This is a genomic window from Alloalcanivorax sp. C16-2, assembly GCF_046507615.1.
GTDB classification, from domain to species: Bacteria; Pseudomonadota; Gammaproteobacteria; order Pseudomonadales; family Alcanivoracaceae; genus Alloalcanivorax; species Alloalcanivorax marinus_A.
In genome coordinates this window covers 229,838-286,713 of the sequence record NZ_JBKFTL010000003.1, presented here as the reverse complement: position 1 = coordinate 286,713, position 56,876 = coordinate 229,838, and the positions used below count along the sequence as shown (strand labels likewise).

Below are 56,876 nucleotides of genomic sequence, written 5' to 3'. Positions count from 1 at the left end.
TTCTCGCCACCATCCTGGTGGGCGCCGACCCGGCCTCCGCCACCTATGTAAGGATGAAGGGCAACGCCTGTCGCCGCGTGGGCATGGACTCCATGGCCGTGGAACTGCCGGAGGACACCACCACCGACCAGTTGCTGGCGCGCATCGACGAGCTCAACAACAACCCGGACGTGCACGGCATTCTGCTGCAGCACCCGGTGCCGGCTCAGATCGACGAGCGCCTGTGTTTCGACGCCATCAGCCTGGGCAAGGACGTGGACGGCGTCACCTGCCTGGGCTTTGGTCGCATGGCCATGGGCGAGGAGGCCTACGGCTGCGCCACACCCAAGGGCATCATGCGCCTGCTGGAGCACTATGAGGTGCCCCTGGAGGGCAAACACGCCGTGGTAGTGGGCCGCAGCGCGATTCTCGGCAAGCCCATGGCGATGATGCTGCTGGAGGCCAATGCCACGGTCACCATCTGCCACAGCCGCACCCGCGACCTGGCCGGCCTGGTGGCCCAGGCGGACATCGTGGTGGGCGCCGTGGGACGGCCGGAATTCATCAAGGCGGACTGGATCAAGGACGGCGCCGTGGTGGTGGACGCCGGTTTCCACCCCCGGAAATGCGGCGACATCGAGCTGGGTCCGCTGATCGACCGCGTGGCGGCCTACACGCCGGTACCCGGCGGTGTCGGTCCGATGACCATCAACACCCTGATCTTCCAGACCCTGGAGGCCGGCGAAAAAGCCTTCTCCTGAGCGTACGGCCAAAACGCCCGCGGAACACGGCAGGAGCGGCTGAAGCCGCTCCTACTTAACTATGGCAACGCTGGCGGTCATACCCGCCACCAGCGTCAGATCCGCCGGCACCTCGCCAAGCTCGATGCGCACCGGGATTCGCTGGGCCAGACGCACCCACTCAAAAGTGGGCGATACCGGCGGCAGGCCCTGATCGGCGCCGGCGGTGGCATTGGGGTTGGCGATGCCCCGGGCGATGCCGGCCACCCTGCCCTCCAGCACCCGGTCGGCGCCCAGCAGCCGTACTCTGGCCCGGTCCCCGGCTGCCAGCCGGTGCACCTGGGTCTCGCGAAAATAAGCCTCCACCCAGAACGAGTCCCCATCCACCAGGCTCAGCACCGGCTCCCCGGCGCGGGCGTAGTCGCCCTGATAGGCCAGCAAATGGGTGACGAACCCGCCCGCCGGCGCACTGACCCGGGCCCGCTCCAGATTCAGCCGTGCCTCCTTGAGCGCGGCCCTGGCGGCGTGCAGATCCGCCCGGGCCACCTCCGCCAGGCGGGTGGCGGACTCCCGTTCCTCCGACGACACCGCCCGGCCCAGCCGCTGACGACGGGCCGCCTCGTCATCGCGCAGGGTCAGTTCCTGGCGGCGGTGCTCCAGCTCCGCCTCCGCCCTTTCCACCGCCAGCCGGTAACGTTCCGGGTCCACCGAAAACAGCGCATCGCCGGGGGCCACCCGACCGTTGTCCGCCACCGCCATGGCGGTGATGCGCCCGGAGACGTCCGGCGCCACCTGGATCACCGCCGCGCGCACCCGGGCATCCCGGGTCCACAGCTGATGCACGTAGTGGAACCACATGAACCAGACGGCGATGGCGGCGACCAACACCAGCGCGCCGGTCATCAGCGGGGCGCGCCAGCGGCCCGGGCCATGTTCAGACATGCGCATGCCCCCTCATCAAGACCCTTCCCACAGTAAAGCACTCCCGAACATAAACAGCGCCAGCGCCACCGCGCACAGCACCAGGAACACACACAGGCCGGCCAGGGCCGGATGCCAGAACCAGCGATAGCCGTCGACCCTTCCGATCAGCCGGTTGACCGGCCAGAACAGCAGCAGCGCCAGCACCAGCACCGGCAACAGGGGCGGCAGCAGCACGCCGCCCAGATCGATTTCATACAACATCCTGGTTCCTCAGGCCCCGCCAGGGCCGATCCGCGGAGCCGGCCAGGAAAAAGCCGGCATAGCGACGGATAATACTGATCTGCAGGCGCAAGCGCACAACCGAGCGCACCAGCCGACGACGCTCACCGGGGTCCAGCTCCGGGCCGTAGGCGCGCTGGCAGCGGCGCAGCACCGTGTCCGCCTGGGCGGTAAGCGCCAGCCAGCGGTCCTCGTCGCCGTCGCGCAGCACCCTTTGGGTGTCGCGGATCAGGCGGGTGATGGCCAGCGTCTCATCACCGGGCAACCCGCGCCGGCAGAGCATGTTCAGATACAGCAGCCCGAGCCCGAGGGTGACCGCCGCCAGAGCCCCGCGCAGCAGGTCGCCGTCCTCCGGGTTGTCCGGATTCAGGTTTGGCAACAGCAGACCGATACGGTCATAGAGCTGGCGTTCCAGACGATGGCGCGGCCAGCGGCGACGGATCGGCCAGCGTCCCAGGGTACGGCAAAGATCCCGACACAGCCGTTGACGGGCCTCGGCGGGGGTGTCGCCGGGCCACACCAGCATGAATGCCAGCACCGCCAGGACCATGCCCATACCCAGAGAGAGGACGTTATTGAAAAGCGGCAGCGCGTCGAAATTCTGCAGCGGCGACAGGTCCAGCAACAGCGGGAAAAAGATCGTCACCGGAATACCGATGCCCGCCGTGGCCGGGCGCGCCATGGCCAGCCCGGCCAGCACATAGACCGGCGCCAGCCAAAGCACCAATTCCGCGAAGCCATCACTGCCAGGCAGCAGTACCAACCGGTACAGCGTGGCCAGCGCCGCCGCCAGGGCCGCCCCTTTGATAAAGCCGCGCACCGCCGCCAGTGGATTGTCGCGGGTGGCGAACAGCGCGCAGATCACCCCCACCTGGATCGCCACACCGGCGCCCTGGGGCGAGGCGCTCCAGTACCAGAACGCCAGGGCGCCACTCAACGCCAGGGCGGCGCGCACGCCGTTGCGCCAGGCCTGGGACGGGTCCAGATGGGGCCGCGAGGTGCCGCCGCGCCACTGCACCAGCGGCGCCCGGTCGGTGAGCATGGCGAACAGCGCCACGCTGGAGCGCAGCCGGTCGCACAGCTCGGCGCTGTGCTCCAACGCCAGTTGCAGGGAATAGAAGCGCTCGTCGTTGTTGTCACGCTGGCCGCCACGCAGTTCCCGCGCCAGGGTCCGGGCGCGCACGTACAGGCCATGCAGCGTGTCGCGCAGGGCCTCCGGCGGCGCCTCCGGATCAAGGGCGGCAATGTCCGCCAGCAGCGCGGTGACGAGGGGATGGTGGTGCCGTTGCGCGTAGCGGTTCACGTAGGCGTGCAGCGGCCCCACCGAGGAGATCATCGCCAGCATCTCATGGCCCAGGCGGCGGCACAGGCCGGCGCGGTTGCGCAGTCGCGGGGAATCGAACAGGGCGTGTTCGCGCAGGTTCTCCAGCGCCATGCCGTCGGCGATCAGGGCCTGCCGGCGGGCCCGCAATTGATCCCGGTCCAACTCACCGGCGGCGGTATCGGCCACCAGCCGGATCAGTGCGATCAACTGCGCGCGGCTGCTCTGCAGGTAAGCGCCTCCGGCGGAGCGCGGCCACACCAACACGCTGAGCAGGCTGACACAGACGATGCCCAGGCCGATCTCGGTAACCCGGGCCACCGCCAGGGAAAACGTCTGGTCCGGGGTCATTACCGCCGGCACACCGACGATCAGGGCGCTGTAACCGGCCAGCACGAAGGCGTAGGCGCGGAAATTACGCAGCAGGCTGGCGCAGAAGGTGCACACCCCGAGCCACAGCACCAGCGCCACGAAGAACAGCGTTGGCTGGGGATTGAGCCAGCCCACCAGGCCCACCGCCACCAGGGCCCCACCCAGAGTCCCCAGCAGGCGATAAAGCCCCTTGGCCACGGCCATGCCACCCAGGGGCTGGGCGACAATATAAACCGTCATCAGGGACCACTTGGGCTCATCCAGCCCCAGGGACAGGGCGATGTACAGCGCCGTCATGCCGGCGGCGAAGGTGCGCAGACTGAACCGCCACTCCCGCGCCCCGGCCTGACGGACGAAGGCGGGGATCAGGCTTCCCGGGGCCAAGATTCCCGCAAGCCCACGGTGCGGTTGAACACCAGGCCGTCCGCGTTGCTATCGCGATCCACGCAGAAATAACCTTCGCGCTCGAACTGGTAGCGGGTCTCCGCCGGCACGCCATCCAGGCGCGGCTCCACCACGCAACCTTCCAGCACCCGCAGGGACTCCGGGTTGAGGTGATCGAGGAAGGATTCACCCTCCGCCACCCGGGCCGGATTGGCCACCTGGAACAGGCGGTCGTACAGGCGCACCTTGCAGGGCAGGCCGTGGCGGGCGCTGACCCAGTGGATCACGCCGCGCATCTTGCCCTGCCCTTCGTCGTTCTCCGGATTCTTGCCGAGGGTGTCCGGATCATAGCTGCAGCGTACCTCGACGATCCCGCCGGCGTCGTCGCGCACCACCGATTCGGCGCGTACCACATAGCCATAGCGCAGCCGCACCCGGTCGCCAAGCACCAGCCGCTTGTATTTCTTGTTGGCCTCCTCGCGGAAGTCCTCGCGATCGATGTACACCTCCCGGGTCAGGGGCATCTCGCGATGTCCCATGGCCTCGTTCTGGGGATGCAGCGGCGCCTGCAGCCACTCCTCCTGGTCCTCCGGCCAGTTTTCGATCACCAGCTTGAGCGGGTTGAGCACGCAGAAGGCCCGCGGTGCGTGCTGGTTGAGATCGTCACGCACCGTCTCCTCCAGCACGCTCATGTCGATCACCGAATCGGCGCGGCTGACCCCCAGGTTCTCGCAGAAGTTGCGGATCGCCGCCGGTGTGTAGCCGCGCCGGCGCAGACCGCTGAGCGTGGGCATGCGCGGGTCGTCCCAGCCGTCCACGTGGCCTTCGTCCACCAGCAGCTTGAGGCGGCGCTTGCTGGTGACGGTGAAGTTCAGGTTGAGCCGGGCGAATTCGTACTGGCGCGGCCGCGCCGGCACATCCACGTTCTCGATCAGCCAGTCGTACAGCGGACGGTGGTCCTCGAACTCCAGGGTACAAAGACTGTGGGTAATGCCTTCTATGGCGTCCGACAGCGGATGGGTGAAGTCGTACATCGGGTAGATCACCCACTTGTCACCGGTCTGGTGGTGCGCCTTCTTGCGTATCCGGTAGAGAATCGGGTCGCGCAGATTCAGGTTCGGGCTGCCCATGTCGATGCGGGCCCGGAGCACCGCCTCGCCCTCGTCGAACTCGCCGGCGCGCATGCGCGCGAACAATGCCCGATTTTCTTCCACGGACCGGTCCCGGTAGGGGCTGTCCTGACCGGGGGTGGTGAAATTGCCGCGCATTTCGGCGATTTTCTCCGGCGATTGGGTGTCCACATAGGCCAGCCCCTTATCGATCAGTTGCAGGGCGTAATCGTGCAACTGGTCGAAATAGCCGCTGGCGAAGCGCACCGGCCCGGTCCACTCGAAACCCAGCCACTCCACGTCCCGCTGGATGGACTGGATGTACTCGTCCTCTTCCTTCTCCGGGTTGGTATCGTCGAAGCGCAGGTGGCAGGCACCGCCGTAGCTTTCGGCGATGCCGAAATTCAGGCAGATGGACTTGGCGTGACCGATATGCAAATAACCGTTGGGTTCCGGTGGGAACCGGGTCACTACACGGCCATCGTTTTTTCCTTCGGCCAGGTCACGATCGATGATCTGTCTGATAAAATTGCTGGGCGCTTTTGCTTCACTCATTGAGCCGCCTGCGGCTGAAATACGGGGTGCGCTAGTGTACAGTGCGCCCCCCTACAGTCAAAGACTCCCAGGACCCGGAGACCCCATGAAAGTGCTGTTGACCACCACCTACGGAAAGATCCTGCTGGAACTGGACGCCGAACGCGCCCCGGCCACCACCGAGAACTTCATTCAATACGTCAAGGACGGCCACTACGACGGCACCGTTTTCCACCGCGTGATCAGCAATTTCATGATCCAGGGGGGCGGCTTCACCCCGGACATGAGCCAGAAGCCGACCCGCGAACCGATCGAGAACGAAGCCGGCAACGGGCTCTCCAACGAGGCGGGCACCATCGCCATGGCGCGCACCAGCGACCCGCACTCCGCCACCGCCCAGTTCTTCATCAACGTCGCCGACAACCACTTCCTGGACCAGGCCCGCTCCCCGGACGGCTGGGGTTACGCCGTGTTCGGCCGGGTGGTGGAAGGCATGGAAACGGTCAACCGCATCAAGGCCGTGGACACCGGCAATAAAGGGTTCCACCAGGACGTGCCCCGGGAGGACGTGCTGATCGAATCCGCCGAGGTGCTGGAAGAATGAAGGCGCGCGCCCTGCTCGCCGCCCTGCTGCTGCTTCCGGGCCTGACCCTGGCCGCCAACCCGCGGGTGGAGCTGACCACCAGCCAGGGCGACATCGTGCTGGAACTGTACCCGAAGGCGGCGCCGGAGACGGTGGCCAACTTTCTGCGTTACGTGGACGACGGCTTCTATGAGGGCACCGTGTTCCACCGGGTGATCAACGGCTTCATGATCCAGGGCGGCGGCTTCGACGCCGACCTCAAGCAGAAGGACACCCGGGCACCGATCCACAATGAAGCGGACAGCGGCCTGCGTAACGAACGCGGCACCATCGCCATGGCACGCACCGGCGACCCGCATTCCGCCACCGCCCAGTTCTTCATCAACCTGGTCCGCAACCGCAGCCTGGACCACACCGGCAAAACACCCCGTGGCTGGGGCTACGCGGTGTTCGGCAAGGTAGTGGACGGCATGGACACGGTGGAACGCATCGCCACGGTAGCCACTGGCAGCGGCCAGATCGCCGGTGGCCCCCGGGTCCGGGACGTGCCGCGCACCCCGGTGGTGATCGAGAAGGCCCGCCGCCTGAACACCGACAATGACGACGCCAACCCCCAGCAAGACGACAACGCCGAGCAATGACTTACAGCCTGCTGATCTCCGACCTGCACCTGGACCCGGAACGCCCGGCCCACCTGGCGGAACTGGAGCGCCTGCTGGCCGGGCAGGCGGGCCATGCCGAGCGCCTCTATGTGCTCGGCGACCTGTTCGAGGCATGGATTGGCGACGATGACGACAGCGCCTTCAACCGCCAGGCCATCGCCGCCTTCCGCGCCTTCGCCGACGCCGGCTCCGAGCTGTTCTTCATGCATGGCAACCGGGACTTCCTGCTCGGCGAGCGCTTCGCCGCCGACTGTGGCGGCACCCTGCTCGACGAGGGCACGGTGGTGGACCTGCACGGCACCCGGGCGCTGCTGATGCACGGCGACAGCCTGTGCACCGAGGACCAGGCCTACCAGCAGTTCCGCGCCATGGCCCGCAACCCCCAGTGGCAGCAAATGATGCTCGCCAAGCCCCTGGAAGAACGCCGCGCCCTGGCCCAGGGCATGCGCATGCAGAGCAAGAGCAACAACGCCAACAAGGCCGAGAACATCATGGACGTGACACCCTCCGAGGTGGCGCGGGTGATGAACGAGGCCGGCGTCACCGAGCTGATCCACGGCCACACCCACCGCCCGGCGGTGCACGACGTGGACCTGGGCGACGGCGCCCGCGGTCGCCGCTGGGTGCTCGGCGACTGGGGCAGGCTGGCCTGGTGGATCGTCGCCGACGGCGACGGCCTCCGGCTGGAAAGCTGGGAGATCAGCGCCCCCACTGAGTGAGGGATCGCGGTCGGACGACCGCGACCCTGACTACGCCGGGACGCCGGAATGAAACCGGAACGCCTCGTCCGGTTCCTCGATCAGCGCTCTCTCCTTCTCCTTGAAGAACACCAGACGCTCATCAATGGGACCGTCCGCGTAGAGACGGGCCAGGCGCAGATAATCCTCGAAATGGCGGGATTCGCTTTTCAGCAGGTAACGGTAATAGCGACCCAGTTCCGCATCCACATGGGGCGCCAGGGCGGCGAACCGTTCGCAGGAGCGCGCCTCGATCAGCGCGCCGATGATCAGGGTATCCACCAGCCGGCCCGGTTCCGAGGTACGCGCATGGCGGCGCAGGCCCTGAGCGTAACGCGACGGTGACAGATGATCATAGGTGACACCGCGCTCGCGCATCATGCCCACCACCTGCTCGAAATGCAGCAGCTCCTCGCGGGCCAGTTGGCTCAGGTTGTCCAGCAATTCCGGACGGTCCACGTAGCGAAACATCAGGTTCAAAGCCGTGGACGCCGCCTTCTTCTCGCAGTGGGCATGGTCGATCAACAGGATATCCGGGTGCGCCAACGCCCAGCCAATCCAGGCGTCCGGCGTCGGGCACGGCAGGAAGTCGCGCAGCGGGGTTATGTCGGTCATGGCCACCTCGAGAAAGACGGCGCCATTCTACAAGCCCGCCGGCACAAAACCAGCCCGGGTCGGCGGGCCGCCGCGCCGGGGCACGGCGGCCATGGCGGTCAGGTCGGGGGGCAGCCACCGTCGTAGTCGGTGGGGAAGATCCGCGAAATCAGCGCGTACAGAGCCGGGTCATGGCTTTCCAGCTCGCCCCGGGTGTTGATGCTGTTGTGCAGCCCATTGGGCGGATCCGATTCCAGGTTGCTGTTGAACCAGCTTTGCACGCCCTCGGCCCAGTACTCCTCCACGTTCTCCGCCGCGTAGGTGTTCTCGAACAGGCCGTTGTCCAGGGCGTTCTGGTAGGCCGCCGCCAAGGCGGTGCCGAAGGCCGGATTCAGATCGCGCAGGGCCATCACGTCCACGGAATGGGCGAATTCATGGAGGAAAATGTCTTCGTGCGCGCCGTTGCCCTGGTAAGGGTCGCCGGCGTAGCAGAGCACGTTTTCCTCGGTGCCACTGGTCACCGGGCGTGCCTTGGTGGCGCCCAGGCCGCCCCGGGCGCGCTCGTCCCAGGTGCCGCCGTCAATGGGGAACACGGTGTCCAGGTCGGAGTAGGCGGGGATTTGCGTGATGCCCTCGCCGTCGGCGCTGACCGCCGCCAGGGTGCCGTTGTCGATCATTTGCGCGAGCAGATCCTGACGCAGGCTCATCATGCCCAGGATGGTCTCGCAGGCGTGCCACAGCGCCGCCGACGATACCTGATCGCCGCCCAGCACCGGCAGCCCGTTGGCGTCGGCGTACTTGGAATAATAAGCCTGCTCCTCACTGTTCAGATTGAGGCTGGCCGGGGGCGCGCCCACGGCGCAGTCGTAGTCCGCCACCGCCCGGGCGGTGAAGTCCCAGGAACGGGCGTCCGCCAGGGTCTCGCCGCCGCTGTCGGTGATGCCGTCCAGCCTCACGGTGTAGCTCTGCCCGTCCACCAGGTCGGCGTCCGGAATAAAGATGACCACCGAGCCGTCCTCACTGTAATGGAAGGAACCAGTCACTTCGTTGACGCCGGCGGTCACGGAAAAGCTTTGGGCGTCCACGCTGGCCGGGTCCACCGGGGCTGAGAACACCGCCACCACCGGGTAATCCGCCTTCTGCTCGGCGCCGTCCATCGGGCTGTTGGAGCTCAGAGTGAAGCCGTTGGGACCGGGACCGCCGCCTGGATCACCACCGCCGGTGCCAGGATCGGTGCCTCCTCCTCCGCTACCACCACCACCGCCGCAGCCGGCGATCACCAGGGCGCATAGCCCGATCAGTGCCGGCATACCGGCGCGCTGTTTGCTTCCAAGCCAATTCATAGTTGTTTCCCCTCTTCCATCGTTTCAGCGTGTTGTTCACGGTGCTCCGATGCTGACCGAGGCCCGTCGACGCGGATACTCCCTAATAAGGGGAGTCGCTCGGCGCCGGTTCACCATCCGGAAACCGGGTGATCACCGACGGATACGAAACAGCGCCGGGGGCGGCCCCCTGGCGTTCGGGGAGCGCGACGATATAATCGCGCCCCATGGGACGACGAACACACCCCGCCATCCAGACCCTCAAGGGCCGCTCCGCCGCCGGCGCGCTGCGCCTGCTGGGTCTGTTGCCTTTCGGCCTGAACCGGGCCCTGGCCACCGGCCTGGGCCGGCTGCTGGCCGTGCTGCCCACCGAGGCACGGCGCATCACGCGCATCAATCTGAAGCTGTGCCTGCCCGATCACCCGGACCACGAAGCGCTGGCCCGGGCGTCGCTGGCGGAAAGCATCAAGAACACCTTCGAGATCGCGCGTTTCTGGCACCGCCCGCAGGACGGCCTGGACCGGGTGGTGGCGGAGGACGGCGACGGCCCGCTGCGCCAGGCGGTGGCCAACGGCGAGCCGGTGCTGATTCTGGCGCCCCATCTGGGTTGCTGGGAGGTGCTGAATTTCTGGCTGGCCCGGGAGTTCGGCCTGCACGCCATGTTCGCGCCGTCCGGCCTGCCGGAGGTGGACGAACTGATCAAGGAAGGCCGTGAGCATTTCGGTACCACCATGTACCCGGCCACCGCCCGGGGCGTGGCGGGGCTGGTGCGCGCCATGCGCCAGGGCGCGCTCACCGCGATTCTGCCCGACCAGGTACCGGACCGGCGCAGCGGCCGCTTCGCGCCGTTCTTCGGCCAGCCGGCGCACACCGGCACCCTGAGTTGCAAGCTGATCAAGCAGACCGGCGCCCGGGTGTTCATGGCCTGGGCGCGGCGCCTGCCCGGCGACGGTGGCTTCGAAATCCGCGTACGCCCCGCCGACGAGGGCGTCCACGATGACGACCTGGATTACGCCCTGACCGCCATGAACCGGTCCATCGAGACGCTGATCAAGGAAGAGCCCGCCCAGTACTTGTGGAGCTACAAACGCTTCCGCCGGCAGCCCCCCGGCGGCACCCTGCCCTATTGATCACGGCACCAACAGAACCGGTGATTGCGAGTATTCACGCCATGAATGGCCACAGGGCCGGTTCTATTTAACAGTTGATGGCGTTTCCGCTATACTCCGCGCGCAATTCCAACCCCCAGACATACCCCAACCAACTGATTTCCAAAAGAAATCAGTCAGACGAAACGAGGGATTCGCTGTGCTAGAAGCCTATCGCAAACATGTCGAGGAACGCGCCGCCGAGGGCGTCCCCCCGAAACCGCTGGACGAACAGCAAACCGCCGAACTGGTGGAGCTGCTGAAGAATCCGCCCGCCGGTGAAGAGGAGTTCATCCAGGACTTGTTCGTCAATCGCGTTCCGCCGGGTGTTGACCAGGCCGCCTACGTCAAGGCCGCCTTCCTGTCCGCCATCGTCAAAGGCGAAGCCAGCTCCCCTCTGATCGACCGCAAGCGCGCCACCGAACTGCTGGGCACCATGCAGGGTGGCTACAACGTGGCACCGCTGATCGAGCTGCTCGACGACGAGGAACTGGCCGAAGTGGCCGCCAAGGAACTCAAGCACACCCTGCTGGTGTTCGATGCCTTCCACGACGTGGAAGACAAAATGAAAGCCGGCAACGCCAAGGCCAAGGAAGTGATCGAGTCCTGGGCCGAGGGTGAATGGTTCACCCAGCGCAAGGACCTGTCCGAGAAATTCACCGTCACCGTGTTCAAGGTCTCCGGCGAAACCAACACCGACGACCTGTCCCCGGCCCAGGACGCCTGGAGCCGCCCGGACATCCCGCTGCACGCCAACGCCATGCTGAAGAACGCTCGCGAAGGCATCTTCCCCGAGAAGGACGGCGAGATCGGTCCGCTCAAGCAGATGGACGAGCTCAAGAAGAAAGGCCATCCGGTGGCCTACGTGGGCGACGTGGTGGGCACCGGCTCCAGCCGTAAATCCGCCACCAACTCCGTGCTCTGGCACTTTGGCGACGACATCCCCTACGTGCCCAACAAGCGCGCCGGCGGCGTCTGCATCGGCGGCAAGATCGCGCCCATCTTCTTCAACACCATGGAAGACTCCGGCGCGCTGCCGTTCGAGTGTGACGTGGAAAAAATGGAAACCGGCGATGTCATCGACATCTACCCGTTCGAAGGCCGGGTGGAGAAAGACGGTGAAGTGATCGCCGAGTTCGAGCTGCGTTCCCAGGTACTGCTGGACGAAGTACGCGCCGGCGGCCGTATCAACCTGATCATCGGTCGCGGCCTGACCACCAAGGCCCGCTCCGCCCTGGGTCTGGGCGAGTCCGAGCTGTTCCGCAAACCCGAGCAGCCCGGCGACTCCAATGCCGGCTTTACCCTGGCCCAGAAGATGGTCGGCAAGGCCTGCGGCATGGAGGGCGTGCGCCCGGGCATGTACTGCGAGCCGAAGATGACCACCGTGGGTTCCCAGGACACCACCGGCCCGATGACCCGCGACGAACTGAAGGATCTGGCGTGCCTGGGCTTCCAGGCCGACCTGGTGATGCAGTCGTTCTGCCACACCGCCGCCTATCCGAAACCGGTGGACGTGGAAACCCAGCACACCCTGCCCGACTTCATCATGAATCGGGGCGGCGTTTCCCTGCGCCCGGGTGACGGCATCATCCACTCCTGGCTGAACCGCATGCTGCTGCCCGACACCGTCGGCACCGGCGGCGACTCCCACACCCGTTTCCCGATGGGCATTTCCTTCCCGGCGGGCTCCGGCCTGGTGGCCTTCGCCGCCGCCACCGGCGTGATGCCGCTGGACATGCCGGAATCCGTGCTGGTGCGCTTCAAAGGCAAGCGCCAGCCCGGCATCACCCTGCGGGATCTGGTGCACGCGATTCCGCTGCAGGCGATCAAGGAAGGTCATCTGACCGTCGAGAAAGCCGGCAAGAAAAACGTGTTCTCCGGCCGGGTGCTGGAAATCGAGGGTCTGGAAGACCTCACCGTGGAGCAAGCCTTCGAGCTGTCCGACGCCTCCGCCGAGCGTTCCGCCGCCGGCTGCACCATCACCCTGTCCGAGGACAGCGTGGCGGAATACCTGAAGTCCAACATCACCCTGCTCAAGTGGATGATCGCCAACGGCTACGGTGATGCCCGTACCCTGGAGCGCCGTATCCAGGGCATGGAAGAGTGGCTGAAGAATCCGAGCCTGATGCGTGCCGACGCCGACGCGGAGTACCACACCGTGATCGAGATCGACATGGATCAGATCAAGGAGCCGGTACTGTGCTGCCCGAACGACCCGGACGACGCCAAGACCCTGTCCGACGTGGCTGGCGCCAAGATCGACGAAGTGTTCATCGGCTCCTGCATGACCAACATCGGTCACTTCCGCGCCGCCGGCAAACTGCTGGAAAAAGTAGACGGTTTGACCACCCGCCTGTGGGTGGCGCCGCCGACCAAGATGGACCAGCACCAGCTCACCGAAGAGGGCTACTACAACATCTACGGCCGCGCCGGCGCGCGCACCGAGATGCCGGGCTGCTCCCTGTGCATGGGTAACCAGGCACGGATCGCGCCCAAGTCCACCGCGGTGTCCACCTCGACCCGGAACTTCCCCAACCGTCTGGGCCAGGGCGCCTTCGTTTATCTGGCGTCCGCGGAGCTGGCGGCGATCGCCGCGGTGCTCGGCAAGCTGCCCACCGCCGAGGAGTACATGGAGTACGCCAACACCATCGACTCCATGGCCGGTGAGATCTACCGCTACATGAACTTCGACCGCATGGAGGAGTATCAGCAGGTAGCGGACACGGTGAAGATCCCGGTGGCGCAAGCCAGTTAAGGGACCCTCCCACCGACCTCGAAAAAGCCCGGCCTCGCGCCGGGCTTTTTTTTGTTTCCGCCGTATGCCTGATATTGATGTAGGAGCGACTGGGCGGCATTCCGCCACCTTTTACATCAGCGCTGTAAAGAACTATTGAAGAGGGCTGAAGCCCCCCGTCCTGGTATGCACAATCGCCCCTGATGCCCGCCGCGATCCGGTTTCCGCGCCGGTCACGCCGTGGCAGTCCCTCAAGTCGAAAATGGATTCTCGCGAGGAGGAGCACAGCATGACCAGCGAAGACCTTTTCCCCACACGAATGGAACAGGACCAGAAACGGTTCACCCGGCTGGACCCGGTGATTCACGCCCGCAACCAGGACCGCTGGAACGGCCCCCTGGGCGAGGAAGCCCTGTCCCGCTACGAGCGCGACGGCTTTCTGTGGTTCGAAGGCTTTTTCTCCCAGGAGCGGGTGCGCCCGTTCTTCGATGAACTCAAGGAGATCGCCAAGGACACGGATCTGGTGAAGTCCGACCAGGTGATCACCGACCCGGAATCCGGCGATATCCGCTCGGTATTCGCCATGCACGAGCTGTCCCGGCATTTCGATGAACTGACACGGGACCCACGCATCCTGGGCATGGTGCGTCAGCTACTGGGCGGCGACGTCTACATTCATCAGTCGCGCATCAACGACAAGTTCGGTTTCCAGGGCAGCGGCTTCAACTGGCATTCCGATTTCGAAACCTGGCACTCCGAGGACGGCATGCCACGCATGCGCGCGGTAAGCGCTTCGATCATGCTCACCGACAACAACGAGTTCAACGGGCCGCTGATGCTGATCCCCGGTTCGCACCATTACTTCGTACCTTGCCACGGTGCCACGCCGGAGGATAACTGGAAGGACTCGTTGAAGAGCCAGCGAGTGGGCGTGCCCAGCCAGCAGAACCTGCGCGACCTGGTCAATCAGGGCGGTATTCAGGCGCCCAAGGGCCCGCCGGGTTCACTGCTGCTGTTCGAATGCAACACCCTGCACGCGTCCAACAAGAACCTCTCACCATGGCCCCGCTCGAACCTGTTCTTTGTCTACAACAGCGTGGACAACACGCTGGAAAAGCCGTTCTGCGGGCACGACGCACGGCCGCACTTCCTGGCCAACCGGGATAACCACGAACCCTTGTCCATGCACGACAACATCGAGCCCTTGTAAGCCAGGCAGAGGTACGAAAAACCGGCGCCACATCGTCTTTTCGGTGCGGCGCCGTTCACAAAACGCCCTCCGCTTTCCACCTTTTACAAAGGAACACAAACCATTCCCCGATGCTGGGTCCTAACGTCCTGAACCCGCCCTGAACGGCGGCCGGGATGGCTGACAGGATGACGGCATGAAAAATTCGGATCGAATCGGTTTCGGGCTTTTTTTCCTGGCGATCGTATTCATCGCGTTCGTCGGCGGCGCCTTCGTGGTGCTCACCAAGACCTACCCCTACCCCCTGTTCAACGATGCGCACAAGGCCGCCCAGGCGGTGCTCAAGCAGAATACCCTGATCGATTTGTACACCCAGTCCGACCTGTGGCGTGAAGCGCGCCGCGATGAACGCGGCGTTACCATCCACGACCCGGAACGGGCCTACCAGGGTCTGACCCTGTACACCTCCGGCGACGGCAGCCATGCGGATCTGGTCGACATGGAGGGCAAGGTGCTGCACCGCTGGGCACTGCCCTACAGCAAGGTGTGGGAACAAAGCCCCCCGGGCCGGGCAGCGCGCCCCGACGACCACATCTACTGGCGCAAGGCGCGTGTGCTGCCCAACGGCGACCTGCTGGCGATCTACATCGCCAATAACGACACTCCCTGGGGCTACGGGCTGGTACGCCTTAACGCGGATTCGGAAGTGATCTGGGGCTACCACGCCAGCACCCACCATGACCTGGACATCACCCCGGACGGCGACGTGGTCGTCCTCACCCATGAGTTCACCGATCGGAAGGTGCCCGCCTTCGCCAAACTGGAATACCCCTGGCTGGACGACTATCTGGTGGTGCTCGACGGTGACACCGGCGAGGAGCGCAGCAAGGTCTCCTTGTCCAAGGCGTTTATGGAATCCCGCTACGCGGACCTGTTCTACGCGGTACCCAGTTTCGCCACCGCCGACCCCCTGCACACCAACAGCGTGCAATTCCTTAACCAGGATCTGGCGGATCGCTTCGCCCCGGCCGATGGCCGCGCCGGACAGGTGCTGTTGTCGTTCCGGCATCCCGGCGCCGTGGCTCTGGTGGACGCCGACAGCGGCGAAATGACCTGGGCCCTCAAGGGCCCCTGGCTGGGCCAGCACTATCCGCGCATAAACGATGCCGGACATTTCACCCTGTTCGACAACCTGGGCCATTTCGAGAAAGACAACCGCACCCGCGTTCTGGAAGTGGACCCGGAGAACGACCGCATCGTGGCCAGCTATACCGGTGACGCGGAACACCCCTTTGACAGTGGTCTGCGCGGCGCCGTGGAAGAGCTTCCCAACGGCGACTGGCTGATCACTGAATCCGATGGCGGCCGCCTGTTCGAGGTGGCGCCCGACGGCGACATCGTCTGGGAATTCGTCAATCCGGTGCGCGCCGGTGACCAGGATCAGTACATCCCGGTGGTGTCCGCCGCGCAACGCCTCACTCTCGACGACCTGGACGCGGATTTCCGCGCCCGGCTCGTCCCCCGCTCCGACCCGTAACCGAGGAGATTCGTCATGAACTTCCCGTTCCCCCACCGTTACCGCGTCGCCGCCCTGGCACTGGCGGCGCTGACCCTGCCCGGCCTGGCTTCCGCCTATGTGGGCCCCGGCGCCGGCCTGAGCCTGCTTACCGCCCTGTGGGGCATCATCGCCGCCATCGGCGTGGCGGTTCTGTTCGTGATTCTGTGGCCGATACGCCGGCTGCGCCGACGCAAGGCCCAGGCCGCCGATGAAAGCGCCCGCCGCGAGGCCGACGCGCCCGCCGACGAGACGCCGGCCAATGACGACCAGCCCAACGCCCCCTCCACCCGCGACGATCATCACGCCTAGGAGTAACCATGGCCTTGTTCGATCTGCCGGCGCCCCTGTTCGCCGCCATCGACGCCGGGATGGCCACGGTGCTGCCCGGCGCCGCCCGCCTCGCGGTCTGGGCCTTGCTGGCCGGGGTCGGCACCTTGCTGCTCTACCGGCTGCTCTCGCCACAGCAACGCATCGGCGAGGCCAAGCGCGAGGCCCGCGAGGCGCGCCGCGCCCTGAACGGCTTCGACGGCGAATTCAGTGACGCCGGTCCGCTGATCAAGGCACAGTTCGGCACCGCGTTCCGGCATTTGGGGCTGGTGCTGATTCCCACCCTGATCTCGATCCTGCCGCTGCTGGCGTTGCTCACCTGGCTGGAGGGGCACTACGCCCACCGGCTGCCCGCCGCCGGGGAAACCCCGGCGGTGCAAGCCGTGCCGGCCACCTACCAGGCGCAATGGATCGAGGGCGGCGACGTCCCTCGGGTGATCGTGCGCGACGGCGACGGCGGCGGCGCCGTGGCGGAAGTGGCCATGACCGCGCCGATCCCGGTGGTGGAGCAACGTCACTGGTGGAACACCCTGATCGGCAATCCCCTCGGCTACCTGCCCGAAGAGAGCGGCGCGCGGCGCGTCACCATCGAGCTGCCGCAGCCACGCTACCTGCCGTTCGGACCGGACTGGATGCGCCACTGGCTGATGGTGTTCTTCCCGATCATGTTGATCGTCTCCCTGCTGACCTACCGATGGGCGAAAATCGAATGAACGCACGGCAATCCGAACCCGATATCGACCCGGGCTTCCAGGTCACGCCCTGGATGCACCACGCCGGCGGCTGGGTGCATCGCCACCCGCGCGCCTGGATCAAGCTCGGCAACCTGGAAACCCGCATTGTCGGCGACGCCATCGCCGACCTGAGCGTGGACCGGCCAATCTACGTGACCGGCCTGGCCCGCTCCGGCACCACCATCGTGCTGGAACACCTGGCCGCCCACCCGGAGGTGGCCACCCACCGCTATGCGGATTTTCCGTTTCTGCCGGTGCCCTACTGGTGGAACCGCTGGCTTTCGCTGGTGCCCGGGGCCACCGAGCAGGCCCGGGAACGGGCCCACCAGGACGGCATCAAGGTGACCTCGAAAAGTCCGGAGGCGTTCGAGGAAATGCTGTGGATGGCGTTCTTCCCGGACATCCATGATCCGGCGCGCAGTTCCGTGTTGGGCCGCGATGCCTCGCACCCGGAGTTCGAGGCTTTCTACGACCAGCACATCCGCAAGCTGCTGGCGGTACGCCGACGCCGCCGCTACCTGGCCAAGGGCAACTACAACCTGGCGCGGCTCGGCTACCTTCACCGCCTGTACCCGGACGCCCGCTTCCTGCTGATGATCCGCGATCCGGTGTGGCATATCGCGTCGCTGATGAAGCAGCAGGATCTGTTCGTGGCCGGGGAAAGCAAGGAGCCCCGTGCCCTGGATCACATGCGCCGGGTCGGCCACTACGAGTTCGGGCTTGACCGGCGCGCCATCAACACCGGCGATGACCGGCTCACCGCCTACATCGGCGAGCTCTGGGACGGCGGCAATGAAGTGGAAGGCTGGGCCCGCTATTGGGCGGCCATCTACGACCACGTGGCCGACGTATTGGAACGGGACCCGGCGCTGCGCGAAGCGGCCCTGGTAGTGCGCTACGAGGATCTGTGTGGCACGCCCCGGGACACGCTGGAGAAACTGTTCGCCCATGCCGGGCTGGAGGTATCGGCGAGCACCCTGGAAGACGCCGCCGGCGGGTTGCACGCTCCCACCTACTACCAGCCCCGCTTCAGCGACCATGAACGGCGCCTGATCGAGGCGATCACCGCGCCGGTGGCGCGGCGCTTTGGTTACCCCTCGGAGGAACCCGGGAACGGCGGGTAGGTCCGTTCCCCGGCCGGCGGCGGGAAGTACTGGAACAACCAGGTCTCACTCACCACCCGCCGTTCGGCGCTCAGCGTCAGACGCATGTTCACCGGCTCCGTGGCGTCGCTGTCCGGATACCAGTCAAACAGAATCCGAAAGCCGTCCAGGTCCTTGACCCAGAGTACATGCAGATCCTTGATCCGCCCGGCGGACACGTCCAGCTGGGTATCGATATCGATGTCCTGGTCATAGAATTCCTTGAGCCGGCCACCCACGAAATCCACGGCGATACGTTCCGCCCAGACCTCCGGGTAATGTTCCCCCGGCGCCCAGCCTTCCGGAAAGCCCCCCATGCCGCTCAGGGTGGCGCGCACCCGCGCCAGGTCGGTGTGCACCGGCGCCCGCGCGGCCCAGTGCAGGCGGTAACCAAAGGCCAGCGCTTCGCCGCCCTTCAAGGGCCGCGCCGGCTTCCAGAACGCCACCACGTTGTCCATGGTTTCGCCGGTGGTGGGCAGCTCCAACAGTTGGACCTCCCCCGCGCCCCACTCGCCCTTGGGCTCCACCCACAGGCTGGGGCGGTCGTGATAACGGCCGATTACGTCCTCGTAATCGTCAAAGTCCCGATGCGTCTGCAGCAGGCCAAAGCCCTTCGGGTTGTCGTCATCGAAGGTGTTGAACTGAATGCGCGGCGGGTTGTTCAGCGGGCGGCACACCCATTCACCATTGCCGCGCCACATGGCCAGGCGGTCGGAATCATGGATGCGTGGATGCAGCGTACGGCATTGCCGGCGCTGGTGGCCGCCGCAGCTGAACATGCTGGTCATGGGCGCCACGCCCAGCTGCGTGATCGCCTCGCGGGGGAACAGATGGCTGTCGATGTCCATCACCACGCCGTCCTCGCCGCAGTCGATCACGAAGCGGTAGGCACCGGCCAGCTTGGGGGAATCGAGCAACGCATAGGCGGTGAAGCGGGTGGCGCCGGGGGCCGGCGTCTCGAACCAGAAATCGGTGAAATCCGGAAACTCCTCGCGCTCACCATCGGCGTAGGTATTCACCGCCGCGCCGCGCGCCGACAAGCCGTACTGGTAACTACCGTCCACGGCACGGAAATAACTGGCGCCCAGGAAGGAGACGATATCCTTCTCGGCCAGCGACGGCGCCTTGAACACCCGGAAGCCGGCGAAGCCGAGATCCTCGCCGAGCTGTGAAAGGTCCACCTCGACGCGCGAGTAATCGAACAGTTCGGGACGAAAATGAATACGCCGTGCCTGGCCGCTGTCCGGGTCCAGGGAGTGCATTCGCACCGGTTGGTCGAAACCCATGCCGGCATGAATGAACTGAATGTTGAGGCGCTCGCTGTGACCATGCCACAGAGCATGATCCGGATCGTAACCGATCTCGTTGTACTGATGCGGCGTCAGGCCGGCCAGGGTCGGCGGCAAGGCACGGGCGCCATCGCGATAGGGGCGCGCGGCCCGCTCCCGGGCCCGTTGCCGCAATTGCTTGAAACTGAACGGCTCGGCTTCACCGTCGGCGATGCGTTGGTTGGCGCGCGCGGCGGCGAACAGCGGCGCCGAGGGCAGGCCGGACCAGGCGGCCAGCGCCACGGCGCTTTTCAACAGGGTTCTACGCTTCATCGGGTTGGTCCTTACCTCTTCCTTGGCCCACCGGCAACCTTACCCAAAGGCGGGATGCCAATGCGTAAAAGCTTGAATAATCGGACTGCGCGGGGCGTCCTCGGTTCCAACCGCCGACCCCGCCGTCGACCCCGGCCAAACCCCTATTAATTGTCCGGAAATATTGGCGGCGCCATCGGCGGGGTGTATCTTGGTTCGCGGATCGAACAGGAAGGGACGCAGCCATGTTGAAACGTATCCTGGCCACTGTGCTGGTGCTGGCGGTGGTGGTGATCGGCGGGTTCGCCGTGTACGCCTGGCATGGCGAGCTGGCCCCCATGAACGCCTCGGAACGCCCCGACTTCGACGCCGCCACCATCGAGAAAGGCCGGGTGCTGGCCGCCGCCGGCTACTGCGCCACCTGCCACACCGCCGAGGGCGGCGAGCCCTACGCGGGCAACTATCCGGTGGTCAGTGATTTCGGCACCATCTATGCCTCCAACATCACCCCGGACCCGGACACCGGCATCGGCGCCTGGTCGCCACAAGCCTTCCGCCGCGCTCTGCACGAAGGCGTGGACCGTGAAGGCCGGCACCTTTTCCCCGCCCTGCCCTACGATCACTTCACCAAACTCTCCGACCAGGACGTGGACGCGCTCTACGCTTACCTGATGAGCGAAGTGAAGCCGGTGAAACAAAAAACCCGCGACAATACGCTGCCGTTCCCACTGAACCTGCGCTTCCTGCAGGCCGGCTGGAAACTGCTGTTCGTGGATTTCGGCCGCTACCAGCCGGACCCGGACAAGAGCGACGCCTGGAACCGGGGCGCTTATCTGGCCGAGGGCATCAGCCATTGCGGCGCCTGCCATACGCCCCGCAATGCGCTGGGCGCCGAGAAAGGCGGGCAACGCTACCAGGGCGCCGTGATCGATACCTGGACGGCACCGGCGCTGACCAGCCGTAATCCGTCGGCGATGCGCTGGACCGCCGCCGATCTCACCCAGTACCTGAAAGACGGTGCCGACGCCTATCACGGTGTCGCCGCCGGCCCCATGGGGCCGGTGGTGCACGCCGGCATCGCCGAGTTGCCGGACCAGGATCTGCACGCCCTGGGCGTCTATTTCGCCGATATCACCCGTGACGGCGACAGTGCCCCCCTGCCCGACCCGGATTACTCCTCGGTGCAGGCCAGCATCGAGGCCGGCAAGCCGGACCCGGCCTGGCGGCTGGACAACGGCGAGCGGCTGTACACCAGCGCCTGCGCCGCCTGCCACTACAACGACCGGGCCGACAACCTGCAGCCGACGCGCCCGGACCTGGGCATCAACTCCGCCACCCGACTGGACGACCCGGCCAACCTGATTCACGTGATCCTGGACGGGATACCCGCGCAGGCCGGCAACCAGGGCGTGGTCATGCCGGCGTTCCGCTCCGCGCTCAGCGACCAGCAGATCGCCGCTATCGCCGCCTACCTGAGAGCGACCCGCACCGACCTGCCGGCCTGGCCGGATCTGCCCGCCCGGGTGGGCGAACTGCGCGCCCACGTTGGAACGCATTGACGAGGACTCCACCATGATCGAGTGCACCATCAATGGAGAGACGGTTCGCCTGGACGCGGACCCGGACATGCCGCTGCTGTGGGCATTGCGCGACCTGGCCGGCCTCAGCGGTACCAAATTCGGCTGCGGCATCGGCCTGTGCGGCGCCTGCACCGTTCACGTGGGCGGCCGCGCCACGCGCAGCTGCATCACCCCGCTCAAGGACGTGGCCGGCGCCGACATCACCACCATCGAGGGGCTGGACGCCGACGGCGCGCACCCGTTGCAACAGGCCTGGCGGGAACTTCAGGTGCCACAGTGCGGCTATTGCCAGTCCGGCCAGATCATGCAGGCGGCGGCCCTGCTCAAGGACATTCCGGCGCCCACCGACGAGGACATCGACGCGGTGATGACCGGCAATCTGTGCCGCTGCATGACCTACCCGCGTATCCGCGGCGCCATCCGCGACGCCGCCGCCGCCATCAAGGAGGCCAGCGCCAATGGATGAGCAGCGCCTTCCATCCGATGACCGACTGGACGCGCCACGCCTGAGCCGGCGCGCCTTTCTGGTATCCATGTGCGCCGCCGGCGCGGTGTTCGGTTTCCCGCGCTCCGGCCTGGCGGCGATGAACCCGGGCACCACCGATGGTCAGCCCCTGGAGGCGGCCGGGCGTCGCTACGAACCTACCCTTTGGTACTGGATCGACACCGAGGGCCGGGTCAACGTGAACGTGATCCGCGCCGAGATGGGTCAGCATGTGGGCACCGCCATCGCCCGTATCCTGGCCGATGAACTGGGCGCCCGCTGGCAGGACGTGCACATCGACCACGTCGACAGCGATCCCAAGTGGGGCACCATGGTCACCGGCGGCAGCTGGTCGGTGTGGCAAAGCTGGCCTGTTTACCGACGCGCCGGCGCCGCCGGGCGCGTGGCCCTGGCGGAGAAAGCCGCCGCCCTGTGGGGCGTCAACGTCGACTCGGTCACCGTGGCCGACGGTCGGGTCAGCGCCGGCTCTCGCAGCATCGGTTTCGGCGAGCTGGTGCGTCAAGGTCTCGACCGCCCGTTCAGCGAGGATGAACTCAAGGCCCTGCCGCTCAAGCCCCACGATCAACTGACCCTGCTGGGCCAGGATCTGAAGGCCCTGGACATCGACACCAAGACCAACGGTCAGGCGATCTACGGCATCGACGCCAAGGTCGAGGGCATGGTGCACGCCGCGCCGATCCTGCCGCCGACCCGCTACGACTGTGTCATCACCGCCATCGACGACAGCGCCGCCAAGGGCATCAAGGGCTACCGGCAAACCCTGAAACTGGACGACCCCTCCGGCACCGCGCCGGGCTGGGCGATGGTCATCGCCGACAGCCATTGGGCGGCACGGCAGGCCGCCGACCGCGTCAAGGTATCCTACCGCACCGGCGACGCCACCGACGTGGGCGAGGCGGAGATCCAGGCCGAGAACCGGCGCCTGATCGACGACAGCGGAGCCGGCGCCATCATGGACACCGGCGACACCGGCGACGTGGACGCCGCGTTCGCGGACGCCGCCGACACCTTCCAGGCGGATTACAGCACCCAGACCGTGCTGCACTTCCAGCTCGAACCGGTCAATGCCCTGGTGTTCCGCAACGACGACGGTGTCTGGGAAGTGCACACCGGCAACCAGTGGCAGTCCCTGTGCCTGCCCTGGCTGCAAAAAGCCCTGGGCGTGGACGAGGACCAGGTGGTGATGCGCACCTATATGCTGGGTGGCGGCTTCGGCCGGCGCCTCAACGGTGACTACGCGATCCCCGCCGCGCTTGCCTCCAAGGCCCTGGACGGCAAGCCGGTGAAGATGATCCTGACCCGGGCCGATGACAGCCACTTCGACAGCGTGCGCCCGCCCACCCTGTCGCGCCTGCGCATGGCTTTCGACGCCGACAAGAAGGTGGTGGCGATGGACAGCGCCGTGGCCTCCGGCTGGCCCACCAAGGTGATGATTCCCGGCTTCATGCCCAAGGGCACCAATGGCGAACCCTACGACCCTTTCTCCTCGGACGGCATCGACCACTGGTACGGCGTCGGCGCGCAACGGGCCCGGGCGATCTCCAATGAGCTGGCCGAACACACCTTCCGGCCCGGCTGGCTGCGTTCAGTATCGCCGGGCTGGATCAACTTCGCGGTGGAAAGTTTCATGGACGAGGCGGCCCGTCATATCGGCGCGGACCCGCTCCGGTTTCGTCTTGACCACTTCAAGGCCGAGGGCCGCAACGCCGGCCTGGCGCCCAATTCCGTGGGCGGCGCCCGCCGCCAGGCGGCGGTGCTGGAAAGGGTGGCGGAGCTGTCCGGCTACGGCCGTGACGACCTGCCCGCCGACAGCGCCATCGGCATCGCCACCACCTATGGCCAGTCTCGCGACATGCCCACCTGGGTGGGCGGCGCCGTGCACCTGAGCGTGGACCGGGAAAGCGGTCGCGTGCACGTGCACAAGATCTGGCTGGTGGTCGACTGTGGCACCGTGGTGGACCCGAACGGTGCCCGCGCCCAGGTGGAAGGCAGTGCCCTTTGGGGTTTGTCCATGGCGCTCTATGAGGGCACCGAGTTCAAGAACGGGCGGGTGGTGGACACCAACCTGGACAGCTACCAGCCACTGCGCATGATCGACGCCCCGGAAATCGAAATCGAGCTGGTGGAAAGCACCGAAGTGCCGGTGGGCCTGGGCGAGCCGGGCACCACGGTGGTGGCGCCGGCCATCGCCAACGGCATCCAGGCGGCGGTGGGCGCGCGCCTGCGGCATCTCCCGATCACGCCGGCGGCGGTGCTCGAAGCCCTGAAAGAAGGGTCCGCGTAGCGGACCTTATAAATAGAATCAATAGGCGCATTATCGCGTAAGGGCGTATCATCACCGGTCACCCAGTGAGCCCGACCGGGAGCCTTTTCTTGCCAGAAAGCAGTACCCCCGCGGACCCTCGTGCCGAGCACGATGGTCTGCCGGCCCGGCAACGCCGCCTGGCCATGCTCGCCATCGCCACCAGCATCGGCATGTCGGTGATGGACAGCAACATCGTCAACGTCGCCCTGCCCACCATCGCCAACAGTCTGGATGTAAGTCGTTCCGACGCGGTCTGGGTGGTCAACGCCTACCTGCTGGCGGTGGCCCTGACGCTGCTGCCGCTGTCCTCGCTGGGCGACATCGTCGGCTACCGGCGCATCTACCGCCTCGGCCTGGGGCTGTTCATCGTCGCTTCCCTGGTCTGCACCCTGGCGGATTCCCTGGTCACCCTGGCGGTGGCGCGTTTCTTCCAGGGGCTCGGCGCCGCCGGCGTGATGAGTGTCAACGCCGCCCTGGTGCGTTTTATCTACCCGGCCCGCTTCCTGGGCCGGGGCATCGGCCTGAGCGCCATGGTGGTGGCGCTGTCCTCGGCCCTGGGGCCCACCGTGGCCGCCGGCATTCTGTCGGTGGCGGACTGGTCCTGGCTGTTCGCCGTCAACGTGCCTCTGGGTGGTCTGGCCCTGTACCTGGCGTCGCGCAACCTGCCGCGCACGCCCACCGATCCGCGCCCCTTCGACTGGGTCAGCGCCCTGCTCAACGCCCTGGCCATCGGCCTGCTGGTCAGCGCCGTGGATGGCCTCGCCCACGGCATGGCGGTTACCCCGGCGCTGGTGGCGCTGGCCGCCGCCGGCCTGGTGGGCACGGTTCTGGTGCGTCGCCAGCTGAGCCAGTCGTCACCGCTGCTGCCGGTGGATCTGCTGCGTATCCGCCCGTTTGCCCTGGCCATCGGCACCTCGTTCTGTTCCTTCACCAGCCAGATGGCGGCCTTCATCGCCCTGCCCTTCTATCTGCACGACGTGCTTGGCTACAGCGCCGTGCAAACCGGCTTGCTGATGACCCCCTGGCCGGCGGCGGTGATGATCACCGCGCCCCTGGCCGGACGACTCGCCGACCGCTATCCGATCGGCGTGCTGTGCTCGCTGGGCCTGCTCGCCAAGGTGGTCGGGCTGGTATTGCTGGCGTTGCTGTCCAAGCAGGCGCCGCTGCCGGTGATTCTCGCCTGCATGGCGTTATGCGGCCTCGGCTTCGGGTTCTTCCAGGCGCCCAACAACCGGGCCATCATCGGCTCCGCGCCGCGCCATCGCAGTGGTGGCGCCGGTGGCATGCAGGGCACCACCCGGCTGCTCGGTCAGACCCTGGGCGCCGCCCTCACCGCGTTGGTATTCAGCTTGATGGAAGACGCCATCGCCCCTGCCCTGCTGATGGCCGCCGGCTTCTCCCTGTGCGCCGCGCTGGTCAGTCTGTTCCGGATTCGGAACGGGACGCCGGCCTGATGAGGTCATCCTCGCCGCTGCGCAAACCACCATCGGCGAGCAGCCGCCATAGCCGCCCGGCGGCCTGGGACAGGGGCCGCGAACGCAGTCGGTAAGCGCAGGTCTCGGTGGCGGCGCCCACGTCCAGAGGCAGCGGCACCAACCAGCCGGCGGCCAGTTCCTCCTCGATCAGAATGTCCGGCGCCAGGGTCAGGGCGTGGCCGGCCCGGCACAGTCCCACGCAGGCGCTCAGGGTCGGCATCAGGAATTCCGCGCCGTGGCGCGCCTGCAACATACGGTGGAACCAGGGCGCCGCGCGCCGGCCGTAGTCCGGCGATACTCTGGGCATGGCCCAGGGCCGGGAGGCGGCGAAGGCCCGCGCCGCCGGTTCCGATTCCAGCGCCGCCCGGTCCTTGCCACGCACCCAGGCGGCTGGCGCCACCATGCGCAACGGCAGGGTCAGCAGCGGCACCACCACCACATCGTCGTGGTCCGGCACGTCCCGTTGCCGGCGACCATCGTAAAGCAGGAAATCGTAGCGGTAGCCGTACAGTCCCTCGCGCAGGGTCTCGAAGTGATCGGTGTGCACGTCCAGGTGCAGGCTCAGGCCGCTCTCCGCCATCGCCCGCGCCAGCTTGCGCGACAGCAGATCCGGCACGAACGGCCCGCAGCCGAGCCGGACCCGCCCTTCCCGGCCTTCCTGAAAACGCTCCACCAGACGGTCCAGTCCGGCGCTTTCCTGCAATACCCGGCTGGCCTGGCGATACAGCCCGGTGGCGAACTCGGTGGGTCGCAGGGAGCGGGTATGGCGCTGGAACAGCGGCGCTCCCAGTTCCTCCTCCAGCTTGCCCAGGGCCCGGCTCAACGCCGGCTGGGTGAGCCCCAGGGCGCGCGCCGCCGCGGACAGGCTGCCGTGCTCATAGACGGCGCGAAACTGAATCAGTTGTTGCAACTGCCACCCGGGCATCGTCTCCCTCCCGCTCCCTGACCGGCCTCCACTTTAGCAGCCCGGGACCGGGCCTGAAGGGCATGGATTTATAACCCCTGTTTATGGGCTAACTGCGCATACTCCCCCCAGCCGTTCAAAAAAACAACAAGGGGGTGGTCCGATGACCGACCGACGCACCGTTCTCAAACAACTGGCCCTGGGCGCCGCCGCACTGGGCACCGCCCCGGCCCTGCGCGCCGCCGCCAGCGCCGGAAAACGGCGGCCCAACGTCCTGCTGCTGGTCTCCGACCAGGAACGGAGCTGGGGCGATCTGCCAGGCACGCTGGATCTGCCGGCCCACGACCGGCTGCTCAACCACGGAGTCGGCTTCAATCAGTACTACGCCAATACCTCGCCCTGCTCGCCGTCCCGCTCGGTGATGTACACCGGACAGCACACCATGCGCACCGGCATGACCGCCAACCTGCACGCGCCGCCGTTCCCCAGCCTTAACGAGGACCTGCCCACCCTGGGCCAGGTGTTCCAGCGCCTGGGTTACTACACCGCCTACAAGGGCAAGTGGCACCTGTCCGACATCGACGACGGCCCGGGCCTTATGTACGGCAGCTACCCGAGCCGGCGCCGGGCTCTGGAGAAGCACGGCTTTCACGACTACAACCTGACCGGTGACGTGCACGGCTCCGTCTGGCAGGGCTATCTGGCGGATCGCATGGTGTCCGCCGAGGCCGGCCAGTGGTTAATGCGCGACAGCACCGGGCTGGACCAGCCCTGGCTACTGGCGGTGAACTTCGTCAATCCCCACGACATCATGTTCTTCGCCACCAGCGACCGGCAGTCCCGGTCCCGCGCCAATCCGGACTTCATGGCGCCGTTGCGACCGGCTCCCAACGATCCGCTTTACGAAAAAGACTGGAGCGACGTGCCCCTGCCGGCCTCCTTTCACCAAGGCGGCCTGGCTGGCAAACCCTGGTGCCATCACTCCTACGCGGAAGTCATCGACGCCGTTTACGGCCACATCGACAAGGATGACGAAGCCGCCTGGCGGGCCAATCAGAGCTATTACTTCAACTGCCTGCGCGACGTATCGCGGCAGGTGGACCGGGTGCTTCAGGCCCTGGAAAAAAGTGGCCAGCTCGACAACACCATCATTGTCTACACCGCCGACCACGGCGAGATGGCCGGCGCCCAGGGACTGCGCCAGAAGGGCCCGATGATCTACAAGGAAAACAGCCGCGTCCCACTGATCGTGCGCCACCCGGACGTGCGCGGCGGGCGTACCGTGAACCATCTTGGCTCCACCCTCGACCTGCTTCCCACGCTGGTGGGCCTGGCCACCGAGGGGCAGCAAACCACCGGGACACCGGGCGTGGACCTGAGCCCGGCGGTCAACGGCCAGCCCACGCAACGGGACAAGCGCGGCGTGCTGTTCGCCTACGGGGTGCTGCTCTACACCGACCCGGAGGCGACTCGCCGACTGGTCACCGAGGGCGATGAGATCACCCCGGTGAAGGTGATGGGCGATTTTCTCAAGCGGCTGCGGCTGGGGCCGGAGTTGGGCAATCGCGGCTTGCACCGGGGGGTCTTCGATGGCCGCTACAAGTTCGCCCGCTACTTCAGCCCGGACAGCCACCATGTGCCCGAGGACTGGGGCACCCTGCTGGCCCACAACGATCTGGAGCTGTACGACACCTGGCAGGACCCCCACGAGATCGACAACCTCGCGGCCCGCCCGGAGGACGCCCGTTCCCTGCTGATGGCCATGAACGCCAAGACCAACCAACTGGTGGCCGAGGAGATCGGCGAGGACAACGGTTCCGAATTCCCCGGCCCCAGCTTCCTCTACACGCTTTAGGCCCTACACGCTTCAGGCCCTACCGGCCCCGTACCGTTTTTCTGCCCTTGGGGGGCAGCCCGCCCCGACCGGTCCGCCGGTCGGGGCTTTTTATTGGTTCCCTAGAGGCTGTCCTTGAGGTCGTGGGCGCGCTTGATCACGTACTGGTGGATCGCCTCGATCTGCGCCGGCGTCAGGCGGCCGGCGAACGACGGCATGCCCTTGTCCTGGTAGAGACCGGCGACGATGCCCGGGAACGCCTTGTGGGTGTCGCCGTCCATGTAGCGCAGGTCCGGCACCACGCCACCCCCCATGGCGCTGAAGCCGTGGCACAGGCCGCAGTTGTCGTTGTACAGATCACGGCCCTGATCCACGGTGGCGGCATCGGCGGTGAGCGGCGGCAGCGCCTCCGGCACGGCCACCGCGCGGCGTTGCGGCTCAGGCAAGGTGGCGTCGCCGTCCAGCTTGTAGGTGAGGATGCGCGCTTCCGGCTGTACCTTGGCGTTGGCCGCCAGGCCGCCGAACGCCAGCGGGAACACCCCGCCCCAGCCGGCCATGAAGGTGACGTACTGCTCGCCGTCCACCTCATAGGTCACCGGGCCGGCCACCACGCCGGTGTTGGCCGGCGCTTCCCAGAGCTTGTCGCCGTCGGCGGCGTCGTAGGCGGCCACGGTGCCGGTGACGTTGCCCTGGAACACCAGGCCGCCAGCGGTGGACAGCACGCCGCCGTTCCAGATGCTGGGGAACGGCTGGCGCCACACCTCCTTCCGCGCCACCGGGTCCCAGGCCACCAGCCGGCCCTTGTAGGCGGCCACGGTCTTGGCCAGGGTTTCCGCATCCTCGGGCAGTGCCACCGGCTCGCTGCCCACCTGGAAGCGGCTCTTGCCCCGGAAGGTGGCATCGTTGTCCGGCACCATCATGGCCGGCGCTTCCTGCACCGGAATGTAGGCCAGGCCGGTGTCCGGGCTGAACGACATGGGCTGCCAGTTGTGCGCGCCCAGCGGGCCCGGCACCAGCAGGCGCGGGCCCTTGGTCCAGTCCGCCACGTCCTGGTTGACCACCGGTCGGCCGGTAGCCGGGTCGACCCGCTCGGCCCAGTTCACCGGCGCGTACTTCTCGGCGGAGAGCAGCTCGCCGCTGCGCCGGTCGATCACATAGTAAAAACCGTTCTTGGGCGCCTGCATCAACACCTGGCGCATCTCGCCGTCGATTTCCAGATCCGCCAGGGTGATGGTCTGGGTAGCGGTGAAATCCCACTGGTCGCCGGGGGTGGTCTGGTAGTGCCAGACGTACTCACCGGTATCCGGGCGCAGCGCCACGATGGAGCTCAGGTAGAGGTTGTCGCCTTTGCCTTCGGAGCGCGCCTGGCGGTTCCACAGGCTGCCGTTGCCGGTGCCGATGTAGAGCAGGTCCAGCCTCGGGTCATAGGCCATGGAATCCCACACCGTGCCGCCGCCGCCCTGCTTCCAGTACTGGTCGCCGAACCAGGTTTCCCGGGCCCGGGCCATGGCCTCGTTTTCCGGCGGCTGGGACGGATCGCCGGGTACCGTGAAGAAACGCCAGGCCTGCTTGCCGGTGTCGGCGTCGTAGGCGGTGATGTAGCCGCGCACGCCGAACTCGGCGCCGCCGTTGCCGATGATTACCTTGCCCTTCACCACCCGGGGGGCGCCGGTGACGGTGTAGCTGCGGTTTTTGTCGATCAGGGTGTCCACGCTCCACACCGGCTCGCCGGTGGCGGCGTCCAGAGCAATCAGGCGGCCATCATAGGCACCCACGTAGACCTTGCCCTTCCACACCGCCACGCCCCGGTTCACCGGGCCGCAGCAGCCATCCCGGGCACGTGTTCTGGTGACGCCGGGGTCGTATTTCCACAGCAGCTCGCCGCTGCGGGCGTCCAGAGCGTAAACCATGCTGAACGGCCCGGTGGTGTACATGACGCCGTCCACCACGATGGGCGTGGCTTCCACGCCCCGGTCCAGGTCCAGCTTGTAGGTCCAGGCCAGCCCCAGGCGGCCCACGTTGTCCTGGTTGATGCGGTCCAGGCGGCTGAAACGCTGCTCCTGATAGGTGCCGCCGTGGGTCATCCAGTTGCCGGGTTCGGCGGCGGCGGCGGTCAGCCGGGCGGCATCCACGTCAGCCGCCGGGCGGGAGGAAACGGAGGGATCGGCAGGCGCACGCTCGAAATAGGTGCACGCGGAAACCAGGCAGGCGGCGGCCAGGGCCGCCGCACCGCCCATGCGGGTCGAAGTGTTCATTGTTGTCCTCGCTATTCTTGTTATACGTGCCGGACCGGTTTTACTGGGTCACGACGGTGATCACTTTTTCTTCGGTGTAGGCGAGCACGCCGCTCAAACCACCCTCGCGACCCAGGCCGCTGGCCTTCATGCCGCCCCAGGGCAGGCGCGCGTCGATCGGCGCCCAGCAGTTGACGCCCACGGCGCCGGCACGCACGGCACGGGCCACGCGATGGGCGCGGGCGACATCGGCGGTCCATACCGTGGCCGCCAGGCCGTAGCGGGTGTCGTTGGCCAGGCGCACCGCGTCCGCTTCGTCCTCGAAGCCGATCACCGTGGCCACCGGGCCGAAGATTTCGTCCCGGGCGATGCTCAGGTCGTTATCGCCGAGGAACACCGTGGGGCGCACGAAGCAGCCCTTTTCCGTGTCCATGGCGCCGCCGCTGAGCAATTTGGCGCCTTCCTGCACGCCCCGTTGAATGTAGTCGGTGACCTTGTCGCGCTGGGCGGCGCTGGCCAGCGCGCCCATTTGCACCTCGCCGGCGGACGGGTCGCCCACCTGGATGCCCTCGGCCACCGCCGCCAGGTTATCGGCGAATTCCCGCAGGCGGCTGTTGTGCACCAGAATGCGACTGCCGGCGGCGCATACCTGGCCGCTGTTGAAGAAGATGCCCATGGCGCAGCCTTGCACGGCGGCGTCCAGGTCGGCGTCGTCGAATACGATCTGCGGGCTTTTGCCGCCCAGTTCCAGGGATATCCGCTTGAAGCGGCTGCCGGCGGTTTCCTGGATGCGCGCGCCCACTTCCGGGCTGCCGGTGAAGGAAATCTTGTCCACCCCCGGGTGGGTGCACAACGCCTCGCCCACCACGCTGCCCACGCCGGTGACCACGTTCACCACGCCATCGGGAATGCCCGCTTCCTGGCACAGCTTCACCAGATGCAGGGCGGACAGCGGAGTTTCCTCGGATGGCTTGAGCACCACGGTGCAGCCGGCGGCCAGCAACGGACCGAGTTTCCAACTGGTGATCATCAGGGGCGTGTTCCAGGGGATGATCGCGCCCACCACGCCCACCGGCTCACGCACCGTGTAGGACAGGGTCGGCGTGCCCATGTAGCCGGGGGTGGGAATGGTGCGCCCTTCGATCTTGTCGGCCCAGCCCGCGCAGGTGCGCAGGGTGGATATGGCGTTGGGCAGGTCCAGCAGGCGTGGTTCCATGCCGGGGCGGCCAATGCAGGCGGCGTCCAGATCCGCCAGGGTGTCGGCGTCCCGTTCCACCAGGTCCGCCAGCCGATTGATCAGGCGGCCTCGATCCTCGCCGGACAGAGCGCTCCAGGCACCGCCGTCCAGTTGCGCGCGGGCGGCGGAAACCGCCGCTTCCACGTCATCGGAGGTGCCCTGCGCCACCTCCGCCAGCAGCGAATCGTTGGCGGGGCTCACCACTTTCATGGTGCGACCATCGGAGGCCGGCACGTCGCGGCCGGCAATGAAGTGTCCTCGCTTCTCAGTCACGGAAATGCCTCCATCGGAATCGTTTTTATGATGGCGACATTGTCGGCCCGCCGCCGCGGAGCGGCATGGCACTGGGTGCAAAGTTGTTGACGCTGCGTGCCGGGCCCACCGGCGGCTTTGTTGTCCGGCGCCTTCAATCTGTTATATTCGTTCATAGGTTAATAACAACAACCCGGTTGAACCGGCCCATCCAGGGCGCGGAACACCGGTGAGCCGCGCTTCGCACCGGACCAGGACCCGGCCTTCACGTGCATGCTTTTTGCATGAGCTTTTTTGAATGAAGGCGTTACCCGACCGTCCTGAACCGGGGCCGAAAGCCCGGTCACCGTTTTCCGAGTACCGCCATGGAGAATGCCGTGGAGAGCGCCGTGCAAGCATTACGCAGTCACACCCATCCCGCGCCGGGCAATCACCAGGTGATTGAAGGCTTCCGCCCCTGGCAGAATTTCGTCAACTGCAATTTCCCATGGCTGGAGATGAGCGCAAGCAAGAAGCAGGATTTCCGCGCCGACGTGCAGCTGTGCAACTTCGATCACCGTGCCGTGGCCGTGATCCGCTCCGATTCCTGCCAGGTGCGACGCACCGGTTTCGGCGCCCGCCGCGCCGAGGAAGGCCTGCTCAAGGTGATGTGGCAACAGAACGGACGCACCGCCGTGGAGCAGGATGGCCGGGAAACCCTGCTGCACACCGGCGACGTCACCATCTGCGATACCGCCCGTCCCTATCAACTGGCCATGGAAGACCATGCCCAACTGGCCATTCTGATGCTGCCCTACGAGGCGATTCCCGGCTGGGAACGGCTCAGCCAGCGAGTCTGCGCCCACACCCTCAATGATCGCACCACCGCCCGCGCCGCCCTGGCCGCGGTGATGGCGCTGCTCGACCAGAATGGCGACGGCGGCGGCAACGCCAGCCCGGTGTTCCAGGCGGTGCAAATGATGCTCTCCGCCCTGCTCCACTGCGCCACCGCGCCGGACAAGCTCTCCGCCGCCACCACCCTGGACGTGGCCCACCAGCACGTGCTCGCGCACATCGATGATCCGGAGCTGAGCCCGGACGAGCTGGCCGGCGCCCTGCACGTGTCACGGCGGGCCCTGTACCGGCTGTTCGAGGAGCATCAGCTGACGCCGGGGCGTTTTATCCGCCGGGTGCGCCTGGACGCGGTGCGCGAGGCCCTGGCGGCGCCGGACAACGAGCACCGCAGCATCCTGGAAATTGCCCTGGATTACGGCTTCACCGACAGTGCCTCCTTCAGCCGTGCCTTCAAGGCGGCGTTCGGCGTCAGCCCCAGCGAGTGGCGCCTGGCCTAGGGCCTGTTCACACTACACTTGCATCCTGACTGGAGGACCAAAATGACACCTAGCAGGCGCGATGCAAGTAGTGTGAACAGGCCCTAGGCCAGAGCCGCCAGCGCCGCGCGCAGCGGTTCCGGGATCGGCACCGGCCGGCCGCTGACGCGATCCACGAACACATGCACCACGAAACCCAGCGCCTTGGCGTCGCCCTGTTCGCCGAACAGGGCCAGGCCGTAGCGCACCGAACTGTTGCCCAGCTTGTCCACCCGCATGCCCACCGTCAGCGCCTCCGGATAGGCGGCCGCCTCGAAATAATCGCAGCCGGAGCTGACCACGTAGGCGATCACCTCGCCGTCATGGATGTCCAGGCCACCCCGCTCGATCAGGTAGCGGTTGATGGTGGAGTCAAAATAGCTGTAATAGACGACGTTGTTGATGTGGCCGTAAACGTCATTGTCCGCCCAGCGGCTGTCCACCGGGCACAGATAGCCGAATTCATCGCGCGACGGGCGCGCTCGGTGCTCACTCATGCAGGGTCCTCGCGAAAATCGTGCCGGTGCGCGATGATAACCCGGGATCGCGGCTGAAGCCGCCCCCCGTTTACGCAAGGACAGGGATTGCCAATGACACGACGTCGCCGTATCGCCCTCACCATTCTGCTCACTCTGGTCGCCCTGCTGCTGGTGCTGCACCTGGCCCTGCCCTGGCTGGTGCGCGATTACCTCAACAAGCAAATGGCCGGGATGGGCGATTACCGGGGCCATATCGAAGACGTGGACCTGGCCTGGTGGCGCGGCGCCTACCGGCTGGAGGGTTTCACCATCGTGCGTCTGGACGGCACCGTGCCGGAGCCGCTGCTGGACGCACCGGCCGTCGATCTGGCGGTGAGCTGGCGGGCATTGTGGGAAGACCATGCCCTGGTGGCACGCATCCTGTTCGAGGAACCCATGGTCACCTTCGTGGACGGCGGCGACAAGGTCTCCGACCAGACCGGCGCCGGCACCGACTGGCGCGCGCGCCTGCAACAACTGGTGCCGATCACCCTCAACGAAGTGCGGGTGGAGGACGGTCGCCTGGTGTTCCGCAATGACCATTCCAACCCCTCGGTGAACATCGAGGCCAGCCAAGTCGATCTCCGGATCACCAATCTGACCAACAGCCGCGGCGCGGGAGGCAGCCGGGTGGCCACGCTGAAAGGACGGGCCCAGGTACTCGGTGAGGCGCCCCTGGAGACCTCCGCCACCTTCGACCCGTTCAGTGATCTGCGCGACTTCGACTTTCAGTTGCGGATCACCGGCGTGAACCTGGTCACCCTGAACGACTTCACCCGCGCCTACGCCAATCTGGATGTACGGTCCGGCCATGGCGACCTGGTGATGGAACTGAGCGCCCGGAACGGCCAATTGGACGGCTATGTGAAACCGCTGCTCAAGGACCTGGATGTGTTCGACTGGCAACAGGACGTGGCCGGCCCGGACGGCTCGGTACTGGGCGGCCTGTGGGAAGCCCTGGCCGGCGCCGTGCAGACCCTGCTCAAGAATCAGCGTGAGGACCAGTTCGCCACCCGCATACCGATCAGCGGCCAGGTGGAGCAAAGCGAAACCGGTACCTGGGCGGCGCTTTTCGGTATCCTGCGCAATGCGTTCGTGGAAGCTTTCTCGACGCGCTTCGAGGGGAACGCACCGCGACAATGACATCCCGCCCCGCACAGGAGATCCCCATGGGCATGCGCCTTCCGACGGTCCTGACCGCCCTGCTCGCCCTTGGCGGCTGCGTCAGCCCCGCCGGCCCGGAATATCGCCCCGAACCCAACCCGGCGCCCCGGGATCTGCGCACTTATCAACTGCGCCTGGACCCGCCACTGCCGGCGGAACAGGTGCGCGTGGAAGTGGTGTACCGCGCCACCAGGGTGGAATGCCCGGTGAGCCAGGCCGGCGTGCGCCTCACCCCGGAGCAACGCGGGCAGGGCCTCATCTTCCAGGTTGCCCTGGACCAGTTCACCGACCCGCGCTGCGGCTGGCAGGCGAACCAGCTGTGGGTCGCCCTGCGCGCCGGCGACAACTACCGCACCCGCTTCAGCGTGCCGCCGGCCCTGGACCAGCAGGTGCGCTGGTGCCGGCTCAACCCGGAGCACGGCACCTGCCTGGCACGGCAACGGGACATTCTCGACTACAAGGTGCCCGGTGACGTGCACCGGGTGGTGATTACGCGGGGGCAATGAAACCAGCGGCACTGATCCGCTTCAGTCGCGATCAACCGTTACGGGCCATGCGTTCGGCAATGCGGGTGGCCAGGGCGTACACCGTGACCTGGGGATTAACGATGATCGAGGTGGGCAACAGCCCGGCGTCGGCGATATAGAGCCCCTTCACGTCGTGGCACTCACCGTCGCCATTGACCACGCTGGTGGCCGGGTCGGCGCCCATGCGGGTACTGCCCTGGGGGTGGTAGCTGACCATGCGCAGGTGCTGGGGTGCGTTTTCCAGGCCGTCCACGGCGGCCTCGATGTCCGCCTCCGAGCGAATCACGCGGCGGTCGCTGGAGGGCACATGGACCTCCTCGGCGCCGGAGGCCAGATGCAGCCGGGCGGCGGCCTTGAGGGCCCGCTTCATGGACGGGAAGTCCGCGTTGTCGAGCTGGTAGTCGATCACCTTTTGGCCGTCTTCCCAGCGAATGGTGCCCACGTTGTGGTCGTGGATCAGGGTCACCAGCCCGGCCAGGTACTTGCTGTCGCGCATGAAGTCCATGAACGGTTCGCCGCTGCCGGGTTCAGCGGTCATGCTCAACTCCATCGGCCCGGCACCACCGTCCTCCAGCACGAAGCCACCCTTGTCCGGGTGCAGGAATTCATCCACGTACACGCCCAGCATGGCGCCCCGCCAGGGGTGCACCGGTTCCGGGTAGCGGGCGGATACGTACAGCGACGGGTGGCAGGCGAAGTTGCGCCCCACCTGCCCGGAGCTATTGGCCAGGCCGCTTTTCAGCAGCAGCAGCGGCGTCTGCACCGCGCCGGCGGCCAGGATCACCCGTTCCGCGTTGACCGTCAGATCCGCCACCTTGACGCCGTCATGGCCGGTGACCTGGGCGCGCACCCCCCGGGCGCGGCCATTTTCCGCCAGCACTTCGGTGACCCGGGTGTCGGCGAAGATGCGCGCCCCGTGGGCGCTGGCCCAGGGCAGATAGCTGACCAGCATGGACTGCTTGCGCTCGGTCTTGCAGCCGGACAGGCAGTGGCCGGTGAGCGCGCAGTCGCGGATGTTGCGTTTGAACGGCTTCACCGACCAGCCCAGCTTGTGGGCCCCGGCGCGAATCAGCCGGCCATGGCGGGCGATCTCGTGTTCGCCGTTTTCGTGGATCGCCAGGTTACGTTCCACCCGCTCGAAGTACGGCGCCATTTCCTCGGCGGTCAACTCGGAAAGCCCGAAATCCCGCCGCCAGTCCTCCAGGATGAAATCCGGCGTGCGGAAACACACACAGCCGTTGACCACCGTGGAGCCCCCCACGCAGGCACCCTGCAGCACCAGCAAGTCGCCGCTCTTGTTGGTCTGGCCACCGTGATCCTGATAAAGGGTTTCCAGGCTGTGGGAGAAGCGTTCGGTGAACTCCCTGGAAGGCACATAGGGGCCCGCCTCCAGGATCAGCACCTTCTTGCCGCGCCGGGCCAGCTCATAGCCGGTCACCGCACCGCCGGCGCCGGAACCGACGATCACCACATCCGCGTCCAGGGTCAGCCGGGATTCGCGGATATCCTGGGCCTGGGTCACCGCCAGGCCAGATTCAGCGGTCATGCTCGTTCCTCCGCGCGCGCTTCATCCGGCGCCTCATCGGGAAGGGGCGCGTTGCCCAGATAGGCCAGCCCCCACGACTCCGAGACCGGGCCGTCGAACTCGATGGCCGGCCAGGTCGCCGGCTCGCTCCAGTAGGCGCTGTAGGTAAGTTGCTTGATCACCGTGGCCAGGGTGCGCTGAACCGCATTGCCCCGGCTCCAGGCATCGAAATAATCCCGACCGGTGGCCGCATCCAGATCCACGAAGCGGCGCCCGTGGAACACCACCGCGGCGTTATCGAACAACGTCAAACCAGTGGCCAGTTGCGCGCGCAGGGACGGCGCCATGAAACCCAGGGTCCTTTGCACATTGGCCACCACCGGAACCTCCCCGGTGGCGGGCAGATCGGTGCCATCCGTGGGCAGCAGCACCACCCGGGCGCGATCGAACAGATGGTATTCCTGGCGGCTCAGGCCCTCGGCCCAGGCCGGCTTGGGTTGCTGGTCCAAAGGCGAACGGCGCAGCAGGGCGAAGCCGCCGGCGGCCACCGCCGCCACCCCGGCAGTGCCGGCCAGGGTCCACTTGAGAAAACGCCGCCGGCTCAGCCCGCGCTGCCAGGTGGCGGCGATCCGGTGGGCACTTTGTTGTTGTGTCATCGTGATCTCGGGGCTCGGGAACAGGCTTTCGAAGCTACTCAACCCGCCCGGGGAATACAATATGTTTACCCGCACAGGGGCCGTTGACCGCACGGGACAAACAGCAGGCGTCAAACCGGTCCCCCGTGGCACGACCCGCTTGCAGCCCGCGCCCATCTCGGATACTGTCCTTTTGTACAGTGTCCGAGTGCTTTCCCATGTCCTCCGCGTTTCTGCAACAGCTCCTCTCCCGCCGGGACACCTGGCGGGGGCGCGACCTTGACGGCGCCACCCGGGGCGGCCGGCCCACCGGCTTCACCGCCCTGGACCGGCTGCTCAGTCAGGGTGGCTGGCCGACTCACGGGTTGGTGGAGTTGCTCTGCCCGCTGCCCTGCCCGCCGCTGCTGCATCTGCTGCTGCCGACACTGGCTGGCGACCAGCCCGGCGCCCGGTTGATCGCCAACCCACCGGAACGGCCCTCGGCGCTGGCGCTGGCCCGCGCCGGCGTGCCCCTGGAACGGCTGCTGGTGCTGCACGGTGAGCGCGACGGCCTGCTGCGCGCCTGCTACGAAGCGGCCGCCAGCGACACCGTCAGCACCCTGCTTCTGTGGGCACCGGGCGGCGCCCTGCCGGCGGGCACCCTGCGACGGCTGCATCTGGGCGCCCAGCAGGGGCGCTGCCTGCTGGTGCTGGCGCGCCCCCGGCGGGCGGCGCGCCAGCCCAGCCCGGCGCCCCTGCGGCTGGAACTGGAGTGCCCCGCCCCCGGCGAACTGAGCGTGACCGTGCACAAGCAACCCGGCGGTCGCCCCGGAGAACACTGCCGCCTGACCCTGCTGCCCGAGCACCTGCGCAGGGCGCCGCCGGCCACCGCCACCCTGCCGGCGCTCACCCGCCGCCCCCGGCCGGCCAGCGAGCCGCCGGGGCGGGTACCGCCCAGGCCATCATTGGATGCACCGGGCCCGGAGGCCCCGCGACCATGAGCGCCCTGTGGCTGGCATTGCATTACCCGCTGCTGGACCTGGAGGCCGGCGACGGCCCGGTGGATCGGCCCCGGGTGCTGGTGCAGCGGCATCGGGTATCCCAGGCCAACCCGGCGGCCCGCGCCGCTGGCGTGGAAACCGGCCTGCGGCTGGCCACCGCCCGGGCCCTGTGCGAGGCCCTGGAAGTGCGCGAGGCGGACGACGACGTCCGGGACCAGGCCCTGCGCCACCAGGGCCGTCAGTTGCTGGCGCTGACCCCGCGGGTATGCCTGGCGCCGCCGGCCAGTCTGCTGCTGGAGGTGGGCGGCTGCCTGAAGTTGTTCGGCGGTTTCCAGGGTCTGCTGGCTCGGGTCGACCGCTACCGCCTGCACTGTCCCTTCACCACCCGGCTGGGCCTGGGGCCCACGCCCCTGTCCGCCTGGCACCTGACCGATCCGCCGCCCCTGGAGCAGGTACCGGAAGCGGCGCGCTTCCAGGCCTGGCTGGCGGCGCTGCCGCTTGATGAACTGGACCTGGACGCGCGCCTGCGCGAGCGCCTCCAGGCCCCTGGCCTGCGCACCTTGGGCGATCTCTACCCACTGCCCCGCCCGGCCCTGGGCAAACGATTCGGCGCTTCCTTTCTGGACTGGCTGCAGCGACTGCTGGGCGAGAAACCGGACCCGCGCTCCCCCCTGGCGCCGCCGCGTCCGTTTCGCCGGCGCCGGGACTTCGACGATCCGTTGGACAACCTGGACCATTTGCACCGGCCCATGGAGAGCCTGCTCGCTGAACTGGCCACGGAACTGGACCGCCACCAGGAAAGCGTGGCGGCGATCCGCTGGCATCTGTACCTGAACAACGGCCATCGGGACACGCTGGTGGTGCGCCGGGCCCATCCGGGCCACGACGTGGCCACCTGGCTGGATCTGACCCGGCGGCGCCTGGAGCATCAGATGCTGGAGGCGCCGGTGCTGGGCCTGGGGCTGGATGGCGGGCGGCCCCGGTCGCGCAATCCGGCCCTGGCCGATCTGTTCCCGGACCCCGGTGCCCGGGCGCCGCTGTCCGGTCTGCTGGAGAAACTGGCCGCGGAGCCGGCGCTGCGCCTGTACCGGCCGGACCGGGAGCCGGGGCACCTGCCCGAGGAGACCGAGCGCGGGCGCGCCCCCCTGGAGCGTCCGGCCCGCCCGGCGGCACCGGACACGGCGGCCTCGCCGGAGGACCGGCCGCTGTGGCTGCTGGACCCGCCGCGCCCGCTGGGCGTGCGCGACAGCCTGCCGCACTGGCGGGACCGGCCTCTGACGCTGTTTCCCCAGGAGGAGTGTTTCAGCCAGCCCTGGCACGACCAGGCCGCCCGCAGATACCACGTGGCCCACCATCCGGACGGGCTTTGCTGCTGGGTGTTTCAGGATGATCGGGATGGTTGGTGGCTACAGGGTTTTTTCTAGGTCCGCCTCTCGACTTGGGTGTGAACTTTCCATCCGGGCCGCGTCACGCGCGGCTCCGTAGTGTTGAACAGGGAGTCTTGATGGCCTTCGCGGAACTGCATTGCACCTCCGCCTTCACCTTCCTGGCCGGAGCCAGCCACCCGGAAGAACTGGTGCGGCAAGCCCATGATCTGGGCTACCGGGCTCTGGCGATCACCGACGACGGCTCCCTGGCCGGGGTGGCGCGCGCCTGGCAGGCCTGGAAAAACCTCGAAAGCACTTACAAAGATAGCGGTAAGCCACTGAAATTTAAGCTTATCATCGGCAGTCATTTTCGTCTCAATGAAGATCGGGGAGCACTACGGCTGGTGCTGCTGGCCCCGGACCGGCGCGCCTACGGGGAGATCGCCACCCTGATCACCCAGGGCCGCCGGCGCGCGGAAAAGGGCCACTACGACCTGCACTGGCGGGACCTGGCGCGCATTGAGCGCCACGCTCTGTGCCTGTGGCTGCCCGCCGGCGATGACCGCGACGAAGGCCATGCCGCCCTGCTCCAGGCACACTTCGGCGAGCGCCTGTGGCTGGCCTGCGAACTGCTCCAGGACGGCAACGACGCCCTGCGCTACCGCTACCTGCATGGTCTGGCACGGCGCCATGGGCTGGCCATGACCGCCACCAACGACGTGCATTACCACGTCCCGGAACGTCAGCGTCTGCAGGAAGTGTTCACCGCCCTGCGCCTGAACACCACGGTGCGGCGGCTTGGCGACCGGCGCTTTCGTAACGATCAGCGCCATCTGCGCCCACTGGAACGGCTGGCCTCGATCTATCCGCCGGCCCTGTTGGAAGAAGCCGTCTGGATCGCCGATCAGTGCGAATTCCGCCTGGACGAGATCCGCTACCAGTACCCGGAGGAGGTGGTACCACCGGGCCAGGACGCGGACCAGTACCTGGCCGGCCTGGCCCGTCAGGGCGCCGGGGCCCGCTATCCGGACGGCGTGCCGGAGCGGGTGAGCGCCCTGGTGGAGCGAGAGCTGGCGCTGATCCGCCAGCTCGGTTATGCCCATTACTTTCTCACCGTCCACGACATCGTCGCCTTCGCCCGTGGCCAGGGGATTCTCTGCCAGGGGCGCGGCTCCGCCGCCAACTCGGCGGTGTGCTACTGCCTCGGGGTCACCGAGGTGGACCCGGATCGCAGCCAGTTGCTGTTCGAACGTTTTATCTCCCAGGAACGGGATGAACCGCCGGATATCGACGTGGATTTCGAGCACGAGCGCCGCGAGGAGGTCATACAGTACCTGTACCGCAAGTACGGCCGCGACCGGGCCGCCCTGGCGGCCACCGTGATCCACTACCGCACCCGCTCGGCGGTGCGCGACGTGGGGCGGGCCCTGGGCGTGGACGCGGATCTGGTGGAACGGCTCAGCAACAACCTGGCCTGGTGGGACAAGCCGGATTCCCTGGTGGAGCGCTTTCAGGAACTGGGCCTGGGCGGCTCCACCCTGGGCCGCCAGTACCGGGAGCTGGTCCAGGAGTTGGTGGGCTTCCCTCGTCACCTGTCCCAGCACGTGGGCGGTTTCGTGATCACCCGGGACCCGGTGCACACCCTGGTGCCGGTGGAAAACGCCGCCATGCCCGACCGCACCCTGATCCAGTGGGACAAGGACGACCTGGAGTCCCTGGGGCTGATGAAGGTGGACGTGCTGGCTCTGGGCATGCTCACCGCGATCCGCAAGACCCTGGGGCTGATTGGCGACTACCGGGGCCAGCCGCTGGCGATGCAGGACATCCCCGCCGGCGACCAGGCCACCTACGACATGCTCTGCCAAGGGGACAGCGTGGGTGTGTTCCAGGTGGAATCCCGGGCGCAGATGAACATGCTGCCACGCCTGCGACCGCGCCGGTTCTACGACCTGGTGGTGGAGGTGGCGATCGTGCGGCCCGGGCCGATCCAGGGCGACATGGTGCACCCCTACCTGCGCCGTCGGGACGGCCTGGAGGAAGAGGACTACCCGGACGACAAGGTCAAAAGCGTGCTGGAACGCACCTACGGCGTGCCCATCTTCCAGGAACAGGTGATCCAGCTGGTGATGGTGGCCGCCGGCTTTTCCGGCGGCGAGGCGGACCAGCTGCGCCGGGCCATGGCCCGCTGGGGCAAGAGCGGCGAGTTGCTGGGGTTCGAGGACAAGGTGATCCAGGGCATGCGCGCCAACGGCTACAGTGGCGACTACGCGCGCCGGCTGTTCGAGCAGATGAAGGGCTTCGGCGGCTACGGCTTCCCGGAATCCCACGCCGCCAGCTTCGCCCTGCTGGTGTACGTGTCCGCCTGGCTCAAGCGCCACCACACCAGCGCCTTCTATTGCGGCCTGCTCAACAGCCTGCCGATGGGCTTTTACTCCCCCTCGCAGATTCTCCAGGACGCCCGCCGCCATGGCATCGAGACGCGGCCGCCGGACGTGCGCCACAGCCATTGGGACCACACCCTGGAAGACGCGCACCGCGAGAGGCTGGGCGTGCAGCCGGCGCTGCGGCTGGGGCTGCGTCAGATCAAGGGCTTCAATGAGGACGCCGCCGGGCGGTTGGTGGCGGCCCGCGACCAGGCCCCCTTCCGTGGCGTGCGCGATCTGTGCGAACGGGCCGCCCTGGGCAGCCGTGAGCGCGAGGCTCTGGTGGCCGGCAACGCCCTGCGCGGCCTGAGCGGCCATCGCCATCAGGCGCACTGGGACGTGCAGGGCCTGGAGGCGCGACGACCTCTGCTCGGCGGCCAGGGCGGCGAGCTCCGCGACGACCACGACGGCGTCTACCTGGACGCGCCCTCGGAACACCGGTCGCTGATCGAGGATTATCGCCACCTGGGGCTCACCCTGGGCCGCCATCCCATGGCACTGGTGCGCCACCTGCCGCGCTTCAAGCGTTGCCAGCGTGCCCGGGAACTGAAGCGGGCCCGGCCCAACCAACTGGTACGGGTGGCCGGCCTGGTCACCAACCGGCAACGTCCGGGCTCCGCCAAGGGCACCTTGTTCATGACCCTGGAGGACGAAACCGGCAACACCAACGTGGTGGTGTGGACCTCGATCCAGGAGCGTTACCGGCAAATCCTGCTGAAGAGCCCGCTGGTGATCGTTACCGGCACCGTGGAGATCAGCCCGGAGGGCATCGTCCATCTGATGGCCGGACGTCTCCAGGACGCCCGTGACGCCCTGGACGAACTGCAGGTACGGTCGCGGGACTTCAAATAAAGGTTCATCAAGCCTCGGGGCGGGCTCCCCCATCAAGGGCACGTCCCGAAGCACCGTGGCCGGGGTTACTGTAGGAGCGGCTTCAGCCGCGATGAAGACGGCACCGCGGTGATCGCGACTGAAGCGGAGTGCCGCCCAGTCGCTCCTACGAAATGCCTGGTACGCGAACCAAGCCCGCGGCCACCTTCACCATCAAAAGGCCGTTCGCGACCCTGCACGGAGGTCCGGTCGGAGGTCTATAGTGGGCGCATCATTCGCAACAGAGACGGATTGCCGATTATGAGCAATGGAAGAGAGTTCGATCTCATCGTCTACGGCGCCAGCGGCTTCACCGGCCGGCTGGTGGCGGAGTATCTGAATCAGGCCTACGGCGAGGACCTTGAATGGGCGCTGGCCGGACGCAACGCCGAGAAGCTGGCGGCGGTGCGCGCCGAGATGGGCATCGGCGACAACGTGCCGGTGGTGACCGCCGACGCGGACCAGCCGGACACCCTGAAGGCGCTGGCCGAACGCACCCGTCTGGTACTGACCACGGTGGGACCGTACCAGTTGTACGGCGAGCCGCTGGTGAAAGCCTGCGCGGAAGCCGGGACGGATTATGTGGACCTGTGCGGGGAGCCCGCCTGGATGCGCCAGATGATCGATCGCTACGGCGACACCGCCAAACAGAGCGGCGCGCGCATCGTGTTCTCCTGCGGCTTCGATTCCATTCCCTTCGATCTGGGCGTGTTCTTCCTGGAGCAACAGGCCAAAGAGAAAGGCCTGGCGCCGCTGACCCGGGTCAAGGGCCGGGTACGGGCCATGAAAGGCACTTTTTCCGGCGGCACCGCCGCCAGCCTCAAAGCCACCCTGGCGGCGGCCAAGGACCCGGAAATCCGCGCGCTGCTTACCGATCCGTTCGCGCTCACCCCGGAGTTCAGCGGCCCGGAACAACCACCGGCGGCCAAGCCGGAGTACGACGATGCTCTCGGCAGCTGGGCGGCGCCGTTCATCATGGCCGCCATCAATACCCGCAACGTGCACCGCTCCAACTTCCTGCTTGGTCACCCCTACGGCGAGAACTTCGTCTATGACGAAATGATCCTCACCGGCGACGGTGACAAGGGCAAGGCGACCGCCGAGGCAGTGGCCCAGGACCGTTCCCTGGCCGGCGAGGACGCGCCCAAACCCGGCGAGGGCCCGAGCAAGGAAGAACGCGAGAACGGTTTCTACGACGTCCTGTTCCTGGGCAGCAACGACCAGGGCGAACAACTCGCGGTGAGCGTGTCCGGCGACAAGGACCCGGGCTACGGTTCCACCTCGCGAATGATCAGCGAGAGCGCCCTGTGCCTGCTGCGCGACGCCACCGACACCGGCGGTGGCATCTGGACCACCGCGCCGGCCCTGGGCGACAAGCTGATCAAGCGGCTCACCGAACACGCCGGCTTGAAGTTCAAGGTGGAATAATCCCGCCCGCGCTGGATCGCGGCTGAAGCGGTACGCCGCCCGGCCGCTCCTACGGAAACACACCCCGCCGCAGGAGCGGCGTCAGCCGCGATCCGCGATCAAAGCGGGCCGAGGCCGCGAATCTCCAGCCAGCGCCCCCGGCCCGGCTCGTAATGAAAGGTGCCCACCACCTGGACCCGCTGGCCCAGGTAGTCACGGGCCTCCTCCAGGGGCATCAGCTCCACGCGGTTGAGAGCGTCGTCCTCGATCCAGTAATGCTCCGGATCATCAAAGCCCCGTACCACGCCGCTAGTGGCCACCAACGCCTGCTGGAAATCCTCCGGCTGCGCGGCCAGAGCCCGCAACGGCGCCCCCTGGGGCGCGTCGCTGTAATCACAACCGGCCAGCGGCCCCAGCAGCAGCGCCACCATTATCATGGCGGCGCGGCTACTCATGGCCCGGCTCGTCATTATTTGGCCGCTCATTGTCTGGCTCGTCATTGCCGCTGCCCGGCTGCGGTGGCACCCACCATTCCGGTTCCTCGAATTCACCCAGCGGTGTTATATCGCAGGTACGGGCGTGTTTTTCCAGGATCGCCTTAACCAGGGCGCTGCGGCTGTCGTCCTTGGCGTCCCGGTGGGCCTTGGAATCCCAGTGAGCGATGGCCAACAGGGTCTCCGGCTCGCCGATCTTGCGGTGCAGGTAGGTACCCCGGGCGCCCGGGGCCCGCTGGATGACGCGGCTGGCTTCCCGCCAGGCCTCGGCGTACTCCTCCACCGTGTAGCCGTCCTTCATGCGTACTTCGAAGATGTATTTCATGGCCACTCCTTTCCACGTTCTAAGGGCGCGCGGTTTCCCACCAACGGTCGGCGGTTTCGATCAAGCCGGCCCGACGCAGCGCCTGGCGCGCGGCTTCGCGGCCTTCGCCATTAAGAAACGCCCCCAGCTCCACACCACCATGATCGTCACACAGGCGCAGGCGCATCAGGTCCACCTCCTTCACCGGCATGGTCAAATGCAGGTGGGCGTCCGGTCGGCGCAACAGCCATTCCCGGCGCGGCGGGCCACGTACACCCTGCTCCACGCGCACCCGCTCCGGCTCGATGACGACGCGCTGATAGAGGTAGCTGAGACGGAAACACACCCGGTACATCAGATAGCAGATCAGACCCACCTCGACACCGGCGAAGGGCAGCGCCAGCCAGATGCCAGCGGCGGTCCAGGCGGCGGCGACCACGAACACCACCGCGGCGATCAGCGCCATGAAGCGCTTCACCTGGGGCCAGTCAGCGGACAGATGCGGAGTCAGGGTGATGGTCGTTATCCCATCGCGGGTTTCGCTGCGCACCATTTCGCGGCTCGGAGTCGGTGGCGTGGGGACTATTATCATCGCACCGGGGGCGTGGCGATGGAAACCCGGCGCCCCGCCGGGAACGGGTTCGCGTTGACGCCGGTCCCATTGGCCATCATGGCCCATGCATCGCCCCCTCCGGGGGAGTAACATGGGCGGTTTACCGGATGAACCCGGCCAATTCCCTATTACCAGGAGGCACGCATGGGGTGGTTGCAGTCCCGACGGCTTCGTTTTCTGGCCGCCTGCGTGGCGGCGTTTTTTGTTCTGTTAGTGGCCCTTCGGGCGGTGTTCTACCTGTTCTTCTCGGAGGTCGGGGAAACCGTGACCGCCTCTTCCGGGGTGCTCTGGCAAACCGTGGGCGTGGGGCTGCGTTTCGATCTCAGGCTGGCGCTGCTGCTGGTGCTGCCATTGTTCGTACTGGCCTGGTTACCGCGCTTCAATTTGACCACCTCCCCGTTCATGCGCGGCCTGGCGCAGCTCTACCTGGTGCTGGCCACGCTGGTGGTGGTGCTGATCTACATCCTGGATTTCGGCCACTACGTGTATCTGGGCGACCGCCTCAACGTCACCGCCCTGCGCTTTCTGGAAGACACCGCCATCTCCACCCGGATGGTGTGGGAAAGCTACCCGGTGGTGTGGATCACCCTGGGCTGGCTTGGCCTCACCGCCCTGATGGGCTGGCTGTTCGCGGTGCTGGCCCGACGCCTGCTGAAGCGCCCGGCCCGCGCCATCCGCGCCCGCTCGCTGTGGGCCGGCGGCGTCATCGTGGTCGTGCTGGTGGCATTCGGTCTGCTGGGCCGGGCCACCCACATCAACTGGGAGAACCCGGTACCGCTGCGCTGGAGCGACGCCTTCGCCTCCGGTGACAAGGCGGTGGCCGCCCTGGGCCTGAACCCGGTGCTGTTCCTCTACGACACCAGCCAGCTGGATTCCGACCCCTATGATCTGGAAGCGGTGAAACGCTACTACCCGATGATGGCGGACTTCCTGGGCCTGCCCGTGGAGCGCCGTGGTGACCTGAACTACCAGCGCCACGTAACGGTTCAGCCCTACCGCCTGGACACGCAGCGCCCGCCGAACATCGTGGTGGTGATGCTGGAGTCCCTGGGCGCCAGCCGCGTGGGTGCCTATGGCACGCCCTATGATCCCACTCCCAACCTGGACCGCATCGCCGAGGGCGGCTGGTTCTTCGAGCACTTCTACGTGCCGGTCACCGGCACGGCCAAGAGCATTTGGGCCTTCCTTACCGGCATCCCCGACGTGGCCCCGGAGGAGACCGCCAGCCGCAACCCACTGATCGGCCATCAGCGCATGATCGTCAACCAGCTGGACGGTTACCGGAAACTCTACATGGTGGGCGGCAACGCTGGCTGGGCCAACCTGGAAGGCCTGCTCACGCGCAGCATCCAGGGCCTGGAACTGTACGAGGAAGGCGACTGGAAAGGCGGCAACGTGGATGTCTGGGGTATTTCCGATCTGGAGTTGTTCAAGGAATCCAACGCCATTCTCGAACAAATCCCGGAGGACCAGCCGTTCTTCGCCTTCATCCAGACCGCCGGCAACCACCGGCCATTCACCATTCCGCCCAACAACGACGACTTCAAGGTGCGCGACGACCTGTCCGAGGAGGAGCTGCGCGCCAACGGCTTCCGCAACGCCGCCCAGTACAACGCCGTACGGCTGCTTGACTACAACATCGGCCGCTATATGGAGATGGCCCGGCAAAGCGGCTACTTCGACAACACCATCTTCGTGTTCTTCGGCGACCACAACAACCGCATCACCACCCTGCCCCACATGCCCCGCTTCCAGGAGGTACTGCGCCTGGAGAGCCACCATGTGCCGCATATGATTTACGCGCCGGCCCTGCTCAAGCCCCGCCACATCCACGAGGCGGTGAGCCTGATCGACGTAATGCCCACCGTGGCCGGGTTGATCGGCCTGGAGTACGACAACACCACCCTGGGCCGGGATATCCAGCAGCCGGCACCGGAAGGCGACCGCACCGCCTTCGTGGTGCTGCGCGAGGGCCCGGCGCCGCAGATCGGCGCCGTCACCGCCAACCACCTGGCCCGGCTCAACCACGACGGAGAAGCGGCCACCCTGCACGAGCTCTATACCGACAAACCCGAGCAGGACCGCGCCAAGGATCAGCCGGAGACCTTCGAGCACCTGTTCAATCTGGCCCGGGGCTTCTACGAGACCTCCCGTTATCTGTTTTACGATAACGCCATCCGCGATGAGCACGCCCGCCGGGCCGCCAAGGACGGCGCGGACTGATGGAGCGCGTCGGCACCGTCATCATCGGCGCCGGCGTGATCGGCCTGGCCGTGGCCCGGGCGCTGGCCCGGGCGGGCCAGGCGCCGCTGGTGCTGGAGCACGAGAGCCGCTTCGGCGAGCACCTGTCCTCGCGCAACAGCGAGGTAATCCACGGCGGGCTCTATTACCCGCCCGCATCGCTCAAGGCCCGTGCCTGCGTGCGCGGCAATATCCTCCTCCATGAATACTGCTCGGCGCGGAACATCGCCCATCGGCGCTGCGGCAAACTGATCGTCGCCGGCCCCGGCCAGGCCTTCGCCCTGCAGCGTCTCCAAGACAATGCCCTCGCCTCCGGCGCCCGCGGCCTGGCCATCCTGGACCGCCGGGCCCTGCGCCGCGAAGAACCCTGGCTGACCGGGGAACAGGCGTTGTATTCCACCTACAGCGGCATCATCGACAGCCATGGCCTGATGGCCAGCCTGGCTCGGGAAGCGGAAGATGGCGGCGCGCTACTGGCGCCCCGTCACCAGGTAACGGCGGTACGCTGCGCGCGTGGTGATTTCCGGCTGCTGGTGCAAACCCCGGACGGCACCATGGAACTGGGCTGCGAGCGGCTCATCAACGCCGCGGGCCTGGGCGCGGTGCCCCTGGTGGCGGCCATGGAGGGCTTCCCCGACCAGCAACGACCGGAACAGGAATTCGCCAAAGGCAACTACTTCACCCTCAACGGCCCCGCCCCCAGCGAACGACTGATCTACCCCTTGCCCCAGGAACATGGCCTGGGCGTCCACCTGACCCTGGACCTGGCCGGTCGCGCCCGCTTCGGGCCGGACGTGGAATGGGTCGCGACGCCGGATTACCACGTCGACCCGGCGCGGCGGCCAGCCTTCGAACAGGCAATCCGCCAATACTGGCCAACCCTCCCCAAACGGGCCCTGCGCCCGGATTATGCCGGCGTGCGCCCGAAACTGAGAATGCACGGCGAGCCGTACCCGGACTTCCTGATCCAGGATCATCGCGATCACGGCCTGGACGGCCTGATCAACCTGCTCGGCATCGAATCCCCCGGCCTCACCGCCGCCCTCGCCCTGGCGGAAAACGTGGCCCGCATCTAAGCCCACCATTACGGCTGAAGCGGCGATATCCCCTGGCGTCGCCCCCGCGTGTGGGGAACACGATGGCGGGTCGCCTCAGTTAGTGAAGGGGGAATATCTCGGAATGTTCAAACCGAAGAGAGTGCTATTGGTGCCACCAAGCGAGACCTCGCAGAGATATTTGGCGAAGCTCTGAAAGGCCGGATCGATACCAGTGATTTTGTCCTTATCGACAGCCGCAGTCGCAACGACCGGCAATTGTCCCCTCCACGGTGCCATGGTATATGTCACGGTTAAAATAATCGAAATATTGGGGGTAATATGAGGATTGCTGTCGCCATTCTGATAACCGTTGCTTGTGCGGGGTGCGCGAGTTCATGGAAGTCGTTGTCTGGCACCCGTATATCCAGCAATGTGCAAGCACAGGAATACAATTCGATTGCGTCGAGCTATCGAGCTCGTCCCACCTTTGTCCAGTTACGCGAGAACATGGGCGGCGAGCATGTGTTGGTGATAACGATGGATGCTTACGGGCCGGAGGATATTGACATATACATACCGCCAAAAGCGGCGCCGGAAGTGCTGGCATTCATCGATAAATATGAGAAATGGGAGTCCCTTGCAAAAGAGAGGGGCGATATGATCTCCAAGGATATCGGAGACGTCCCAAACTTCACCGGATTCAGACTTAAAGCAAAGTTCCATAGCGGGAACGAGAAACACCATTACTTGGTGTTGCAACAATGCGTTTGGCCGTGTGGGCTGAGCGACGGGGATCTTTCCCAGTACTATGACCTGGAACAGGCAAAGAACTTGAAGTCGCTCGTATCTGACTATATGTCAGGCGACATTCATCCGCTTGACGAAGACGAGGTCTACCAATAGGGCCCACTGCTCACTAGCCAACCCCGCTCCGGCGGGGTTTTGCTTTCCAGGCCCTGCCATTCGGCGGGGCTTTTTCGTTTCTGAAGCCTTGAATGGAAACTTCCACCTACACGGCGAAGCGTTCCGCTGGGCATTCAGCTATATCCTCATAATAAATAAAAACGGTGAGATGGAATCTCGTTAATACCGTCGGAGGCTACTCTACCTCCTTCATGAAGCACCTATTCGTATGAGAATCGATGATGAGTCCTTTCCTTTACCCGACTGAACCAGGAACAGAGCCGACTTGCCTGAGCTGGGGCACCCTATCAGGCTCTACCCGAGCCGAAGGCGGTGCCGGCTCACTCCCAGGTCAGGTCGGGGATGCGCTGGAAGACGTCGCGAAGGCCCTGGGACCAGGCTTCGCCGAGCTGGCGGAAACCTTCGTGGTGTTCGTCCACGTTGAAGTGGGCCTGGTCGCTGAAGCTGTCGCGGGGGTAGCGAAGCACGTCCAGGGGCAGGCCCACGGACAGGTTGGAGCGGATGGTGGAGTCGATGCTGATCAGCGCGCATTTGATGCCGTCGTCCAGGGCGGTGTCGTAATCGATGACCCGGTCCAGGATCGGTTTGCCGTACTTGGTTTCGCCGATCTGGAAGTATGGCGTGTCGGCGGTGCATTCGATGAAGTTGCCTTCGGGGTAGACCAGGAACAGGCGCGGCGGCTCGCCCTGGATCTGTCCGCCAACGATGAAGCTGCTGCCGAAATCCACGCCGCCCTGCCCCTGGCCGCTGTCCCGGGCCACCACCTCGCGGCCAGTGGCACCGACGATGCTGGCCACGTCGTAGAGGGAGGCGGCGCCGAACAGGTTGGGCTGGTCGCTGTTGAGCCGCATGCGCATCAGACTCAGCACGCTCTGGGTGGTGGCCAGGTTGCCGGCGGTCATCAAGACGATGACGCGCTCGCCGGGGATCACGAACTTGTGCAGCTTGCGGTAGGTGGCGATCTGGTCGACGCCAGCGTTGGTGCGGGAATCCGCGGCGAACACCAGGCCGTCCTTGAGGGCCAGGGCCACGCAATAGGTCATGCTGTGCTCCGTTCCGCCCGCTTTACTGGTGGTCGCCGCCGGATTGGCGCACCCGTGCCACCGCCTTGAGCGATTCCACGCCGCCGCCATAGCGAACGCCCCGCACCGGGCAGGCATCGAGATAGTCGAGCCCCACCGCCAGCTTGAGGTGATGACGCGGGCGGCGGGTCTGGTTGGTGACGTCGAAAGTGTGCCAGCCGCCGTCCTGCCAGACCTCGGCCCAGGCGTGGCTGGCCACGTGTTCGGAATCGTCGCTGTAAAGATAGCCGCTTACGTAGCGCGCAGGAATCCCCAGGACGCGGCAGCAGGCCAGGAATACATGGGTGTGGTCCTGGCATACGCCCCGACCGACCTGGTAGGCGCTGATCGCGTCGCTGGCCGAATCGGTGGCGCCGGGGGTGAACGGCATGGCCGCGAGAATGCGCTCACTGAGGCGCTCCAGGCGGTCGAGCACCGGCGTGCCGCGATGGGTCTCGGCCAGATCGATCAGCGCCGCGTCGGCGGCGGTGAGCGGCGATATCCGGGAGAACACCAGCGGCGACAGGCGGTCGTCATCGTCCTCGCCATCCTCGTCGGTGATTTCCACCTGGCCGCGGGCGGTGAGCTGGATTCCCTGATGGGGCTGATCCAGGGTCAGCACATGCAGGATATTGTCGTAGCCGTCTGAGGCGCGCTCGGCCCGCTCCGGCAGGTCCAGGTGCCAGTCGAGAATGCGCTGGCGGCGGGATGGGCGCGGCGTCAGCCGCAGGTACTGGGTGCTGTGACGGACCCGCTCGGAATAGCGGTACTCGGTGCGGTGCCGGATGGACAGTTTCATACCACCTCCAGGTATTCCTCGCGGATGGTGTCCGCCAGTTCGTTGATGCGACGCAGAAAGTCGGTCAGATATTCATGCAGGCCGGTGTCCACGATGTGGCCCAGGTCGCCGTACTGCAACCGCGCGAACTGCACCGCCGCCAGCCGTTTGGCGGTCTGGCCGGCATCACCTTCGATGGCCGGCAGCAGCTCGCACAGTTGCTGCACGCAGGAGCGCAATGAACGGGGCACTTCCGGGCGCAGGATCAACAACTCGGCGACCCGTTCAGCGTTGATGGTTTCGCTGTAGATCTCCCGGTAGGCCTCGTAGGCCCCCACCGAGCGCAACAGCGCGTGCCAGCGATAGAAATCCACCGCCGTGTCGCCGGCCAGCACACCGCTACGATGGCGCACATCAAGAATGCGCGCGGTGTTGTCGGCCCGTTCGATGAAGGTGCCCAGGCGCAGGAAGCGGAACGCATCGTTGCGCATGCTGGTGCCGTAGGTGGCGCCCCGGAACAGGTGGGAGCGGTTTTTAACCCAGTCGAAGAACTCGCTGGCGCCGTAGCCTTCCACGCCCAATGCGCGGATGTCTCGCAGCTCCAGCCAGGTGCTGTTGACGCTTTCCCACATTTCCGAGGTGATCTTGCCGCGCACCGCGTGGGCGTTTTCCCGGGCATCACGCAGGCAGTGAAAAATACTGCCGGGGTTATTCTCGTCCAGGGTGAAAAAATGCAACACCCGGTCGATGCGCACTTCGCCATGGAGTTGCTCGTACAGCGCGCCGCTGCCAGTGATTACCAAGGGCGCGCTGATCTCCTCCCGGGCGTTCACGGCGAACGGGATCAGCGACAGGTTCCAGGCCACGTCCAACATGCGGGCGATGTTCTCGGCACGCTCGAAATAGCGCGACAGCCAGTACAGATCCGAGGCGGTACGACTCAGCATGATCCGTCCTCCAGCACCCAGGTGTCCTTGGTGCCACCGCCCTGGGAGGAATTCACCACCAAACAGCCGGCGTGCATCGCCACGCGGGTCAGCCCGCCGGGCACCAGCCGGCTTTCCTTGCCGCTGAGCACGAACGGGCGCAGGTCGATGTGGCGCGGCGCGATGCCCTCGTCGACGAAGATCGGGCAGGTGGACAAGGACAGGGTGGGCTGGGCGATGTAGTTGTCCGGGCGCGCCTTGAGGCGGTCCCGGAACGCGGCCAGCTCCGCCTCGCTGGCCGCCGGGCCCACCAGCATGCCGTAGCCGCCGGCGCCGTGGACTTCCTTGACCACCAGGTCCGGCAAATGGGCCAGCACATGATCCAGCGCCCGGGGATCGCGACACTGCCAGGTGGGCACGTTGGCCAGTATCGGTTCCTCGTCCAGATAGAAGCGGATCATCTCCGGTACATAGGGGTAGATGGATTTGTCGTCACCGACGCCGGTGCCCACGGCGTTGGCAAGGATCACGTTGCCCTGCCGGTACACCGACAACAGGCCCGGCACGCCGAGCATGGAATCCGGCCGGAACGCCAGCGGGTCCAGGTAATCGTCGTCGATGCGCCGGTAAATCACGTCCACCCGCTGGGGGCCGGCGGTGGTTCGCATATAGACGAAGCCGTCCTTGACGAACAGGTCGGCGCCCTCCACCAGTTCGATGCCCATTTGCTGAGCGAGGAAGGCATGTTCGAAGTAGGCGCTGTTAAAGCGCCCGGGGGTGAGCAGCACCACGGTGGGATAGGATACGCCACTGTCCTCCTGGAGGGTTTCCAGTAACAGCGATGGGTAATGCTCCACCGGCGCCACCGACTGGTTGGCGAACAGCTCCGGGAAAAGCCGCATCATCATGCGCCGGTTCTCGATCATGTAGCTGACCCCGGACGGCGTGCGCAGGTTATCCTCCAGCACGTACCAGGTGCCCTCCCCGTCACGGATCAGATCAACGCCGCTGATCTGCGAATACACCTGATTGGGCAGATCCACGTCCTGCATGCAGGGCTGGTACTGGCTGTTGCCGAAGATCTGCTCGGCGGGAATGCGACCGTCGCGGACAATGGCCTGGTCGTGGTAGATGTCGTGCAGGAACATGTTCAGGGCCCGCACCCGCTGCACCGCCCCGGCTTCCAGGTGCCGCCAGTCCCGCGCCGGAATAACCCTGGGCAGGGCATCGAAGGGAATCAGCCGTTCCGTGCCGCTTTCCTCACCGTAAACATTGAAGGTGATCCCGACCCGGTGAAACTGCAGCTCCGCCTCCTGGCGTTTGCGCACCAGGTTGTCCCTGGCCTGACTCAGCAGCCACCGATGGTAGCCTTTGTAGGGATCCCGGACCTTCCCGCCCGGTAGAATCATTTCGTCGTAACCGGAGACTTCCGGCAGGGATAATGACCGCATGGCGCCCTCGCTGGCACGGCCCCGCCACCTTGCGGGGTCCATTCCAGTATGAGCAAAGGCCGTGCCAGCAATTGTAAAGCTTTGCGAAGGGATCGTGCGCCAAAGCGGCGCCCGGGGCGGCCTGTGCGCCACTATGGCGCACGGCATCGGGCAACGCCGTCATCGGGAACGGCGTGTAGGAGCGGCTTCAGCCGCGATCATCGGCGGGTGCCAGCTTCTATCGCGACTAAAGCGGAATGCCGCCAGTCGCTCCTACCGCACCCGGAACGAAAAAGCCCGGCGCGAGGCCGGGCTTTTTCAGGGTCGGTCGTCGAACCGGTTTTCAGAGCTTGCTGTCCAGCTCCGGTACCGCTTCGAACAGATCCGCCACCAGACCGTAGTCGGCCACCTGGAAGATCGGGGCTTCCTCGTCCTTGTTGATCGCCACGATCACCTTGGAGTCCTTCATGCCGGCCAGATGCTGGATCGCACCGGAGATGCCCACCGCCACGTACAGGTTGGGGGCGACGATCTTACCGGTCTGACCCACCTGCATGTCGTTGGGCACGAAGCCGGCATCCACGGCGGCGCGGGAGGCACCGACGGCGGCGCCCAGCTTGTCGGCCACCTTGTAGAGGATCTCGAAGTTATCGCCGTTGCCCATGCCACGGCCACCGGAGATCACGATCTCGGCGCTGGCCAGCTCCGGACGGTCGGACTTGGCCAGTTCCTCGCCCACGAAGGAAGACAGGCCGGAGTCCTTGACCACGTCCAGGCTTTCCACGGAGGCGGAACCACCCTCGGCGGCCACCGGATCAAAGGAAGTGGGACGCACGGTGATCACTTTCTTGGCGTCGGCGCACTTCACGGTGGCAATGGCGTTACCGGCGTAGATCGGGCGCTTGAAGGTATCAGCGTCAACCACGTCGGAGATTTCGGAAATCTGGGCCACGTCCAGCAGCGCGGCGGCGCGCGGCGCGAAGTTCTTGCCGGTGGTGGTGGCGGCGGCCAGAACGTGGCTGTAATCGGCGGCCACTTCAGCAACCAGCTCACCGATGTTCTCGGCCAGCTGGTGCTCGTAGGCGTCGTTGTCGGCGCACAGTACCTTGGCGACACCTTCCGCCTTGGCGGCTTCCTCGGCGACAGCGCCGCAGCCCTTGCCGGCGACCAGAACGGTGATGTCACCGCCAATTTCCTTGGCGGCGGCGATCACGCTGAGCGTCGCCTTGTTCAGCGCGGCATTATCGTGTTCGGCGTAAACTAAAACACTCATCAGATCACCTTCGCTTCGTTCTTCAGTTTGTCGACCAGCTCGTCCACGGAGCCCACGATGATACCGGCCTGACGCTCCGGCGGATTCTCCACCTTCTCGATGGTCACGCGCGGGGTCAGATCAACGCCCAGATCCGCCGGGGTCTTGTTGTCCAGCGGCTTCTTCTTGGCCTTCATGATGTTGGGCAGGGAGGCGTAGCGCGGCTCGTTGAGGCGCAGGTCGGTGGTTACCACCGCCGGCAGCTTCAGTTCCACGGTCTGCAGGCCGCCGTCGACTTCACGGGTAACCTTGACCTTGCCTTCTTCCACGTTCACTTCGGAGGCGAAGGTGCCTTGCGGCATGCCAGCCAGGGCGGCCAGCATCTGGCCGGTCTGGTTATTGTCGTCGTCGATCGCCTGTTTACCGAGGATCACCAGGTCGGGCTTTTCTTCGTCGACGATGGCTTTGAGCGCCTTGGCGATGCCCAGGGGCTGCACGGCTTCATCGGTTTCCACCAGGATGGAACGGTCCGCGCCCAGCGCCATGGCGGTACGCAGCTGTTCCTGGGCGGCCTTGGGACCGATGCTCACGGCCACGATCTCGGAGACCACGCCTTTTTCCTTGAGGCGAACGGCTTCTTCCACGGCGATTTCGCAGAAGGGGTTCATGGCCATTTTCACATTGGCGAGATCAACACCGGAGTTGTCCGCCTTCACGCGAACCTTAACGTTGTAGTCAATGACTCGCTTGATGGGTACAAGAACCTTCATAGG

At 66.4% G+C, this 56,876-nt stretch carries 48 protein-coding genes (1 of these 48 cut by a window edge); 26 read left to right on the top strand and 22 right to left on the bottom strand.

Features of this window, described 5'->3' with window-relative positions; translation table 11 throughout:
• Nucleotides 1-740, top strand: partial view of a bifunctional methylenetetrahydrofolate dehydrogenase/methenyltetrahydrofolate cyclohydrolase FolD gene (gene folD / locus ACLD02_RS14920; RefSeq protein WP_203099811.1) — the 3' portion only. The gene continues 106 nt to the left of window position 1, outside the view; the window shows 740 of its 846 coding nt (coding positions 107-846); the start codon falls outside the window, past its left edge; it ends in the stop codon at nt 738-740.
• Between the two features lie 51 nt (nt 741-791).
• Here the strand turns inward: folD and ACLD02_RS14915 are convergent, their stop codons facing one another.
• Genes ACLD02_RS14915 through ACLD02_RS14900 form a run of 4 tightly spaced genes read right to left on the bottom strand, consistent with a single transcriptional unit; the run spans nt 792 to nt 5,663 of the window.
• The gene (locus ACLD02_RS14915) at nt 792-1,661 is read right to left on the bottom strand and encodes an efflux RND transporter periplasmic adaptor subunit (RefSeq protein WP_410299068.1); all 870 of its coding nucleotides are present in this window, start codon (nt 1,659-1,661) and stop codon (nt 792-794) included.
• 15 nt (nt 1,662-1,676) lie between these two features.
• Nucleotides 1,677-1,904: a DUF1656 domain-containing protein gene (locus ACLD02_RS14910; protein ID WP_203099815.1), complete on the bottom strand. Its 228-nt coding sequence runs from the start codon at nt 1,902-1,904 to the stop codon at nt 1,677-1,679.
• On the bottom strand, nt 1,894-3,999 hold the full coding sequence (locus ACLD02_RS14905; protein WP_410299067.1) for an FUSC family protein: 2,106 nt from the start codon (nt 3,997-3,999) through the stop codon (nt 1,894-1,896). The genes ACLD02_RS14910 and ACLD02_RS14905 overlap by 11 nt, the downstream gene beginning before the upstream one ends.
• Nucleotides 3,981-5,663: a glutamine--tRNA ligase/YqeY domain fusion protein gene (locus ACLD02_RS14900; RefSeq protein WP_203099819.1), complete on the bottom strand. Its 1,683-nt coding sequence runs from the start codon at nt 5,661-5,663 to the stop codon at nt 3,981-3,983. Before ACLD02_RS14900 ends, ACLD02_RS14905 begins: the two co-directional genes overlap by 19 nt.
• A gap of 85 nt (nt 5,664-5,748) precedes the next feature.
• On the opposite strand from ACLD02_RS14900, the gene ACLD02_RS14895 reads away from it, so the two are divergent.
• From ACLD02_RS14895 to ACLD02_RS14885, 3 genes are read left to right on the top strand one after another with little or no spacing between them, the layout of a single operon-like run.
• The gene (locus ACLD02_RS14895; RefSeq protein WP_203099820.1) at nt 5,749-6,246 is read left to right on the top strand and encodes a peptidylprolyl isomerase; all 498 of its coding nucleotides are present in this window, start codon (nt 5,749-5,751) and stop codon (nt 6,244-6,246) included.
• Nucleotides 6,243-6,866, top strand: coding sequence for a peptidylprolyl isomerase (locus ACLD02_RS14890; RefSeq protein WP_410299066.1), 624 nt, complete (start codon nt 6,243-6,245; stop codon nt 6,864-6,866). The genes ACLD02_RS14895 and ACLD02_RS14890 overlap by 4 nt, the downstream gene beginning before the upstream one ends.
• Nucleotides 6,863-7,606 carry a UDP-2,3-diacylglucosamine diphosphatase gene (locus ACLD02_RS14885; RefSeq protein ID WP_203099824.1) on the top strand — a complete coding sequence of 248 codons (744 nt, stop codon included), beginning with the start codon at nt 6,863-6,865 and terminating at the stop codon, nt 7,604-7,606. The genes ACLD02_RS14890 and ACLD02_RS14885 overlap by 4 nt, the downstream gene beginning before the upstream one ends.
• Nucleotides 7,607-7,636: 30 nt before the next feature.
• On the opposite strand, the gene ACLD02_RS14880 is transcribed toward ACLD02_RS14885, so the two are convergent.
• Together ACLD02_RS14880 and ACLD02_RS14875 are read right to left on the bottom strand one after the other, a co-directional pair.
• The gene (locus tag ACLD02_RS14880) at nt 7,637-8,239 is read right to left on the bottom strand and encodes a tRNA-(ms[2]io[6]A)-hydroxylase (RefSeq protein ID WP_203099826.1); all 603 of its coding nucleotides are present in this window, start codon (nt 8,237-8,239) and stop codon (nt 7,637-7,639) included.
• A gap of 98 nt (nt 8,240-8,337) precedes the next feature.
• Nucleotides 8,338-9,561 carry an Ig-like domain-containing protein gene (locus ACLD02_RS14875; protein WP_410299065.1) on the bottom strand — a complete coding sequence of 408 codons (1,224 nt, stop codon included), beginning with the start codon at nt 9,559-9,561 and terminating at the stop codon, nt 8,338-8,340.
• Nucleotides 9,562-9,767: 206 nt separating this feature from the next.
• Between ACLD02_RS14875 and ACLD02_RS14870 the strand changes: the two genes are divergently transcribed.
• The 7 genes from ACLD02_RS14870 to ACLD02_RS14840 all read left to right on the top strand — a co-directional run bounded on the left by ACLD02_RS14870 (nt 9,768) and on the right by ACLD02_RS14840 (nt 18,354).
• Nucleotides 9,768-10,670 (top strand): lysophospholipid acyltransferase family protein, encoded by a 903-nt coding sequence (locus ACLD02_RS14870; protein ID WP_410299064.1) that lies wholly within the window; start codon nt 9,768-9,770, stop codon nt 10,668-10,670.
• A gap of 178 nt (nt 10,671-10,848) precedes the next feature.
• A complete protein-coding gene (acnB, locus tag ACLD02_RS14865; protein WP_410299063.1) occupies nt 10,849-13,443 on the top strand; it encodes a bifunctional aconitate hydratase 2/2-methylisocitrate dehydratase in 2,595 nt (864 codons plus the stop codon).
• A gap of 268 nt (nt 13,444-13,711) precedes the next feature.
• Nucleotides 13,712-14,632, top strand: coding sequence for an ectoine hydroxylase (thpD, locus tag ACLD02_RS14860; RefSeq protein WP_203099834.1), 921 nt, complete (start codon nt 13,712-13,714; stop codon nt 14,630-14,632).
• Nucleotides 14,633-14,807: 175 nt separating this feature from the next.
• Nucleotides 14,808-16,148: an arylsulfotransferase family protein gene (locus ACLD02_RS14855; RefSeq protein ID WP_410299062.1), complete on the top strand. Its 1,341-nt coding sequence runs from the start codon at nt 14,808-14,810 to the stop codon at nt 16,146-16,148.
• 15 nt (nt 16,149-16,163) lie between these two features.
• Nucleotides 16,164-16,478 carry a hypothetical protein gene (locus ACLD02_RS14850; RefSeq protein ID WP_203099838.1) on the top strand — a complete coding sequence of 105 codons (315 nt, stop codon included), beginning with the start codon at nt 16,164-16,166 and terminating at the stop codon, nt 16,476-16,478.
• An 8-nt stretch (nt 16,479-16,486) separates the two neighbouring features.
• Nucleotides 16,487-17,209: a hypothetical protein gene (locus tag ACLD02_RS14845; RefSeq protein ID WP_410299061.1), complete on the top strand. Its 723-nt coding sequence runs from the start codon at nt 16,487-16,489 to the stop codon at nt 17,207-17,209.
• A complete protein-coding gene (locus ACLD02_RS14840) occupies nt 17,206-18,354 on the top strand; it encodes a sulfotransferase family protein (RefSeq protein WP_410299060.1) in 1,149 nt (382 codons plus the stop codon). Before ACLD02_RS14845 ends, ACLD02_RS14840 begins: the two co-directional genes overlap by 4 nt.
• Here the strand turns inward: ACLD02_RS14840 and ACLD02_RS14835 are convergent.
• On the bottom strand, nt 18,321-19,973 hold the full coding sequence (locus tag ACLD02_RS14835) for a glucan biosynthesis protein (RefSeq protein ID WP_203099844.1): 1,653 nt from the start codon (nt 19,971-19,973) through the stop codon (nt 18,321-18,323). The genes ACLD02_RS14840 and ACLD02_RS14835 overlap by 34 nt on opposite strands.
• A 224-nt stretch (nt 19,974-20,197) precedes the next feature.
• Here ACLD02_RS14835 and ACLD02_RS14830 point away from each other — a divergent pair, with 224 nt between their 5' ends.
• The 4 genes from ACLD02_RS14830 to ACLD02_RS14815 all read left to right on the top strand — a co-directional run bounded on the left by ACLD02_RS14830 (nt 20,198) and on the right by ACLD02_RS14815 (nt 25,796).
• Nucleotides 20,198-21,511 (top strand): cytochrome c, encoded by a 1,314-nt coding sequence (locus ACLD02_RS14830; protein WP_203099846.1) that lies wholly within the window; start codon nt 20,198-20,200, stop codon nt 21,509-21,511.
• Nucleotides 21,512-21,524: 13 nt separating this feature from the next.
• Nucleotides 21,525-21,998: a (2Fe-2S)-binding protein gene (locus ACLD02_RS14825; protein ID WP_203099848.1), complete on the top strand. Its 474-nt coding sequence runs from the start codon at nt 21,525-21,527 to the stop codon at nt 21,996-21,998.
• Complete coding sequence (locus ACLD02_RS14820; RefSeq protein ID WP_410299059.1) at nt 21,991-24,321, top strand: molybdopterin cofactor-binding domain-containing protein; 2,331 nt, start codon at nt 21,991-21,993, stop codon at nt 24,319-24,321. The genes ACLD02_RS14825 and ACLD02_RS14820 overlap by 8 nt, the downstream gene beginning before the upstream one ends.
• A gap of 89 nt (nt 24,322-24,410) precedes the next feature.
• Entirely contained in the window at nt 24,411-25,796 is a 1,386-nt protein-coding gene (locus ACLD02_RS14815) for an MFS transporter (protein WP_238400754.1), read from the top strand.
• Here ACLD02_RS14815 and ACLD02_RS14810 read toward each other — a convergent pair.
• Nucleotides 25,759-26,742: a LysR family transcriptional regulator gene (locus ACLD02_RS14810; protein WP_203099851.1), complete on the bottom strand. Its 984-nt coding sequence runs from the start codon at nt 26,740-26,742 to the stop codon at nt 25,759-25,761. The two genes, ACLD02_RS14815 and ACLD02_RS14810, sit on opposite strands and share 38 nt — an antisense overlap.
• 142 nt (nt 26,743-26,884) lie before the next feature.
• On the opposite strand from ACLD02_RS14810, the gene ACLD02_RS14805 reads away from it, so the two are divergent.
• Nucleotides 26,885-28,576 carry a sulfatase-like hydrolase/transferase gene (locus ACLD02_RS14805; RefSeq protein WP_410299058.1) on the top strand — a complete coding sequence of 564 codons (1,692 nt, stop codon included), beginning with the start codon at nt 26,885-26,887 and terminating at the stop codon, nt 28,574-28,576.
• A gap of 101 nt (nt 28,577-28,677) precedes the next feature.
• Here ACLD02_RS14805 and ACLD02_RS14800 read toward each other — a convergent pair whose 3' ends face one another.
• Nucleotides 28,678-30,810, bottom strand: coding sequence for a PQQ-dependent dehydrogenase, methanol/ethanol family (locus ACLD02_RS14800; RefSeq protein WP_410299057.1), 2,133 nt, complete (start codon nt 30,808-30,810; stop codon nt 28,678-28,680).
• Between the two features lie 40 nt (nt 30,811-30,850).
• Entirely contained in the window at nt 30,851-32,299 is a 1,449-nt protein-coding gene (locus ACLD02_RS14795; protein ID WP_410299056.1) for an aldehyde dehydrogenase family protein, read from the bottom strand.
• A 368-nt stretch (nt 32,300-32,667) separates the two neighbouring features.
• Here ACLD02_RS14795 and ACLD02_RS14790 point away from each other — a divergent pair, with 368 nt between their 5' ends.
• Nucleotides 32,668-33,609: a helix-turn-helix domain-containing protein gene (locus ACLD02_RS14790; protein ID WP_203099859.1), complete on the top strand. Its 942-nt coding sequence runs from the start codon at nt 32,668-32,670 to the stop codon at nt 33,607-33,609.
• Nucleotides 33,610-33,692: 83 nt separating this feature from the next.
• Here ACLD02_RS14790 and ACLD02_RS14785 read toward each other — a convergent pair whose 3' ends face one another.
• Nucleotides 33,693-34,124 carry an acyl-CoA thioesterase gene (locus ACLD02_RS14785; RefSeq protein ID WP_410299055.1) on the bottom strand — a complete coding sequence of 144 codons (432 nt, stop codon included), beginning with the start codon at nt 34,122-34,124 and terminating at the stop codon, nt 33,693-33,695.
• Nucleotides 34,125-34,217: 93 nt separating this feature from the next.
• Between ACLD02_RS14785 and ACLD02_RS14780 the strand changes: the two genes are divergently transcribed.
• A complete protein-coding gene (locus ACLD02_RS14780; RefSeq protein WP_410299054.1) occupies nt 34,218-35,288 on the top strand; it encodes a DUF748 domain-containing protein in 1,071 nt (356 codons plus the stop codon).
• A gap of 26 nt (nt 35,289-35,314) precedes the next feature.
• A complete protein-coding gene (locus ACLD02_RS14775) occupies nt 35,315-35,815 on the top strand; it encodes a hypothetical protein (protein WP_410299053.1) in 501 nt (166 codons plus the stop codon).
• A gap of 31 nt (nt 35,816-35,846) precedes the next feature.
• On the opposite strand, the gene ACLD02_RS14770 is transcribed toward ACLD02_RS14775, so the two are convergent.
• Together ACLD02_RS14770 and ACLD02_RS14765 are read right to left on the bottom strand one after the other, a co-directional pair.
• Nucleotides 35,847-37,382, bottom strand: coding sequence for an FAD-dependent oxidoreductase (locus tag ACLD02_RS14770; RefSeq protein ID WP_410299052.1), 1,536 nt, complete (start codon nt 37,380-37,382; stop codon nt 35,847-35,849).
• A complete protein-coding gene (locus ACLD02_RS14765) occupies nt 37,379-38,017 on the bottom strand; it encodes a gluconate 2-dehydrogenase subunit 3 family protein (RefSeq protein ID WP_203099869.1) in 639 nt (212 codons plus the stop codon). Before ACLD02_RS14765 ends, ACLD02_RS14770 begins: the two co-directional genes overlap by 4 nt.
• 197 nt (nt 38,018-38,214) lie before the next feature.
• Between ACLD02_RS14765 and ACLD02_RS14760 the strand changes: the two genes are divergently transcribed.
• The 4 genes from ACLD02_RS14760 (at nt 38,215) to ACLD02_RS14745 (ending at nt 45,064) form a co-directional block, all read left to right on the top strand.
• Nucleotides 38,215-38,976 (top strand): hypothetical protein, encoded by a 762-nt coding sequence (locus ACLD02_RS14760; protein ID WP_410299051.1) that lies wholly within the window; start codon nt 38,215-38,217, stop codon nt 38,974-38,976.
• Nucleotides 38,973-40,400, top strand: coding sequence for a Y-family DNA polymerase (locus tag ACLD02_RS14755; protein WP_410299050.1), 1,428 nt, complete (start codon nt 38,973-38,975; stop codon nt 40,398-40,400). The genes ACLD02_RS14760 and ACLD02_RS14755 overlap by 4 nt, the downstream gene beginning before the upstream one ends.
• Nucleotides 40,401-40,480: 80 nt before the next feature.
• A complete protein-coding gene (locus ACLD02_RS14750; protein ID WP_410299049.1) occupies nt 40,481-43,618 on the top strand; it encodes an error-prone DNA polymerase in 3,138 nt (1,045 codons plus the stop codon).
• 279 nt (nt 43,619-43,897) lie between these two features.
• Nucleotides 43,898-45,064 (top strand): saccharopine dehydrogenase family protein, encoded by a 1,167-nt coding sequence (locus ACLD02_RS14745; RefSeq protein ID WP_203099877.1) that lies wholly within the window; start codon nt 43,898-43,900, stop codon nt 45,062-45,064.
• Nucleotides 45,065-45,162: 98 nt separating this feature from the next.
• On the opposite strand, the gene ACLD02_RS14740 is transcribed toward ACLD02_RS14745, so the two are convergent.
• Genes ACLD02_RS14740 through ACLD02_RS14730 form a run of 3 tightly spaced genes read right to left on the bottom strand, consistent with a single transcriptional unit; the run spans nt 45,163 to nt 46,394 of the window.
• Nucleotides 45,163-45,498 carry a hypothetical protein gene (locus ACLD02_RS14740; RefSeq protein ID WP_203099879.1) on the bottom strand — a complete coding sequence of 112 codons (336 nt, stop codon included), beginning with the start codon at nt 45,496-45,498 and terminating at the stop codon, nt 45,163-45,165.
• Nucleotides 45,491-45,862, bottom strand: a complete 372-nt coding sequence (locus tag ACLD02_RS14735; protein WP_410299048.1) for an antibiotic biosynthesis monooxygenase family protein — start codon at nt 45,860-45,862, stop codon at nt 45,491-45,493. The genes ACLD02_RS14740 and ACLD02_RS14735 overlap by 8 nt, the downstream gene beginning before the upstream one ends.
• 19 nt (nt 45,863-45,881) lie before the next feature.
• Entirely contained in the window at nt 45,882-46,394 is a 513-nt protein-coding gene (locus tag ACLD02_RS14730; protein ID WP_410299047.1) for a DUF2244 domain-containing protein, read from the bottom strand.
• Between the two features lie 204 nt (nt 46,395-46,598).
• On the opposite strand from ACLD02_RS14730, the gene ACLD02_RS14725 reads away from it, so the two are divergent.
• The 3 genes from ACLD02_RS14725 (at nt 46,599) to ACLD02_RS14715 (ending at nt 50,635) form a co-directional block, all read left to right on the top strand.
• Entirely contained in the window at nt 46,599-48,677 is a 2,079-nt protein-coding gene (locus ACLD02_RS14725) for an LTA synthase family protein (RefSeq protein ID WP_410299046.1), read from the top strand.
• The gene (locus ACLD02_RS14720; RefSeq protein ID WP_410299045.1) at nt 48,677-49,771 is read left to right on the top strand and encodes an NAD(P)/FAD-dependent oxidoreductase; all 1,095 of its coding nucleotides are present in this window, start codon (nt 48,677-48,679) and stop codon (nt 49,769-49,771) included. Before ACLD02_RS14725 ends, ACLD02_RS14720 begins: the two co-directional genes overlap by 1 nt.
• A gap of 468 nt (nt 49,772-50,239) precedes the next feature.
• Complete coding sequence (locus tag ACLD02_RS14715) at nt 50,240-50,635, top strand: hypothetical protein (RefSeq protein WP_410299044.1); 396 nt, start codon at nt 50,240-50,242, stop codon at nt 50,633-50,635.
• Between the two features lie 341 nt (nt 50,636-50,976).
• Here ACLD02_RS14715 and ACLD02_RS14710 read toward each other — a convergent pair whose 3' ends face one another.
• From ACLD02_RS14710 to ACLD02_RS14685, 6 genes are all read right to left on the bottom strand, one after another.
• The gene (locus ACLD02_RS14710) at nt 50,977-51,699 is read right to left on the bottom strand and encodes a proteasome-type protease (RefSeq protein ID WP_203099889.1); all 723 of its coding nucleotides are present in this window, start codon (nt 51,697-51,699) and stop codon (nt 50,977-50,979) included.
• 22 nt (nt 51,700-51,721) lie between these two features.
• Complete coding sequence (locus ACLD02_RS14705) at nt 51,722-52,516, bottom strand: transglutaminase domain-containing protein (RefSeq protein ID WP_203099891.1); 795 nt, start codon at nt 52,514-52,516, stop codon at nt 51,722-51,724.
• Nucleotides 52,513-53,442: an alpha-E domain-containing protein gene (locus tag ACLD02_RS14700; RefSeq protein WP_203099893.1), complete on the bottom strand. Its 930-nt coding sequence runs from the start codon at nt 53,440-53,442 to the stop codon at nt 52,513-52,515. Before ACLD02_RS14700 ends, ACLD02_RS14705 begins: the two co-directional genes overlap by 4 nt.
• A complete protein-coding gene (locus tag ACLD02_RS14695; RefSeq protein WP_203099895.1) occupies nt 53,436-54,872 on the bottom strand; it encodes a circularly permuted type 2 ATP-grasp protein in 1,437 nt (478 codons plus the stop codon). Before ACLD02_RS14695 ends, ACLD02_RS14700 begins: the two co-directional genes overlap by 7 nt.
• 322 nt (nt 54,873-55,194) lie before the next feature.
• Entirely contained in the window at nt 55,195-56,124 is a 930-nt protein-coding gene (locus ACLD02_RS14690) for an electron transfer flavoprotein subunit alpha/FixB family protein (protein WP_203099897.1), read from the bottom strand.
• Nucleotides 56,124-56,873: an electron transfer flavoprotein subunit beta/FixA family protein gene (locus ACLD02_RS14685; protein ID WP_203099899.1), complete on the bottom strand. Its 750-nt coding sequence runs from the start codon at nt 56,871-56,873 to the stop codon at nt 56,124-56,126. The genes ACLD02_RS14690 and ACLD02_RS14685 overlap by 1 nt, the downstream gene beginning before the upstream one ends.
• Nucleotides 56,874-56,876: the final 3 nt, after the last annotated feature.

What these genes read in the sequence shown, in the direction of transcription:
- ACLD02_RS14915 (WP_410299068.1), bottom strand. Translation starts at nt 1,661, where the DNA reads ATGTCTGAACATGGCCCGGGCCGCTGGCGCGCCCCGCTGATGACCGGC.
- ACLD02_RS14910 (WP_203099815.1), bottom strand. Translation starts at nt 1,904, where the DNA reads ATGTTGTATGAAATCGATCTGGGCGGCGTGCTGCTGCCGCCCCTGTTG.
- ACLD02_RS14900 (WP_203099819.1), bottom strand. Translation starts at nt 5,663, where the DNA reads ATGAGTGAAGCAAAAGCGCCCAGCAATTTTATCAGACAGATCATCGAT.
- ACLD02_RS14895 (WP_203099820.1), top strand. Translation starts at nt 5,749, where the DNA reads ATGAAAGTGCTGTTGACCACCACCTACGGAAAGATCCTGCTGGAACTG.
- ACLD02_RS14890 (WP_410299066.1), top strand. Translation starts at nt 6,243, where the DNA reads ATGAAGGCGCGCGCCCTGCTCGCCGCCCTGCTGCTGCTTCCGGGCCTG.
- ACLD02_RS14885 (WP_203099824.1), top strand. Translation starts at nt 6,863, where the DNA reads ATGACTTACAGCCTGCTGATCTCCGACCTGCACCTGGACCCGGAACGC.
- ACLD02_RS14880 (WP_203099826.1), bottom strand. Translation starts at nt 8,239, where the DNA reads ATGACCGACATAACCCCGCTGCGCGACTTCCTGCCGTGCCCGACGCCG.
- ACLD02_RS14875 (WP_410299065.1), bottom strand. Translation starts at nt 9,561, where the DNA reads ATGAATTGGCTTGGAAGCAAACAGCGCGCCGGTATGCCGGCACTGATC.
- ACLD02_RS14870 (WP_410299064.1), top strand. Translation starts at nt 9,768, where the DNA reads ATGGGACGACGAACACACCCCGCCATCCAGACCCTCAAGGGCCGCTCC.
- thpD (WP_203099834.1), top strand. Translation starts at nt 13,712, where the DNA reads ATGACCAGCGAAGACCTTTTCCCCACACGAATGGAACAGGACCAGAAA.
- ACLD02_RS14855 (WP_410299062.1), top strand. Translation starts at nt 14,808, where the DNA reads ATGAAAAATTCGGATCGAATCGGTTTCGGGCTTTTTTTCCTGGCGATC.
- ACLD02_RS14850 (WP_203099838.1), top strand. Translation starts at nt 16,164, where the DNA reads ATGAACTTCCCGTTCCCCCACCGTTACCGCGTCGCCGCCCTGGCACTG.
- ACLD02_RS14845 (WP_410299061.1), top strand. Translation starts at nt 16,487, where the DNA reads ATGGCCTTGTTCGATCTGCCGGCGCCCCTGTTCGCCGCCATCGACGCC.
- ACLD02_RS14840 (WP_410299060.1), top strand. Translation starts at nt 17,206, where the DNA reads ATGAACGCACGGCAATCCGAACCCGATATCGACCCGGGCTTCCAGGTC.
- ACLD02_RS14835 (WP_203099844.1), bottom strand. Translation starts at nt 19,973, where the DNA reads ATGAAGCGTAGAACCCTGTTGAAAAGCGCCGTGGCGCTGGCCGCCTGG.
- ACLD02_RS14830 (WP_203099846.1), top strand. Translation starts at nt 20,198, where the DNA reads ATGTTGAAACGTATCCTGGCCACTGTGCTGGTGCTGGCGGTGGTGGTG.
- ACLD02_RS14825 (WP_203099848.1), top strand. Translation starts at nt 21,525, where the DNA reads ATGATCGAGTGCACCATCAATGGAGAGACGGTTCGCCTGGACGCGGAC.
- ACLD02_RS14820 (WP_410299059.1), top strand. Translation starts at nt 21,991, where the DNA reads ATGGATGAGCAGCGCCTTCCATCCGATGACCGACTGGACGCGCCACGC.
- ACLD02_RS14810 (WP_203099851.1), bottom strand. Translation starts at nt 26,742, where the DNA reads ATGCCCGGGTGGCAGTTGCAACAACTGATTCAGTTTCGCGCCGTCTAT.
- ACLD02_RS14805 (WP_410299058.1), top strand. Translation starts at nt 26,885, where the DNA reads ATGACCGACCGACGCACCGTTCTCAAACAACTGGCCCTGGGCGCCGCC.
- ACLD02_RS14800 (WP_410299057.1), bottom strand. Translation starts at nt 30,810, where the DNA reads ATGAACACTTCGACCCGCATGGGCGGTGCGGCGGCCCTGGCCGCCGCC.
- ACLD02_RS14785 (WP_410299055.1), bottom strand. Translation starts at nt 34,124, where the DNA reads ATGAGTGAGCACCGAGCGCGCCCGTCGCGCGATGAATTCGGCTATCTG.
- ACLD02_RS14780 (WP_410299054.1), top strand. Translation starts at nt 34,218, where the DNA reads ATGACACGACGTCGCCGTATCGCCCTCACCATTCTGCTCACTCTGGTC.
- ACLD02_RS14775 (WP_410299053.1), top strand. Translation starts at nt 35,315, where the DNA reads ATGGGCATGCGCCTTCCGACGGTCCTGACCGCCCTGCTCGCCCTTGGC.
- ACLD02_RS14770 (WP_410299052.1), bottom strand. Translation starts at nt 37,382, where the DNA reads ATGACCGCTGAATCTGGCCTGGCGGTGACCCAGGCCCAGGATATCCGC.
- ACLD02_RS14765 (WP_203099869.1), bottom strand. Translation starts at nt 38,017, where the DNA reads ATGACACAACAACAAAGTGCCCACCGGATCGCCGCCACCTGGCAGCGC.
- ACLD02_RS14760 (WP_410299051.1), top strand. Translation starts at nt 38,215, where the DNA reads ATGTCCTCCGCGTTTCTGCAACAGCTCCTCTCCCGCCGGGACACCTGG.
- ACLD02_RS14755 (WP_410299050.1), top strand. Translation starts at nt 38,973, where the DNA reads ATGAGCGCCCTGTGGCTGGCATTGCATTACCCGCTGCTGGACCTGGAG.
- ACLD02_RS14750 (WP_410299049.1), top strand. Translation starts at nt 40,481, where the DNA reads ATGGCCTTCGCGGAACTGCATTGCACCTCCGCCTTCACCTTCCTGGCC.
- ACLD02_RS14745 (WP_203099877.1), top strand. Translation starts at nt 43,898, where the DNA reads ATGAGCAATGGAAGAGAGTTCGATCTCATCGTCTACGGCGCCAGCGGC.
- ACLD02_RS14740 (WP_203099879.1), bottom strand. Translation starts at nt 45,498, where the DNA reads ATGAGTAGCCGCGCCGCCATGATAATGGTGGCGCTGCTGCTGGGGCCG.
- ACLD02_RS14735 (WP_410299048.1), bottom strand. Translation starts at nt 45,862, where the DNA reads ATGAAATACATCTTCGAAGTACGCATGAAGGACGGCTACACGGTGGAG.
- ACLD02_RS14730 (WP_410299047.1), bottom strand. Translation starts at nt 46,394, where the DNA reads ATGGTGCGCAGCGAAACCCGCGATGGGATAACGACCATCACCCTGACT.
- ACLD02_RS14725 (WP_410299046.1), top strand. Translation starts at nt 46,599, where the DNA reads ATGGGGTGGTTGCAGTCCCGACGGCTTCGTTTTCTGGCCGCCTGCGTG.
- ACLD02_RS14720 (WP_410299045.1), top strand. Translation starts at nt 48,677, where the DNA reads ATGGAGCGCGTCGGCACCGTCATCATCGGCGCCGGCGTGATCGGCCTG.
- ACLD02_RS14715 (WP_410299044.1), top strand. Translation starts at nt 50,240, where the DNA reads ATGGGCGGCGAGCATGTGTTGGTGATAACGATGGATGCTTACGGGCCG.
- ACLD02_RS14710 (WP_203099889.1), bottom strand. Translation starts at nt 51,699, where the DNA reads ATGACCTATTGCGTGGCCCTGGCCCTCAAGGACGGCCTGGTGTTCGCC.
- ACLD02_RS14705 (WP_203099891.1), bottom strand. Translation starts at nt 52,516, where the DNA reads ATGAAACTGTCCATCCGGCACCGCACCGAGTACCGCTATTCCGAGCGG.
- ACLD02_RS14700 (WP_203099893.1), bottom strand. Translation starts at nt 53,442, where the DNA reads ATGCTGAGTCGTACCGCCTCGGATCTGTACTGGCTGTCGCGCTATTTC.
- ACLD02_RS14695 (WP_203099895.1), bottom strand. Translation starts at nt 54,872, where the DNA reads ATGCGGTCATTATCCCTGCCGGAAGTCTCCGGTTACGACGAAATGATT.
- ACLD02_RS14690 (WP_203099897.1), bottom strand. Translation starts at nt 56,124, where the DNA reads ATGAGTGTTTTAGTTTACGCCGAACACGATAATGCCGCGCTGAACAAG.
- ACLD02_RS14685 (WP_203099899.1), bottom strand. Translation starts at nt 56,873, where the DNA reads ATGAAGGTTCTTGTACCCATCAAGCGAGTCATTGACTACAACGTTAAG.